This window comes from Nonomuraea sp. WAC 01424, from assembly GCF_003947315.1.
GTDB lineage: Bacteria > Actinomycetota > Actinomycetes > Streptosporangiales > Streptosporangiaceae > Nonomuraea > Nonomuraea spiralis.
The window spans coordinates 109,794-165,626 of record NZ_QHHZ01000009.1; the positions used below are offsets into that span (position 1 = coordinate 109,794).

Here is a 55,833-nt window from a genome sequence, read left to right on the forward strand (position 1 = left end):
GACAACGCCGCCTGAAGGCTGCGCCAGACCCGGCGGCCCTCGCGGCGCACCAGCCAGGCGCCCAGCAGGCTGCCCGCAACGAGCAGCCCGGCGGTCGGCCATCCGCCGATCAGCGATCCGACCTGGATCAGCAGCCAGACCTCCAGCACCGGGACGGCCAGGAAGGCCAGCAACAGCAGCAGCCGCATCGTTTCCTCGATTCCGCGCACACCTACGTCAATGACAACGTCCGGCGGGCCGCTGACGTTCCTGAAGGCCGGTGTTCCTGGAGGCGGGCGGGTCCTGGAGGCGGACGGTCCCGGGGGCGGGCGTTCTCATCCGCGTCTCATGCGCGTCTTATCCGCGGGAGCGGCGCAGCCGTCCGGGCAGGCCGGTGACGCCCCACAGGCCGATGCGCCACAACGCCTCGGACATGACCTTGCCGTTCATCTTGCTCTTGCCGACCGTACGCTCGACGAACGTGATCGGCACCTCCACGACGCGCAGCCCGTGCCGGGCCGTGCGCAGCGTGAGGTCGACCTGGAAGCAGTAGCCCTGCGACTCGACCCCGGACAGGCCCACCTTCTCCAGCGTGGCCGCCCGGTAGGCGCGAAAGCCGGCCGTGGCGTCGCGTACGGGCAGGCCGAGCATCACCCGGGTGTAGATGTTGGCGCCCTTGGACAGCAGCTCGCGCCGGTGGGGCCAGTTGACCACCTTGCCGCCGGGCACGTAGCGGGAGCCGATCGCCAGGTCGGCGCCGTCGCCCAGCGCCTGGAGCAGCTTGGGCAGCTCCTCGGGCTGGTGGGAGCCGTCGGCGTCCATCTCCACCAGCACGTCGTAGCCCTCGCCGAGCCCCCACCTGAACCCGGCGATGTAGGCCGCGCCGAGCCCCTGCTGGCCCTGCCGGTGGAGGACGTGGACGTGCTCGTCGTCGGCGGCCAGCCCGTCGGCCACCTCGCCGGTGCCGTCGGGGCTGTTGTCGTCGGCCACCAGCACGTGGGCGTCCGGCAGCGCGGCACGCACGCGCTCGACGATCGCGGGCAGGTTGTCGCGCTCGTTGTAGGTCGGGACGACGACGAGCACCCGGCCGAGAGTCTCCATCATGAGTCGTTCCCCATTCGGTCGCCTCGCCGCCTGCCGCGCCATACGGCGACTCCGACAGCCGCCGCTCCCATCACCATCAATGCCCATTCGGGAAGCTCGCCCACCTTCGTGGCGATCGTTTCCTGAGTGCGTACGGGCACCGTGACCACGTTCATGTCGGGGACAAGTTCACGGGTCTGCCAGGAGACTTTACCGTCAGGCGTGACAAATGCGGAGATCCCGGTCGTGGCGGCAGTCACGACGGCCCTGTTGTGCTCGACGGCGCGCAGCTTGGACATCGCGAGCTGCTGCGGCGGCAGGTTGGACAGCGCGTAGCTGGCGTTGTTGGTCTGCACCACCAGCGGGGTGCCACCGGCGCGTACGGTGCCGCGCACGGTGTCGTCGTAGGCCACCTCGTAGCAGTTGACCGCGCCGATCGTCACCGGGCCGAGCTTCAGGTCGCCCGGCTTGGTGCCGGGGACCGACTGCCGGCCGACCAGGTTGGCCCGCTCCCACAGCGCCAGCACGATCTCCTTGAACGGCGTGTACTCCCCGAACGGCACCAGGTGCTGCTTGTCGTAGTAGGCGCCGGGGCCGGTCGCCGGGTCCCACACCAGGCTGCGCGTGGCCCGCTGCTCCTCGCCGATGGCGACGACGGCGCCGACCAGGGTGGGGACGCCGACGTACTTGACCGACTCGTCGATGACACCGCGGGCGAAGGCGCTGGTGTAGGGGTCGATGTCGGTGGAGTTCTCGGGCAGGACGACGAGGTCGGGCTTGGGCAGCCGCCCGGCGCGTACGGCGTCGGCCAGGCGCTTGGTCTCCTCGGCGTGGTTGCGCAGGACGACCGCCGGCTCGTCGCCGAGGGGGTTCATGCCGCGGCCGGGGACGTTGCCCTGCACGATGCCCACGTTGACCGAGCGGCCCTCGTCGCCCGGCCTCGGCAGCGCCAGGGTGAGCACCGGCACGGCCAGCGCCAGCGCCGCGGGGACCGCCCTGCGCAGGGCCGTGGAGGGGCGTACCAGGACGGCGTGGGCCAGCAGGGCGCCGGACAGGGTGACGGCGAAGGAGACCAGCGGCGCGCCGCCCAGGGCCGCGTAGGGGGTGAACAGGGACTCGCCCTGGCTGAAGGCCACCCGCGCCCACGGGAAACCGCCGATCGGGACCAGGCTGCGGGCCCACTCCATCGCCACCCACAACGTCCCGAACCACAGCGGCCACAGGCGCAACCGGAACACCAGGGCGGCCAGGGCTGCCATGACGGCGTAGAACACGCTCTCGGTGGCCACCAGCATGAGCCAGACGTCGTCGCCGATCGTACGGACCCAGGCCAGGGTGGGGAACAGGAACACGGCGGCGGCCAGGTAGCCGAGCCAGGCGGCCCGCCGGGGGCGGGCGCGGTAGAGGGAGCCGGTGATCAGCCCGATGCCGAGGGGCGCGCACAACCACCAGTCGAGAGGCGGGAAGGCGGTGTAGAGCAGGGCGCCGCCCGCGATCGCGGCGACGAGCCGCGCGGCCAGCACCCAGCGTCCCTCACCCTTGCCGGCGACTCCGCCCCCCTTCGGGGAGGTCTCGTCCACGGCCTCGGGCTCAGGCGCGGCGTCGGAGGCGTCCTCGGCCGGAGCCGCCGCATCGGAAACCGCGTCGGAAGCCGCATCGGGAGCCGGATCGCGCCCGGGGACGGGCGGAAGGCTCGTCTTGTCCTGAACCACGCCGGGTCTCCTCGCAAAATCGCACGCCTGCTGGCGAAAACGCTACCGCCCCGGGGCCGCGCTCAAGCCAGCGGCGCACACGTAGATCGAAAACAGCCCTTCCCGAGAAGCCCCGGAGGGGGTGGGCGGGCGGCGAAGGCGAGGACGGGCCGGCTGGGTGATCCCGTTCGGGACGGGATCACCCGGCGCGATCCGCGATCCTGCGCACGAGAGCGGGAAGAGGGCCCGGAAACCCTTCGGACCGGACCCGTCTCGTCGGCGGCGAGCGCGGAATTCCGTTGTCTACTGGGCTCCCGGACCCGTCCCGGGTCCAACCCCCCAACCGGTTGGGGTGCCCCGACTCGACGGACCGACGGCCCTGCACCTGGCTGTGTGGACGAAGTCACGCTCCGTCACGGACGCAGGATCCGACGATGTCAGAGACGGCCAACCGGCCAAGTCCCGTGCTGGACTGCGCAGCAAACTACCGACTCCACCTCAGATGTCAACCGTGTCCCGATCAGCAGAAACACCAAGTTTCCGCAGGTGGGGCATGTTCGGCCTGCCATCTTAAAGCGGGTCAAAGCCCATTTGCCGACGTCGGCGACCTGCCCGGCAGACCCGACAGAGCCTGCGACAACGGCTTTTCATGGACGATCCCGAGCCGTTGCGTGGCACGCGTGAGAGCGACGTACAGGTCGCTCGGCCCGCGCGGCGACTGGGCGGCGATGAGGTCCGGTTCGGCCACGATCACCGAGTCGAACTCCAGCCCCTTGGCGTCGGCCACGCCCATCACGGCCAGGGGCGCGTCCAGGGCGGCCGCCCCCTTGGCCCGTCCGGCGCCGGGCGTGACCACCACGGCGCTCTCCACGGCCGACACCACCTGGGCGCCGAGCGTGTCGAGCAGCGCGTCGGGCACGACCACCGCGACCTTGCCCCCGTCGCCGCCCTCGCCCACCTCGGCCACGGCCAGCTCGGGCAGGGCCGACAGCGGCGCCGCCCACGGCCGCGCGCCGAGCTCGCGTACGGACGTCGGCGCCTCCAGGGCGGGGTCGATGGTGGCCAGCACCCGTGCGGCCACCTCCATGAGCTCCACCGGCGTACGGTAGTTGACGGTCAGCCGCTCCTGGCGCCACCGCCCGGCCACGTACGGGTCCAGCACCTGCGACCACGACCGTGCCCCGGCGGCCGACCCGGTCTGGGCGATGTCGCCGACGATCGTCATCGAGCGCGTCGGGCAGCGCCGCATGACCGCCCGCCAGGCCATCGGCGACAACTCCTGCGCCTCGTCCACGATCACGTGGCCGTAGGCCCAGGTGCGGTCGGCGGCGGCGCGTTCGGCGGTGGTCAGGTACGGGCCGCCGCCGCGCTGCCGCTCGGCCAGACGCTCGGCCTCCATGACGTCGGACAGGCCGGTCAGCTCCAGCACCTCGCGCGCGTAGGCCAGCTCGGCCTCGCGCTGGTGCTCCTCGGCCTGGCGGGCGGCGGCCAGCTCCTCCTCGGCCTGCATCGCCGAGGCGCGCAGCACCTGCTCGTCGATGTCGCCGAGCAGGTCGGCGGCCTCGTCCAGCAGCGGCACGTCGGCGTCGGTCCACTCGGCCGAGTCGCGGCGCAGCAACGCCCGCTCCCGCGGGGTCAGCGCGGCGCCCGCCGAGTCGAGCCGCTCGGGCGAGCCGTACAGGCCGAGCAGCAGCCGCTGGGGCGTCAGGTACGGCCACAGCCGGTTCAGCGCCGACTTGACCACCGGCTCGGTACGCAGCTCCTCGCGCAGGTCGGCCAGCTCGTCGTCGTCGATGAGCCCCTTGCCGATCTTGCGTGCCTGCTGGCGGGCCAGCGCGTTCAGCAGCGACCTGACGAACACCGCGCGCGCCTGGTTGTGCGGGCGGCGCGAGCGGGTGGCCTTGTTCTTGGCCCCGTCGAGCATGGCGCGGTCGATGGTGAGCGTCAGCCGGCCCATCGTCAGCTCGATGGGCCTGCGCGGCACCTTCTGCCGGTCACGCACGGCCCGCGCGATCACCTCGGCCATCCGCGGGTCGCCCTTGACCGCGGCCACCTCCGGACGGTCGCGCCGGGTGGCGGTCACGCCCGGGTACAGCTCGCCGATCGTGGACAGCAGCACGTCGGTCTCGCCGAGCGAGGGCAGCACCTGCTCGATGTAGCGCAGGAAGGTGAGGTTCGGGCCCAGGATGAGCACGCCGCGGCGCTCCAGGCGCTCACGGTGGGTGTAGAGCAGGTACGCGGCGCGGTGGAGGGCCACGACCGTCTTCCCGGTGCCGGGCCCGCCCTGCACGACCAGGACGCCGTTCAGGTCGCTGCGGATGACGCGGTCCTGCTCGGACTGGATGGTGGCGACGATGTCGCGCATGCGGCCGGTGCGGTGCTCGTCGAGGGCGGCCAGCAGCGCGGCCTCGCCGTTGAGCGTGGCGCGGTCGTCGTCGGTCAGCGCGTCGAGGTCGAGCAGGTCGTCGTCCACGCCGACGACGGCCCGTTCCCTGGTCTGCAGGTGACGGCGCCTGGTCACGCCCATGGGCGCGGCGGGCGTGGCGCGGTAGAACGGCTGCGCGACCGGCGCGCGCCAGTCGATGAGCAGGCGGCGCTGCTCGTCGTCGGTGAGGCCGAGCTTGCCGATGTAGAGCCGCCCCTCGTCGGTGTGATCGAGACGACCGAAAACCAGGCCGCGCTCCACCGCCCATAGCCGGGCCAGGCGGCCGGCGTACATGTCGGCGAAGGAGTCGCGTTCGGATCTGTTCTGCATCGTGCCGACGGCGCCTGTGGCCAGCACCTCCTTCAGCTGGCGTTGGGTGCGCTCGCGCAGCTCGTCGAGGCGGTCGTAGAGACCGGTGACGTACGTCTGCTCCTTGGCGAGCTCCGTTTGACGAGTTGCCGCCTGACCATTATTGTGGTTAATGGGACACTCCGGGCCATTCTGCTTGTTGTTACTACAAACGACGACATTAGCATGCCTGTCGAGGCACTCCCATCTTCCCTTCCCCCTGCCGGGTCACGGCTTGGTTTCGCCCTCTTGACCAGTATGGGAGAACTCCCTATGTTCACGAGTTAGGAAAGTTTCCTAACTTCGCGTGAAGGAGTCCTCTTGATGAGCGGTCCAGTTCCCGGGACGCCCAGTCTGCTGCGTGCGATCAACGACCGCGCGGCCCTGCGGGCGCTTCTCGAACGCGGGTCGCTGACCCGTCCGGAGCTGGGCGCCCTGACGGGCCTGTCCAAGCCGACCGCCTCCCAGCTTTTGTCGCGCCTCCAGGAGGCCGGCCTGGTCGTGCTGGACGGCATCAGGGAGGGCCTGCCGGGCCGTACCGCCGAGGTCTACCGGATCAACCCGGCCGCGGCCTACGTGGGCGCGCTCGACGTCGCACCCGACCGCATCGAGGCCCGCGTCGCCGACATCACCGGGACGGTCGTGGGCTCGTACACGCTGCCGACGCCCCGGCGGCCGGGCGGCGAGCTGGTCGACCGGCTGGGCGCGGCGCTGGCCGGGGCGAACCCGCCGGACAAGCTGCGCCGGGTCGTGATCGGCGTGCAGGCGGCCATCGACCCGGCGACCGGCAGGCTCGGCTACGCCGCCGCCAAGGACGTCCCCGGCTGGCAGATCGACGACCTGGTGCCCACCCTCAGCGCGGGTCTCGGCGTGGCCGTGGACGTGGAGAACAACGTCAACCTGGTCGCCCTTGCCGAACAGGCGCACGGCGCGGCCCGCGGGCACCCCGACTTCGTCCTGCTGTGGGCGGACGAGGGCATCGGCTCGGCCATCGTGCTCGGCGGGCGCATGCACAGGGGCGCGACCGGCGGCGCGGGCGAGGTGGGTTACATGCCGACCCCGGGCGCGCCCACGGCCCGCGAGGCCGGCCGTTACGCCAACCACGGCTACCAGGCGCTGACCGGCGGCCCGGCCGTGTTGCGGCTGCTGCGCTCGTACGGCGTGCACGGCACCGACTTCCGTCAGGCCATCGCCAAGGCGGTGCGCGTGGCGGAGGGGGCGGGGCACAAGGCCGACGACGCCAAGGCCGGGCTGCGCGACATCGCCGCCCGCCTTGCCGTGGGCCTGGCGGCCATCACCTCCGTCATCGATCCCGGCCTGATCGTGCTGACCGGCGGCGTCGTGCTGTCGGGCGGCGAGCCGCTGCGCGAGCTGGTCGAGCACGAGCTGCACGCCCTGACCATCCCGAGGCCCGCCGTGCGCCTGTCGAGCGTGGAGGGCAACCCCGTGCTGGCCGGCGCGCTCGGCCTGGCCCTCGACACCGTACGCGACGAGGTCTTCAGCTCCACGGTCCCGTCGTAAGCCCCTTTTCTTCCCGTTCCGCACTCTCTCCTTCATGACCCCCCAGCAGCAGGAGGCACCCCAGTGCGCTTCGTCCCCCTGGCGGCCGTCGCGATCCTCGCGCTCACCGCCTGCACCGCCGGCAGGGAGGCCGGGCCCTCGCTCGGCTCCCAGCCCCGGCCCTCGGGCTCGGCCTCAGCGGCCCTCCCGGCGGCCACCATCCAGCTCTGGCACGGATTCTCCACCGACGCCGAGGTCAAGGCGTTCGAGCAGGCCATCGCCGGATTTCAGGCCAAGTTCCCGCAGATCACCGTCAAGGCCACCAAGGGCGTCCAGGACGACCAGATCACGCAGGCCATCCGGGGCGGCAACGCGCCGGACGTGGCGGCCTCGTTCACCACGGACAACGTGGCCCAATGGTGTAAGTCGGGATCGTTCCAAGACCTCACGCCGGTGATCAAGCAGGACGGGATCGACCTGTCGGTCTTGCCCGAGGTGGCACGTTCCTACACCGGCTTCGGCGGCCGGCAGTGCACGCTGCCGCTGCTGGCCGACGCGTACGGCATGTACTACAACAAGGCCCTGATGAAGGGCAACCAGCCGCCCAAGACGCTGACCGAACTGGCCGACCTGGCCAAGAAGCTGACCGTCCGGGACGCGAACGGCGACATCAAGGTGGCCGGGTTCATCCCCAGCACCCAGTACTACGAGAACAGCCCCAGCCACCTCGCCCCCATGGTCGGCGCCACCTGGTACAATGCCGACGGCACCTCGGCCGTCGGCACCGACCCGGCGTGGAAGGCGCTGCTGCGCTGGCAGAAGGACCTCATCGACTGGTACGGCTACGACAAGCTGGAGAAGTTCCGCAAGAGCCTGGGCGACGAGTGGAGCGCCGACCACCCGTTCTACAAGGGCAAGGTGGCCATGGTCCTGGACGGCGAGTGGCGCAACGCCATGATCGCCAACGACGCCAAGGACCTCGACTACGCCACCGCTCCCCTGCCGGTCGCCGACGACAAACCCGACCTGTACGGCAGCGGCTTCACCGCCGGCACCGTGATCGGCGTGCCCAAGGGCGCCAAGAACCCGCAGCAGGCGTGGGAGCTGGTCAAGTACCTGACCACCGACACCAGTTCGCTGGTGACGCTGTCCAACGCCCTGCGCAACGTGCCGACCACCAAGGCCGCGATGGAATCGCCCGACCTGACCAAGGACGCGAACTTCGCGACCTTCCTCGACGTCTTCGCCCACCCCAAGACGTCGACGCTGCCGCCGAGCGTCAACAGCGTCTTCAACCAGGAGGCGCTGGCGACCTTCGTCGTCAAGTGGGAGAAGGGCGCGGTCACCGATCTGGACGCCGGGCTCAAGGGCGTGGACAAGCAGATCGACGACAAGCTGAAGCTGTCCGGGGGCTGATCCGCGATGGCCTCGTCCCCTCACGCCGCGCCGTCGCGATGGCGGCGCGGCGAGGGCCTGCGCGCCCTGCTGTGGTTGTCGCCGTGGATCGTCGGAGTGTCGGTCTTCTTCGTCTATCCGCTGTTGTCCACGGTGTACTTCTCCTTCTACCGCTACGACATGACCAGCACGCCGGAGTTCATCGGGCTGGACAACTACGCGTACCTGCTGCACGACCCGAGGGTCGGGATGTCGGCGAAGAACACGTTGTGGCTGGTGGCGATCATGGTGCCCGCCACGGTGCTGTTCTCCCTGGCCCTGGCCCAGCTCGTGGTCAGGCTGAAGGCCGGGATCGGCATCCTGCGGACGATCTTCTACCTGCCCTCGCTGGTCCCGCTGGCGGCCGGGACGATCACGTTCGTCTTCCTGATGAACCCGGCGACCGGGCCGTGGAACAAGTTCCTGGCCCTGTTCGGGATCCACGGGCCCGACTGGTTCGGCGACCCGGCCTGGTCCAAGCCGAGCCTGACGCTGTTGTCGCTGTGGAGCTGCGGCCAGCTCGCCGTGATCTTCATGGCGGCGCTGCTGGACGTCCCCAAGCACCTGTACGAGGCCGCGGCCATCGACGGCGCCGGCGCCTGGCGGCAGTTCCGCAGCGTGACCCTGCCGACGATCGCGCCGGTGCTGATGTTCGCCCTGGTCACCAACGTCATCTACGCCCTGCAGTACTTCACGCAGGCGATGATCGCCTCCAGGGTGGCCTCGGGCTCGACCGACTCCCCCGGCTCGGCCTTCACCCCCGGCTACCCGGACGAGTCGCTGCTGACGCTGCCGCAGTGGTTGTTCCAGTCAGGGTTCCGCGACTGGACGATGGGCTACGCGTGCGTGCTGGCGCTGTTGCTGTTCGCCACGTCGATGATCTTCACGTTGATCCTGCTGCGGCAGTTCCGCCGGGCCGAGGAGGCGATATGAGCGCGACCATGACCGCCCCGGCCCCGCCGGTGGCGCCCGCGCGACGGGCGGGCGCCAGGGCGCGGCGGCGGCGCACGCTGGTGTGGATCGCCACGCACGCGACGGCGATCGTGCTGGCCCTGATGTTCCTGGCGCCGGTGGTGTTCCTGACGCTGACCGCGCTGATGACCGATGAGCAGGCGCTGACCGGCGACCTGTGGCCGCGTACGTGGAACTTCGACAACTTCGTGCTGGTGTTCGAGAAGTCGAAGCTGCTGCGCTGGGGGATCAACACCCTGCTGTACGCGGGCCTCGGCACGGTGTTCACGCTGGTCTCCTCGGTCCCGGTGGCCTACGCGCTGGCCCGGTTCCGGTTCAGGGGGCGGCGGGCGGCGTTCCTGCTGGTGATCACCGCGATGATGTTGCCGCCGCAGGTCATCGCGGTGCCGATCTACCTGGTGTGGGCACGGCTGGGGCTGACCGACAGCCTGTGGCCGCTGATCCTGCCGATGTTGTTCGGCGACGCGTTCTCGATCTTCCTGCTCCGGCAGTTCCTGATCACGATCCCGCGCGAGTACATCGACGCGGCGAAGGTGGACGGCTGTTCGGACGTCCGGACGCTGCTGCGGGTGATCCTGCCGATGGCCCGCCCGGCCGTCGCCGCCGTCGCCCTGTTCCAGTTCTTCTACTGCTGGAACGACTACTACGGCCCGCTGCTGTACGCCGGCGTGGAACAGGAGGGCTGGACGCTGTCGCTCGGCCTGGCCACGTTCAAGGCGTTCCACAGCGTGCAGTGGAACCTCACCATGGCCGCCACCCTGCTGGTGACCGCCCCGGTGATCATCGTGTTCTTCTTCGCCCAGAAGGTGTTCATCGAGGGCGTGACCTTGACAGGAGTGAAGGGTTGAAACTCGCCGTGGTCGGGGGCGGCTCGACGTACACGCCGGAGCTGATCGACGGGTTCGCGCGGCTGCGGGACGAGCTGCCGGTGACGGAGATCGCCCTGGTCGATCCGGATCCGTCCCGTCTGGAGCTGGTGTCGGGGATGTCGCGGCGCATGCTGGCGCACGCCGGGCATCCGGCGCGCGTGCTGGCCACGTCCTCGGTGGCCGAGGGGGTCGCGGGGGCCCAGGTCGTGCTGTTCCAGCTGCGGGTGGGCGGGCAGGCGGCCAGGAACGTGGACGAGACGCTGCCGCTGCGCTGCGGCTGCCAGGGCCAGGAGACGACGGGCGCGGGCGGCCTGGCCAAGGCGCTGCGTACGGTCCCGGTCGTGCTGGAGCTGGCCGAGACCGTACGCCGGGAGGCGCCCGACGCCTGGATCATCGACTTCACCAACCCGGTCGGGATCGTCACCAGGGCGCTGCTCGACGCCGGCCACCGGGCCATCGGGCTGTGCAACGTGGCGATCGGGTTCCAGCGCCACTTCGCCGAGGGCCTGGGCGTGGACCCCGCGCGCCTGACGCTCGGCCACGTCGGGCTGAACCACCTGAGCTGGGAGCGGGCCGTCTACCTCGACGGCCGGGACGTGCTGCCCGAGATCATCGAGCGGGGTGGCGAGGAGATCGCCGCCGCCCTCGGGCTGCGGCTGGAGCTGATCAGGCGGCTGGGTGTCGTCCCGTCCTACTACCTGCGCTACTTCTACGCCCACGACGCGGTGGTGAGCGAGCAGCGCGCCAAGCCGTCGCGGGCGGCCGAGGTGGCGGAGATGGAGAGGCGGCTGCTGGAGATGTACGGCGACCCGTCGGTGGTGACCAAGCCCGAGCTGCTGGCCCAGCGGGGCGGCGCCTTCTACTCCGAGTCGGCCGTGGCGCTGATCGCCTCGCTGCTCGGCGACCGCGGCGACACCCAGGTCGTCAACGTACGCAACCGGGGCACGCTGCCCTTCCTGGAGGACGACGCGGTCATCGAGGTGCCCGCCGCGATCACCGCGTCGGGCGCCGCGCCGCTGCCGGTGCCACCCGTCGAGCCGCTGTACGCGGGGCTGATCGCGCACGTGTCGGCGTACGAGACCCTGGCCCTGGAGGCCGCCCGCCAGGGCGGCGCCGACCGGGTGCGCGACGCCCTGCTGGCGCACCCGCTGATCGGCCAGGACGAGATCGCCGAGGAGCTGACGGGCCTGCTGCTGGAGGCCAACCGCGCGCACCTGCCCTGGACGGTGGCCTAGTGGCGGGCCCCCGGCTGCTCCTGGCCGTCGACGGCGGCAACAGCAAGACCGACGTCGCGGTGGTCACGGCCGACGGCGAGGTGGTCGCGACCGCCCGGACGGGCCCCTTCGAGCCGCAGAGCGCGGGCGTGGCGGCGGCCGTGGACGTGGTGGCGCAGGCCGCGGACCGCTGCGGCGTGCCGGCCCCGGCGTTCGAGCACGTGTCGGCCTGCCTGGCCGGGGCCGACTTCCCGGTGGAGGAGGAGGCGCTGGCCGCGGAGTTCGCCGCGCGCGGGTTCGGCGACGTGGTGGTGCGCAACGACACCTTCGCGCTGCTGCGGGCCGGCACCTCGGCCCCGTGGGGGGTCGCGGTGGTGTGCGGCGCGGGCATCAACGCGATCGGCGTCTCCCCCACCGGCCAGGTGGCCCGCTTCCCCTCGCTCGGCCGCCTCAGCGGCGACTGGGGCGGCGGCCAGGGCGTCGCCGAGGAGGCGTTGTGGCACGCGGTGCGCGCCGAGGACGGCCGCGGCGCGCCGACCGCCCTGGTGGAGCTCGTCACCAGCCACTTCGGCACGGCGACCGTCGAGGAACTGGTGCTCGACCTGCACTTCGGCCGCGTGGACGAGGGACGGCTGCACGAGCTGGCCCCCGGCGTGCTGGCCGTCGCGGCGGCCGGTGACGCGCTCGCCCGCGAGCTGGCCCGGCGGCAGGCCGAGGAGGTGACCGTGATGGCCGAGGTGTGCCTGCGGCGGCTCGGCCTGCTGGAGACGCCGGTCGAGGTGGTGCTCGGCGGCGGCATGCTGACCGCCGGGGACCCGCTGCTGACCTCGTTGCTGGAGTCGGCGTTCGCGGCCAGGGCGGCGCAGGCCAAGCTCGTGGTGCCGGACCTGCCGCCGGTGGCGGGCGCGGCGCTGCTGGGGCTGGATCACCTGGGCGCCCCGGAGGCCGCGCTGGCCCGCCTGCGGGCGCGTTTCGAGCCCCCGGTCCGTCGCTGACCGGCCCGGGGGCGTCGGCGGGGTCAGGCCGGGGCGTCCTGCCCGGCCTCGCCGGGGGCGGTCTCGGGGGCCGCGACGAGGGCGCGGTGCTCGTAGGGGGTGCTCAGGACCACCGTCGTACGGGTGGAGACGTTGGCCGAGGCGCGGATCTGCTGGAGCAGGTCCTCCAGCGCCACCGGCGAGGCCACCCGGACCTTGAGGATGTAGCTCTCGTCCCCGGCGACGCTGTGGCAGGCCTCGATGGCGCTCAGGTGGGCCAGCCGTACGGGGGCGTCGTCGGGGGCGGCGGGGTCGATCGGCTTGATCGAGACGAACGCGGTCAGCGGCAGGCCGATCGCGTCGTGGTCGATGATGGCGGCGTAGCCGCGGACGACCCCGCGCTTCTCCAGGCGGCGTACGCGCTGGTGGACCGCGGAGACGGAGAGCCCGGTCTCCCTGGCCAGGTCGGTGAAACTCATGCGGCCGTCGTGGGCGAGCAGCGTGACGATCCGGCGGTCGATCTCCTCCATCGGTCAAAGGTAGCCGGTGATGGTCACGACATGGTCCCGACGGGAGCGACCCCTCTGTTCATCGCGTGCTCGACCAGGGTGATGAGCACCTGGCGGCCCGAGTCGCGCCTGCGGGCGTCGCACAGCACGATGGGGACGTCGGGCTCCAGCCCGATGGCCCGGCGCACCTCGCCGACGGTGAAGGGCCTGGTGCCGTCGAAGCAGTTGAGCGCGATGATGAACGGCTGCGCGCGCTTCTCGAAGTAGTCGACGGCCGGGAAGCAGTCGGCCAGGCGGCGGGTGTCGGCCAGCACGACGGCGCCCAGCGCGCCCATGGCCAGCTCGTCCCACACGAACCAGAAACGTTCCTGGCCCGGGGTGCCGAACAGGTAGAGCATGTAGTCGTCGCGGATGGTGATGCGGCCGAAGTCCATGGCGACGGTCGTGGTGAGCTTGCGCTCGACGCCCGACAGGTCGTCCACGTGCGTGCCGACGTGGGTGAGCGCCTCTTCCGTGCGCAGCGGGCGGGTCTCGGACACGGCGCCGACCATCGTGGTCTTGCCCGCGCCGAACCCGCCCGCGATCAAGATCTTGATGGCGGTCGGGAGCCGCCAGCGGTCGACGCGACCGAATTCCATCCAGCACCGCCCGTACAGGTCCGCGCGCACGTGCGACCTTCGCCCATGGTCAGTGGTATCTGTCAAGGCGTGTTGTGAAGGTCGTCCCACATGCCTGGCATCGAGCCACCCTAGCAACGCCACATTTTCCACTCAAGACACAAATTTTTACAAGGAACAAAATGTCACGATTTATCGCCGGTAGTCCCATAAGTCGCCTGGCTTGTGCGGGAAAGTCAAGATTCTTGTCAGGATATTCGATGAGATCGTTAGGTTGCAGGACCGAAGTCCGAAATGCCGGTGAAGCCGGCGTTGAAGCCGATCCGTCGCCGCAGGTAGGCGGCCGTACGGGGGCTGCACCCGCGCAGCGCCTCGATCAGGCCGGTCGCCTCGCGGGCCAGGCCGTCCATCGTCTCGGCGACCTCGCCGCCGGTGACGCCGAGCCCCAGGACGTTGAGGTCGCCCCAGTTGAGGTCCTTGCGGTAGGAGGCGACGTCGCCGAGCAGGTGGAGGTAGCGCTGGACCTGCCGGCTGACCGCCCGCGCCTCCTCCAGGTGGCCGCCGATCCAGCCGTCGCCGGTGTAGATCCAGTGCGACAGGTCCACGAAGCAGGAGCCACGGCTGTCGGCGTTGTCAAGATAGTGCTCCAGCGTGGGCACGGCGCGGGTCTCCCGCCACACCCACGCCCTGGCCATCCCGGCCAGCGTCCTGGCGAGCTGGTCGTGCCAGAGCCGCCGCGCCGCGCCGAACCTCTCGGCCGTCGCCAGCTCGTCGCGCAGGTCGGCCAGGAAACGGGTGGCCGCCGACCGCGGCACCGCGCCGCGGGCGACCGCCAGGCAGTCGCGGGTCAGCCGTTCGACCTGCTCGCGGGTGGTGGCGGTGTGGTCGACCAGGCGGCCGACGGCCAGCACCCACAGGGCGCTGCGGTTGACCGCCTTCAGCCCGCCCGCGCCAGCCCAGGGGGCGCTGAAGGCGGTGCCGAGGGTCAGGGCGTGGTAGAACTCGTCGTCGAAGGCCGCGGCTGGGAACAGGCCGTCGTACATCTGGGCGCAGCGCCGCAGGTCTCTGCCGCACTCGGCGGCCAGCGCGCAGGTGCGGCCGAGCCTGAACGCCTCGTCCAGCTCCTCGCCGGGCACCCTAGCGCCGCCCGGATGGTTCGCACATCATGGCGACGCCCCCCAACACCCCGGACGAATACACCTGCCGGGGAATTGTTTCATGATCACGTACTGCCGATCAAGGCATCGCCGACCTGGGGGGCCAGCCCGAGCCCAGTAGTCCGTACGCCGCCCCGGAAAGCCGTGAGGGCCCCACCCGCGAGAAGCCCCAGGTCAGGCGATGAGCGGGAAACCCGCCCACAGGGCGGTGGCGTCGTCGTGGCGCTTGCCGCGCACCGGCCCGCGCGCCGCCTCCAGCTCCCGCACCGCCGAGATGAGCGCCTCCGGCCCCCCGCCGGTCAGCTCGGCGAGCACGGACTCCCAGCTCCACCCGTACCACTCGACCAGCCGCGTCACCCCGTCGGTGAACAGCCCGGCGCCGCGCAGCCCCGCCGCCTCCACCACCCCGCTGACCGCCCGCCCGGCGGCCTCGGGCCGGGTGGAGGCCACCCAGAACCCGCCGTCGGCGTTGCGCATGCGCCGCACCAGCTCCAGCGAGTACGGCCGCCCGCCCGGCAGCCGCTCCACCCGGTCGTCCCCGATGACCTCGGTCCCGCCCCCGGCCCGCGCGAGCACGACCGGGGAGTCCCCCAGCACCAGGTACTCCACCACTCCCCCGCCGAAGCGCAGCATGGCCACGGTCGCCGACGGGGAGTCGGGATCGTCCAGGTCGCAGGTGCCCGCGTGGGCGCCCATGGTGACGGAGATGGCCTCGGCCAGGACGTCGCCCAGCGGGGCGCGCCCGCCCGCGGCCAGCCCGGCGGCCAGCGCCCCGCCGAGCCGCCCGACCAGCCACGCGACGCCGTGGGCGCACCCGCCGCCGGCCCCGGCCGCCGCCGTGGCGCCGTCGAGCACGACCGCCCACGAGGGCCCGGCCACCGCCAGGTCCTCGTTGGGCCGCGCCGACCCCGGCCGGGTGGCGTATCTGACCTCGGTGAACACGCCTGTTACGGCTGGACGGTCACCAGCTCGCGCGGCGTGTTGTTCAGCCGCTCGCCGCCGGTCTCGGTGCAGACGACGATGTCCTCGATCCGGGCGCCGTGGCGGCCGGGCAGGTAGATGCCGGGCTCGACGGAGAAGGCGAACCCGGCCTCCAGCGGCTCGCCGTTGCCCGAGATGATGTACGGCTCCTCGTGCGTCTCGATGCCGATGCCGTGGCCGGTGCGGTGGATGAAGTAGTCGCCGTAACCGGCCTCGGTGATGACGTCGCGGGCCGCGGCGTCGATCGACTCGCACGACACGCCCGGCCGCACCGCCGCGCAGGCCGCGTCCTGGGCGCGGCGCAGCACCTCGTAGTAGGCGGCGAACTCGGCCGGCGGCTCGCCCACGCAGTAGGTGCGCGTGGAGTCGGAGCAGTAGCCGTTGTGGAGCTGGCCGCCGATGTCCACCACGACCGGCTCGCCCGCCTGGATCACCCGGTCGGACACGTCGTGGTGGGGGCTGGCGCCGTTGGGCCCGGAGGCGACGATGACGAAGTCGACGCTGTCGTGGCCGGCGGCCAGGATCAGCTCGGCGATGTCACGGCCCACCTCGCGCTCGGTGCGCCCGGCGCGCAGCAGCCCCGGCACCTGCCGGTGGACGGAGTCGATGGCCTCCCCCGCCTCACGCAGGGCCGCCACCTCGGCGGGCGACTTGCGCATGCGCAGTTCGCGCAGCACCGTGCCGGCCAGCACCTGCTCGGTCTCCGGCAGCACCTCGCGGAAGCGCAGCGACGACATGGCCCACATGCGGTCGGCCAGCCCCACCTTGGCCACCCGGCCGAGCCGGGCGGCGGCGATGGCGTAGGGGTCGTCGGTCTCGTCCCAGGCCACGAACTCCAGCCCGAGCCGGGAGGCGGGCGAGGCCTGCGCGGCCGGCAGCTCAAGACGCGGCACCATCATGTACGCCTCGCCGGAGGCGGGCACCACGAGGCAGGTCAGCCGCTCCAGCGGCTTGGCGTCATAACCGCTGACATAACGCAGGTCGGGCCCCGGCGTGAGCAGCAGGGCGTCGAGCCCGGCCTTGGCGGTGGCCTCCTGCGCGGCGGCCAGACGGGACACGGGATACAAGTCTGAGGACGTCACAGGCCAAATCTACTCGGACGACCGGCGCCCCCACTCCAGCAGGCCGCTTGTCCGCCCACGGCTAAAATCCGCGAAAACTTCTCACAACACAGCGACCCCTGACTACACTCCGTTCCACATCGATCACGTAGTGTGGGGCCAATTGTCCAGTTCCACTGCAGTTTGAGAGTGAGGCCATGGTCGACTTCGCAGGCGCGGCAGAGCTGGTCAGGCAGGAGGTCCCGCACGAGCGGGGCCGCGGAGCCGGCGCGGAGCTGCTGTCCGTCCGGCTCGCCCACGCCGAGCGGCTCGGCAACATGGGCTGGGCCGAGTGGAACCTGCGCACCGGCGCGGCCATCTGGTCCGACCAGGTCTACGCGATCTTCGGGAGAGACCGCGAGGAGGGCCCGCTGTCCCTTCCCGACCTGGCCGCCATGGTCGAGCCCGCCGACCTCGACGCGCTCGACCGGCTGCTGTGGCACGTGGTGGAGGGCGTCGAGCCCGTCCACGCCGAGTTCCGCGTCAGGCGCGGCACGGGCGAGCTGCGCGACCTGCGCGTCGTGCTCGAACCGCTGATGGCGCCCGGCGGCCCGGTCGGCATGCACGGCGTCATCCAGGACATCACCGGCCGCCGCCGGGCCGAGCGCATGATGTCGGAGTCGCGCCGCCAGCTCCTGGAGGCCCGCGAGCAGGCGGCCGAGGAGCGCAACGTGATGCTGGCGCTGCGCGAGGCCATCCTGCCCGCGCCCACCGGCTGCCTCGACCTGCCCGGCGCCAGGATCGCCGTCCGTTACGTGCCCGCCGAGAAGACCGCGAGCCTGGGCGGCGACTGGTTCGAGGCCGCGACCACCCCCGACGGCCGGCTGCTGCTGGCCATCGGCGACGTGTCGGGCCACGGCCTGCCCGCCATCGCCCACATGGCCCACCTGCGCCACGCGCTCGTCGGCCTCACCATGACCGGCAAGCCCGCCGACCGCCTGCTGTCCTGGCTCAACGACCTGGTCCTCCACCAGCTCAAGGACACCACCGCCACGGCCGTCATCGGCCACCTCGACCCCGCCACGCTGCTGTTCACCTGGGGCCAGGCGGGCAACCTCGACCCCATCCTCGTCCGCGGCGGCCTGGCGACCAGGCTGGGCAGGCCGCCCGGCGTGCTGCTCGGCGCGGTCTCCGGCCGCCCCTACGAGCTGGCCCGCACCCGGCTGCGCCCCGGCGACCTGCTGCTGATGTTCACCGACGGGCTGGTCGAGCGGCGCACCCGCGACATCGACGTCGGCCTGGAGCTGGTCCTCGCCGCCGCCCGCGGCCTGTCGGCCCACGACCTCGAAGCCGGGCTCGACCGCCTCCTGGCCCAGATCGGCGGCCCCAACCCCGAGGACGACGCCTGCCTGCTGGCCGTCGCCGTCCCGGAGCCACAGGAGGGGCCGGGAGCGCCGGAGCCGGACGGGAGGGCGGCGGGAGTGCGACCATAGACGGGTGCTCATGCTTCTGGACACACCGTCCCTCTACTTCCGGGCCTTCTACGGCGTCCCCGAGTCGATCAAGGCGCCCGACGGCTCGCCGGTCAACGCGGTACGCGGCCTCATCGACATGATCGCCACGCTGGTACGCCGGCACTCCCCGGCCGCGCTGGCCGCCACGATGGACGCCGACTGGCGGCCCGCCTTCAGGGTGGCGGCGATCCCGACGTACAAGGCGCACCGGGTGGCCCACGGCGACGTGGAGGAGGTGCCCGAGGCGCTGGTGCCGCAGATCGCCGTCATCAACGAGGTCCTCGACGCCGTCGGCATCGCCCGTCCCGAGTCGCCCGGCTACGAGGCCGACGACGTCATCGGCACCCTCACCCACCAGGCCGAGGGCGCCGTCGAGATCGTCACCGGCGACCGCGACCTGTTCCAGCTCGTCGACGACTCCCGCCCGGTCCGCGTCCTGTACACCGCGCGCGGCATCCGCAACCTGCAGTTCGTCGACGAGGCGTTCGTCACCGCCAAGTACGGCATCCCCGGCCGCGCCTACGCCGACTTCGCCACCCTGCGCGGCGACCCCAGCGACGGCCTGCCCGGCGTGCCCGGCGTCGGCGAGAAGACGGCCGCCGCGCTGATCACCCGGTTCGGCTCGCTCGACGCGCTGCTCACGGCGCTCGACTCCGGCCTCACCGAGGGTTTCCCGGCCGGCAGCCGCAACCGCCTGGCCGCCGCCCGCGACTACCTCGACGCCGCGCCGGCCGTGGTCGAGGTGGCCTCCGACGCCCCGCTACCCGCCGCCGACCTGACGCTGCCGGACAAGCCGCGCGACCCCGAGGCCCTGGTCGCGCTGGCCGACCGCTACGGCCTCGACAGCCCGCTCAACCGCCTGCTGGAGGCGCTCAGGAGCTGAGGAACTCGCGCACGGCGTCCTGGGCCACCTCGCGCAGGCGGCCGTGCACGGCCGCGTTCTCCTCGCGGTCGGTACGCACCTCCACCACCCTCGGCCCCTCGCCGCGCATCGCCTTGGGCAGCTCGCTGACGTCCCCGAGCAGCGTGTACGGCGTCCCCGTCGAGGCCGCCACGTACGCCAGGTCCACGCCGTGCGGCGTGCCGAAGACCCGCTCGAACGAGTCGCGGACGGCCGCCTGCGGCAGCAGCGAGAAGATGCCGCCACCGTCGTTGTTGACGACCACCAGGCACAGGTCCGGCCTGGGCTCGCGCGGCCCGAGGATCAGCCCGTTCTGGTCGTGCAGGAACGACAGGTCGCCGAGCAGCGCGTACGAGGGCCCGTTGTGCGCCAGCGCCGCCCCCATGGCCGTGGACACCAGCCCGTCGATGCCCGAGGCGCCCCGGTTGGCCATCAGCCTGATCCCGCGCCGCGGCCGCATGGCCTGGTCGAGGTCCCTGATCGGCATCGAGGAGCCGCAGAACAGCAGCGCGCCGTTGGGCAGCGCGTCGACCAGGTCGCGGGCCAGGCGCGGCTCGCTGGTTCCGGAGCGGTCCAGGACCGCGTCGAGGGCCGACCTGACCGCGGCGTCGGCCTGCCGCCAGGCATGCAGCCAGCTGTCGTCGCCGGAGGCCACCGGGATCTCCACGGCCTGCGCGACCTGCGTGGCCGACCTGGTCGGGTCGGGCCAGCGGTCGAGGTCCGGGGCGACCACGATGTGCTCCTCGGCCCTCCGCAGCCACGACAGCAGCGGGCGCGACAACCCCGGGCGGCCCAGCGTGACGACCACGTCGGGGCGGTGGGCGTCGGCGAACTCGGGGGTGCCCAGCAGGTAGTGGTAGGTGGAGATGGAGTGGTCGCCGTAGCGGGCGCCGCCGTTGGGCTCCGACAACACCGGCCAGCCCGCCATGCCGGCGGCGGCCACGTAACGCCGTACGTTGGCCGCGCCGTCGCCGACCACGAGTACGCCGCGCCTGGTGGGCGGGATGTGCAGGGCGATGGGCGGGGGCGCGACCCGGGCGCGTACCCAGGGGCCGTTGGCGCCGCCGTCGAGGGGCTCGGACCAGCTCGTGTCGCCGTCGGGGATCATCGGCTCCCGGAAGGCCAGGTTGAGGTGCACCGGGCCGGGGTTGGCCGGTCCGGCGGCGCGCTGGTAGGCGCGGCAGGCCAGCGAACGCCAGTAGGCCACCATCCCGGGCCGGTCCTCGGGCACGCCGACCTCGGCGAACCAGCGTACGGCGGTGCCGTACAGCTTGACCTGGTCGATCGTCTGGTTGGCGCCGGTGCCGCGCAGCTCGGGCGGGCGGTCGGCGGTGAGCACCAGCAGCGGCGCGCCCGACTCGTTGGCCTCGATCACGGCCGGGTGGAAGTTGGCCGCGGCGGTGCCGGAGGAGCAGATGAGCGCCACCGGCCGTTCGGAGCGCCGGGCCAGGCCGAGTGCCAGGAAGGACGCGGAGCGCTCGTCGATGCGTACGTGCAGGCGCACCCGCGACTCGGCGTGCAGGGCCAGGGCCAGGGCGGCCGAGCGTGAGCCGGGGGCGAGCACCACGTCGGTCAGGCCGCAGCGCACCAGCTCGTCGACGAGCACCGTGGCCAGCGCGGTAGCGGGGTTCAACGTGACGCCTCCTGCATCCGGCCAAGCCACTGGGGAGATTCAATCTCAAATTCCGACAAATGCTGAAAATTTACCGAGGGGCGGCGGACCGGCAGCCGTCCCTCCACGGGCACCAGCGAATCCTCCACCACGTCGCCCGCCAGCAGCGACATCGTGCCGAGCCCGCACGCGTACGGCAGCGACGGCAACGCCGCCGCCAGCGCGACCCCTGCCGCCAGCCCCACGGACGTCTCGACCGCGCTGGAGACCACTGCGGGCAACCCGCAGGACTCCACCTCGCGCAGCGCCGCGCGCACCCCGCCCAGCGGCTGCACCTTGACCACCGCGATGTCGGCCGCCTCGGCCGCCCTGACCCGCAGCGGGTCCTCGGCGCGCCGGATCGACTCGTCGGCCGCGATCGGCACGTCGACCGCCCTGCGCACGGCCGCCAGCTCCTCCAGCGTCGCGCACGGCTGCTCGGCGTACTCCAGCCCGAACCGGTCGAGGCGCTTGATCCGGGTGACGGCCTCGCCGACCTCCCAGGCGCCGTTGACGTCGACGCGCAGCCGCCCGGACGGCCCCAGGGCGTCGCGTACGGCCTCCACCCTGGCCAGGTCCTCGGCGAACGTCTGGCCGCGCTCGGCCACCTTCACCTTCGCCGTGTCGCAGCCGGACCGCCGCACCAGCTCATGGGCCTGCTCGGGATCGACGGCCGGGACGGTGGCGTTGACCGGGACGCTGTCGCGCACCGGCTCGGGCCACCCCTCGAAGGCGGCCTCACGGGCACACGCCAGCCAGCGGGCGCACTCGCGCGGACCGTACTCGGGGAACGGGGAGAACTCCCCCCAGCCCGCCGGGCCGTGCAGCAGCACGCCTTCCCTGACGGTCTGTCCTCGGAACCGCGTCCGCATCGGAATCCGGAAGACCACGGGAGAACGCGTCACGACCCTACCCTGCACCTGTGTCCGACCTGTCGCCATTAACCTTACGAGCATGTGGAGGAACCCGTCGCATCCGGACCGTCCGCTGCATGCCATTGTGCAGCCTCCGGGACCCGCCCTTTTCACCGCGATCCGCGACGCGCTCTCGGGTGACGGCCCCGCCGTCCTGCCTCTTCAGCCGGGCCACGAACACCGGGTCCTGGAGACCCTCCGCCCTACCCACGCCGACGGCGAGCCGCTGGCCGGCGGCGCCGGCGTCCCCGGCGACGTGGCGGTCGTGATCGCCACCAGCGGCAGCACCGGCGTCCCCAAGGGCGTGATGTTGTCGGCGTCCGCGCTGCGCGCCTCGGCGGCGGCCTCGCTGGGCCGGATAGGGGCCGGTGACGGCGACCGGTGGTTGTGCTGCCTGCCCGTCTCCCACGTCTCCGGTCTTCAGGTGCTGGTCCGCGCACTGTTGTCGGGCAGCGAGCCGGTCATCCACCCCTCCTTCGACGCGCGGGCCGTGTTGTCGTCGGGGGCCCATCACGTGTCCCTGGTGCCGACGCAGCTCCACCGGCTGGTCGAGATGGAGGCCGACCTGTCGGTGTTCCGCACGATCCTGCTCGGCGGCGCGGCGCCGCGCGCGGGCCTGGTCGAGCGGGCCGAGGAGCTCGGCGCTCGGGTGTTCACCACGTACGGGATGAGCGAGACCAGCGGCGGCTGCGTGTACGACGGCCAGCCCCTTTACAATGTAGATCTCAAAATCGGCGAGGACGACCTGATCAGGATCGCCGGGCCCGTGTTGTTCTCCGGCTACCGCTTCGGCGAGCCGGCCGCCTTCGACGGCGACTGGTTCGTCACCGCCGACCTCGGCGAGCTGACCGGCGGCCGCCTGCGCGTGCTCGGCCGGGCCGACGACGTCATCAACACCGGCGGCGAGAAGGTCGTGGCCGGTGCCGTGACCGCGGTTCTCGGCGCCCATCCCCAGGTCAAGGACGTGGCCGTGGCCGGCCTGCCGGACCCGGAGTGGGGCGAGGCGGTGACGGCGTTCGTGGTGCCCGCCGACCCGGCCGCGCCGCCCACGCTGGCCGAGTTGCGCGCCCACTGCCGCGACCGGCTGCCCGCCCACGCCGCCCCCCGCGGCCTGCGCCTGCTCCCCGGCCTCCCACTGCTGCCCAACGGCAAGACCGATCTCGTACGGCTGCGGACAGGAACCTGACGGGGTGCGGCTGCGTCATACCGGAAGAAGGAAGGGAGCCTTCATGAACCAGACCCGCAAGATGTGGGCATCCGCGGGCGTCGTCGGCGTGATCGTCGTCGGTGGCGCCTCGGTCGCGGCGGCCGCCTCGGCGGGCAAGCTCGACGCGGTCGCGAGGGAGACCAGGGCCGTGGTCGAGCAGGCCCCGCCCACCGGCGTCCAGGTCCCCGCGCCCGACAACACCGACGGCATCGTGGTCTCCAAGGAGGTCAACCCCGATCCGGGCGCGGTCGTCGACTACTGGACCGACAAGCGCATGGAGGAGGCCGAACCGATGCCCATGCCCGAGGCGACCGGAAACTTCGAGGTGGCGGAGTAGATTCCCGCCTTCCCAGGGTGGCGCGCCCTCTGGGCGTTCCGCCCCTTTTTCATCCGTCCGGGAACAAATAACGGCGGATGGCGTTATTGATACTGGTGTGCCGTGCGGAGTGAACACCGCCCCACCACAACCTGCCTGATCGCTTCGACTCCGTACGGAGGAGGTGTCCTCATGCCCAGAACCGCCGTGGCGACCCCACCCGCGACTCTCGACCAGCTCATTGAACGAGGGCGAGCCCAGGGTCACCTTTCTCTGGCGGAGCTGCGTGACGCGTTCGCCCAGGCCGGCATCAGCCCGTCTGAAGGCCGCACGATCCTGCGCGAGCTTTCGGAGGCCGGCGTGAGCCTGGCCGCCGAGAACGAGCCGTCACTGGCCAAGACCGCCGCCAGGAAGACCACCCAGAAGACCGCGAGCGCTCCGAAGCCGAGGAAGGCTTCCGGGGCAAAGGCTACCGGCCGCAAGGCCGCCGAGGCAAAAAACCCGGCGGACGGCAAGCCGGAGCACGAGGAGGACGTGGCCCCCGACGACATCGAGCTCACCGCCGAGGACGTCGAGATCGAGAACGAGGCCAACGACCTGGACGACACCCAGTCCGTCATGGGCGACTCGGTGCACACGTACCTGAAGTCGATCGGTCGCCGTACGCTGCTCACCGCCGCCCAGGAGGTCGAGCTGGCCCGCCGGATCGAGGCCGGCCTGTACGCCGAGTACAAGCTGGAGTCCGACCCCGACGCGCCGTCGGCCGTGCGCGACGACCTGAACCTGGTGGTCGAGGACGGCCGTCAGGCCAAGGACCACATGCTGGAGGCCAACCTGCGGCTGGTCGTCTCGGTGGCCAAGAAGTACACCGACCGCGGCATGTCGCTGCTGGACGTCGTCCAGGAGGGCAACCTGGGCCTGATCAGGGCCGTGGAGAAGTTCGACTACACCAAGGGCTTCAAGTTCTCCACCTACGCCATGTGGTGGATCCGGCAGGCCATCCAGCGTGGCTTCGCCGACTCCGCCCGTACGATCCGGCTGCCCGTGCACGTGCTGGAGATGCTCTCCAAGCTGTCGCGGGTCGAGCGTGACATGCACCAGAGGCTGGGCCGCGAGCCCACGCCCGAGGAGCTGGCCGTCGAGCTCGACAAGACCCCCGACCAGATCGAGGAGCTGCTGCGCACCAGCCGCCAGCCGATCTCGCTCAACGCGACGATCGGCGAGGACGGCGAGACCACGATCGGCGACCTCATCGAGGACGTCGACTCGCCCGAGGCGTCGGAGATCGTCGACCGCCAGCTGCTGGGTGACCAGCTGCGCGGCGTGCTCGACAACCTCTCGCCGCGCGAGGCGAAGATCATGGCCCTGCGCTTCGGCCTGGTGGACGGCAAGCCGCACACCCTGGACGAGATCGGCAAGCACCTCGGCCTGACCCGCGAGCGCATCCGCCAGCTCGAGAAGGAGTCGCTGTCGAAGCTGCGCCACCCGAGCAACACCCGTCCGCTGCTCGACTGGGCCAGCTGACCGGCCGCCGGAGATCCCGGCACGCACGAAGAGCCCCGGCACACCACAGGTGCCGGGGCTCTTCCGTCGCCGGAGGTCAGGCGGTGGCGGGCACCGGGCGGGGGATGCGCGGGATGCCCCACATGCGGTTCTCCTCGCGCAGCGTGCGCAGCCGGTCGACCTCGGCCGTCCACATGGCCCCGCGGGGGGTGGCCTTGGCCTTGCGGCGCGCGATGCGGTCGTCGTAGGCGCGCACGCCGAACGTGGCCCGCTGACCCGCCTCGGCCGCCCGCAGCGCCTCGGTCAGCGCGACGTCGAACACCCGGCCCGCGGCCAGCAGCTCGATCTCGTCGGCCGCGGCGGCGCGCAGGTCGCGCACGGTCTCCTCGGCCTGCCTGGCCTTCTCAAGCAGCTGCGGGAAGCTCTTGGAGATCTCCTGGTCCGCGTGGTAGCGAACCTCGGCCTCCCGGCTCACCCGCGGACGGAAAAACGCCATCGACCCTGCCCTTCACGCAGTCTTTGCTGTTCAACCGACAAGGGTACGCCGTCCGTGACCACCTTCTGACACCGCCTCCGAAGTCCGGGCGGCGGACGGGGCCGCCCAGTAAGATGATCACCATGCCCGCAAAGCGACCTCCCGTCCCACTCTCCCGCGAGCGCATCATCGAGGCCGCACTCCACATCGCCGACAGCCAGGGCCTGCGCCGGCTCACCATGCGCCGGCTGGGCGACGCGCTGGAGGTGGAGGCCATGGCCATCTACCACCACCTGCCCCGGGGCAAGGAGGCGCTGATGGACGCGCTGGCCGAGCACGTCACGTCCGTGCACGTGGAGCAGGCGGCCACCTGGCAGGAGACGGCCAGGGCGTGGTGCCGGGCGGGCCGGGAGCTGCTGCGCGAGCATCCCGGCGTGCTGGCGCTGGCCCTGACCAAGCCGCCCAAGGGCGCCACCGCGGTGGCCATCAGCGAGCAGACCGAGCAATTGGCCGACGGGGGCCTGCGCGACGCCCCTGAGGCCGTACGGGCGCTGCGGGCGTTCGTGTTCGGCAGCGTGGCGGTCGAGGTCCAGCAATCCGGATGGGCTGACCCAGAAGTTGATGAATGGGTCAGGCGTGACGAAAGAGCCGATGTGGACTTCGAAAGAGGGCTCGACGCTTTGCTTAAGGGGTTGCAAACGTAGTGCGCGTGTCACGCTTGGCCCGTTATCCTGCATAAGGCACTCTGTGTCGAAGGTCACACGATCGGGGGATCCTCCTGTAACAGTCCGAACGGGCTATGTCGGACCGTGTGACACACGCCGCACACTTGCCAGAACAACAAACCCGAGCCGCTCCCGTCCCTCTCCCGGGAGCACCCACGAGATATCGGAGGCACGCCGATGTGCCCGCACGACCCGGCCTGTCCGTCTGCCGAGGCGCCGGACCGCGAGGCAGCACGCACCCTCGCATGCCACCCCGAGCAGGGGTGGAGCCTTCTCTGCAACGGCGTCGTCCTGTTCGAGGACACCGGGGAGCTCCTGCCCAGCGGCACCGTCATCGCGCCGCACCGGCCCGACCCCCTGGTCGGCGCCGCCTGACGGCGGCCAGTTCGCCGATCCACCGGGCCACGACCTCGCCCACCCGGGCGGGGTCCCGCTTCAGGTCGTGGCCCTCTCCCGGCAGCACCACCAGCCGGGCGCAGTCCGCCGGATCCGGCACTCCGAACGGATCCCGGTCCCCGTTCACCACCAGCACGTCGACCCCGGCCCCGCGCAGCTCCTCGGCCCTGGAACGCTCCGGCTTGCCCGGCGGGTGCAGCGGGAAGGCCAGCGCGACCACCGCCGCGGCGCCCACGGCCGAGGCCGTACGGCAGGCCACCCGGGCTCCGTTGCTCCGCCCGCCCTGTACCAGCGGCAGGTCCGGCCACCTGGCACGCAGCTCGCCCAGCACGATCTCCCAGGCCTCGTCCTGCTTGACCGCCGAGCCCGGCGCCCGCGCCCCCGCCACCCGGAACGCCTGGGACACCCTGGCCACGACCGCCCCGGCCCCGAGCGCGGCGTCGCGGACGGCCAGCAGGTCGGGGGCGTCCACTCCCCCGGCCGACCCGTGGGTCAGCACCAGCAGCAGCCGGGGCTCGGCCACCTCGTCCACCTGCACCAGCGCGGGCCCTCGCGGAGTCATGATCTCCATGGCAGCACCGTACCTGGGGAGGATCCGCCCCTAGCTCCCAGGTCGGATGACGGCGCGCCGAAGACCAGGGATGATGACCTTTATGCCAGACATGCGCCCCATCCGGGATGACCTGCAGGCCACCCTCGACGCCCGCCGCGACCTCGGCCCCGACTACGAGGCCGCGCTCGTCGACTCCTTCGTGGAACGGCTCGACGCCGCCATCGCCGCCCGCGTACAGGCCGAGCTGAACGGCCACGGCGTCGCGCCGGCCAGGCCCAACCAGCACAACGGCGGCGCGGCGATGATCCCCGTCGCGCTGGGCTCGATGGGCCTCGGCATCCCGCTGACCGCCATCGCGGCGAGCAACGCGGGCCTGGTGGGCCTGACGATCACGTGGCTGGCGATCGTCGCCATCAACGTGGCCGCCGCCGTGGCCATCATGCGCCGCGCCTGAGCCCGCGCCTCTGCTTTCTGCCGCGCGCTCAGGCGTCGCGGTGGAAACGCAGCCGGACCTCGGCGGCCAGGATCTCGTCCTCGTGTTCCAGGCCGTACGTCCACACCTGACCGGCGTCCTCGGTGCGCCCGCGCAGCGGCAGCGTACGGGCCAGCAGCTCGATGGCCAGCGCCCCCGTCTGGGGGTCGGCCCCGCTCTCGACGGCCTCGGCGAACTCCGCGCAGGCCAGCTCCAGGTGGGCGATGCCGAGCAGCACCCGCAGCCCCGGCAGCTCCCCCGCCGGGGCGAACTCCAGCGCGTCCAGCAGCAGCTCGGCCGCCTCGCCCGGATCGCCGTGCTCCAGCAGCATCTCGGCGAGCTGCCGCGCCGCGTGCGCGCCGGCCTGGGCGTCGCCCGCCCGCTCGCCGCTCTCCATGGCGGCGCGCAGCTCCTTCTCCGCCTCCGCCGCGCCGCCGGCCAGCCGGGCCAGCGCGAGGTGGGCCAGCGGGAGGTAGGCGGCCGTGCCCATGCCGAGCACGGCCTGCCAGGCGGCCCTGGCCTGGTCGTCGCGGCCCTCGCGCTCGAAGCCCTGGGCCAGGTGGCAGGCGGCCTGGGCGGCGTACTCGGGATGGCCGGTGGCCAGCGCCGTACGGGCCGCGGCGCGGGCGGCGTCGGTGTCGCCGCGCTCGTCGAGCACCACGGCCAGCCCCACGGCCGCCTGGGCCCGGTCGGGGTTGCCGGGGTCGGCGACGAGCTCGGTCAGTATCGCCGCCGCACCCTCGAGGTCGCCGCCCTCGGCCAGGCGGCGGGCGGTGTCGAGGGGCGGCGTCTCCAGCTCTGAGGACGTCAAGAGAGCTCCTTCTGGCGACGGATCGCACCGAGCCTAACGGCTCGTCGCGATCATGTCTGCTCACTTGACGGTGTAGGACTGGCCCATGCCCGAAGCGGGCCCCCGGCAGGGGGCCCGCTTGAGACTCAGTCCTCGTACGCCTCCAGCGGCGGGCAGGAGCACACCAGGTTACGGTCGCCGTAGGCCTGGTCGATCCGGCGCACCGGCACCCAGTACTTGCCCTCGCGCAGCGAGCTCAGCGGGTAGGCCGCCTCGGTCCGCGAGTACGGGTGCGCCCACTCGTCGGCGGTGACCGACTCGGCGGTGTGCGGGGCGTTGCGCAGCGGGTTGTCGGTCTTGTCGTAGTCGCCGGAGGCCACCTTGGCGATCTCGCCGCGGATGGCGATCATGGCGTCCACGAACCGGTCGAGCTCGTCGAGGTCCTCGCTCTCGGTCGGCTCGATCATCAGCGTCCCGGCCACCGGGAACGACATGGTCGGGGCGTGGAAGCCGTAGTCGATCAGGCGCTTGGCCACGTCGTCGACGGTGACGCCGGTCTCCTTGGTGATCTGCCGCAGGTCCACGATGCACTCGTGGGCCACCAGGCCGCCGCGCCCGGTGTAGAGCACCGGGAAGTGCGGGGCCAGCCGCCTGGCCAGGTAGTTGGCCGACAGGATGGCCTGCTCGGTGGCCGCGGTGAGCCCCTCGGCGCCCATCATCCGCACGTACGCCCACGAGATCGGCAGGATGCCGGCCGATCCGTACGGGGCGGCCGAGACCGGGCCGACCGCGCTGCCGTCGCGCAGCGGGTGGCCGGGCAGGTAGGCCGCCAGGTGGCCGCGCACCGCGACCGGGCCGACGCCGGGGCCGCCGCCGCCGTGCGGGATGCAGAACGTCTTGTGCAGGTTGAGGTGGGACACGTCGGCGCCGAACTCGCCCGGCTTGGCCAGGCCCACCAGGGCGTTGAGGTTGGCGCCGTCGACGTACACCTGGCCGCCGGCCTCGTGCACCTTGGCGCAGACCTCGGTGATCGACTCCTCGTACACGCCGTGCGTGGACGGGTACGTCACCATGATCGCCGCCAGCCGCTCGCGATGCTTGGCGATCTTGGCGTCGAGGTCGGCCAGGTCGATGTTCCCGTCGGTGTCGCAGGCCACGACCACGACCCGCATGCCCGCCATGACGGCGCTGGCCGCGTTCGTGCCGTGGGCCGAGGACGGGATCAGGCACACGTCGCGGCCGGTGTCGCCGTTGGCCTGGTGGTAGGCGCGGATGGCCAGCAGGCCGGCGAACTCGCCCTGGGAGCCCGCGTTCGGCTGGATGGAGACCGCGTCGTAGCCGGTCACCTCGGCCAGCCAGCCCTCCAGGGTGCCGATCAGCTCCCGGTAGCCCTCGGTCTGGGCCTCGGGCGCGTACGGGTGGACGCCGGCGAACTCCGGCCAGGTGATCGGCTCCATCTCGGTGGTCGCGTTGAGCTTCATCGTGCAGGAGCCCAGCGGGATCATCGAACGGTCGAGCGCGATGTCCTTGTCCTGGAGGCGGCGCAGGTAGCGCAGCATCGCGGTCTCGGAGCGGTGACTGTGGAAGACCGGGTGGGTCAGGTAGTCCGACTCGCGCAGCAGCCCGTCCGGCAGCGCGTCGGCCGACAGCTCCACCGCCTCGCGCTCGACGCCGAAGGCGGCCCATACCTTGGCCAGCTCGGCGGCGCCGGTCTTCTCGTCGCAGGCGATCGAGACGTGGTCGTCGCCGGCCTGCCACAGGTTGACGCCCCGCTCGGCGGCGGCGGCCACCACGTCGGCGGCCCGGCCGGGCACGCGGACGAGCACGGTGTCGAAGAACTCGCCGTGCACGACCTCCAGCCCGGCCTCGCGCAGCCCGGCGGCCAGCGCGACGGCGTGCCGGTGCACCCGCAGCGCGATGCGGCGCAGGCCCTCGGGGCCGTGGTAGACGGCGTACATGCCGGCGATCACGGCCAGCAGGACCTGGGCGGTGCAGATGTTGCTGGTGGCCTTCTCGCGGCGGATGTGCTGCTCGCGGGTCTGCAGGGCCAGCCGGTAGGCGGGGTCGCCGTCCACGTCGACCGACACGCCGACCAGGCGGCCGGGCATCTGCCGCTGCAGGCCCTCACGTACGGACATGTAGGCCGCGTGCGGGCCGCCGAAGCCGAAGGAGACGCCGAAGCGCTGGGAGGAGCCGATGGCGATGTCGGCGCCCAGCTCGCCCGGGGCGGCCACGAGCGTGAGGGCCAGCAGGTCGGCGGCGGCCACGACGAGCGCGCCCGCCTCGTGCGCCCTGGCGGCCACGCCGCGGAAGTCGCGCAGGCGGCCCGAGGCGCCCGGGTACTGCACGAGCACGCCGAAGCAGTCGGGCAGCTCGCCGTCGAGGTCGTGCTCGACCAGCGTGATGCCGAGCGGCTCGGCGCGGGTGGCCAGTACGGCCTTGGTCTGGGGCAGCGTGTCGGCGTCGACGACGAACACGTCGCTCTTGGACCTGCCGGCGCGGCGGGCCAGCGTCATGGCCTCGGCCGCGGCGGTGGCCTCGTCCAGCAGCGAGGCGCCGGCCACGTCGAGGCCGGTCAGGTCGGAGACGACCGTCTGGAAGTTCAGCAACGCCTCCAGGCGGCCCTGCGAGATCTCCGGCTGGTACGGCGTGTAGGCGGTGTACCAGCCCGGGTTCTCCAGCAGGTTGCGCCGGATGACGGCGGGCGTGACGGTGTCGTAGTAGCCCAGTCCGATCATCGAGGTCAGCACCCGGTTGCGGGAGGCCAGCTCGCGCAGCTCGGCGATGGCCTCGGTCTCACTCGCGGCCGGCGGGAGCTGCAGCCGGTCCTTGGCCCTGATGGCCTCGGGGACGGCCACGGCCACCAGATCGCCGACGGACTCGAAACCCACGGCCTCGAGCATGCGCTGCTGCTCGGACTCGGAGGGCCCGATATGCCTGGACGAGAACGGCGGAGCGGACAGGTCGGTCATGGAGGTTGCCTCCTGAGGCTTGGAGACCGGCGCCAGGGCGCGGGCGAGTGCCGGATCTCCCCCTCTGTCATCGCGACGTCATCGCGACCTGAGAGCTTCACCCCACCGTGGGGCTTGCACCGTCGGTGAGGTGCGCCTGGCGGGCGCACCTGCTTTCCAGAGTTGCCTCGCCCGAGCGGTACGGGATGCCTGAGAGATTCCGGGGAGGGTTGCTCCTTCGGCGCCCCAGGACCGAGGCCCAGGGACTCTCCCGCACGGGGTCGTCAGCCTTACTCTGTCCTAGATTACTACGGTGTGTTCAGCGGTTCAGCTCACCCCGTGCGGCGTGCGCGACGCCGCTTGGCGAGCTCGTCAGCGGGATGGTCGGCCGGGACGCTGTCCTCGACCGCCGCCCGTTCCCCCGGCAGCTCCGCGAGGGAGCCCTCGACCTCGCGCCAGACCCGGCCGAGCGCGATGCCGAACACACCCTGCCCGCCCTGGAGGAGGTCTATCACCTCGTCGGCCGAGGTGCACTCGTAGACGCTGACTCCGTCGCTCATGAGCGTGATCTGCGCGAGGTCGGCGACCCCGCGGTCACGCAGGTGCTGCACGGCGGTGCGGATCTGCTGCAGTGACACGCCGGTGTCGAGCAGCCGCTTGACGACCTTGAGCACCAGGATGTCGCGGAAGCTGTAGAGCCGCTGCGAGCCCGAGCCGTGCGCGGCTCTTATCGTGGGCTCCACCAGGCCAGTGCGCGCCCAGTAGTCGAGCTGCCTGTAGGTGATGCCGGCCGCCGAGCAGGCCGTCGGCCCGCGATATCCGATGTCGTCCGGCAGCTTCGCGGGCTGCTCGTCGAAGAGCAGGCCCTGCTCTCCGGCACGCTGCCGCGCGCTCTCACGCCGCACCGGATCTTCCTGGCCGGCCGTCTTTCCCTCGCCGCTGCTGACCGCCACGCGGACCTCCGGCTTTCTCTCATCCCGCGGCCTGATCTGGGGGTTCGTAAAGGGCGACCACGGGTTTCACTTGCACCGTAGGACCGTGACCATGCCCAGTCAACGATCCGGCTCGGCGCGTCGTGAAGCGTAAATGCACTGAAATACCTACCCCGCCCTGCCGAAGTCCTCGGGAGTGATCGTGTCAAGGAACTCCCTGAACTTCTCCACCTCGTCCTCCTGGTCGTCAGGAATGATCACACCGGCCTCCTGGACCACCTCTTCGCTGGCGAAGATGCGGGCGCCGGTGCGCAGGGCGAGGGCAATCGAGTCGGACGGCCTGGCGCTGACCTCCACACCGTTGGAGAACACCAGGTCGGCGAAGAAGATGCCGTCACGCAGAGCCACGATGTTGACCGCGCGCAGCCCGACACCGAGCGCGCTCAGCACGTCCCTGAACAGGTCGTGGGTGAGCGGCCTGGGCGGCGGCGGCCGGGCCTGGGCCAGGGCGATGGCGGTCGCCTCCGTCATGCCGATCCAGATCGGAAGGAACCGTTCCCCGTGTGCCTCCTTGAGCAAGACGATCGGCTGATTTGTGGGCATTTCTACTCGAACGCCCACGACCTCCATCTGCAACACGGGCTGCTCCGTATTCGGCCGGCCGGTCGCCCGGCACAGCTGTTGACTGGGTCGCTTCTGCTGACACGCTTGTGCATTTCAACGTAACACCCGTCAGGCCTGGAATGTGCCCCGGCCTTCCAGCTCTGTGCTGCCCTCAGCGGCCGAGCACAGACCTCACGCCGATGCGTACGAGCGAGGCGTGCAGGTCGAGCAGGAGCGTCGACAACTCCCTCGCAGCCTCGTCGGCCTCGCCGATGGCGCCGGGGGCACGCCGCTTGAGGATGGGCGCGACGGCCTGCTCGACCAGCCCGCACTCACGCTCGGCCGCGGCCTTGACCGCGCGCAGGTGGCGGGCGTGCAGGCCGAAGCGGCGCAGGGCGCCGACGCTGCGCGCGACCTTGAGCGCCTCCTCGTCGTAGCGCCTGGCCACGGGGGCCAGCAGGCCGTAGTCCTCCAGCTCGGCGAGGGTCTCCTCGTCGATGCCGGCGGCCTCCAGCGGCTCGGCCCGGCTGAACCGGATCTCCTGCGCCTGCTGCACCGCGCGCGGGAGGCCGAAGCTCTCGGCCATCCTGTCCTTGATCACCCGCAGCGGCAGGTAGTGGTCACGCTGCTCGGTCAGGATGAAGCGCAGTTGCTCGACGTGCAGGTGGGTGAACTTGCGGTAGCCGGAGGGGCTGCGCTCCGGCTCGATCAGCCCCTCGCCCTCCAAGAAACGGATCTTGGAGACGGTGACGTCGGGGAACTCGCCCTGCAGCAGGGCGAGCACCTCCCCGATGCTCATGTGCGAGCGTGCCGCCTGGGAACTCATGCCACCGCCTCCGATGGCACGAGTGACAGGGATGCCGTGTGCACGGGTCGCCCGCTCCGCTCACTCATGCGCCGGCGTTGACCCTCATCAGGAAGACGAGGCGGAACTTGCCGATCTGCACCTCGTCTCCGGAGTGCAAGGGGACCTCCTCGATGCGCTCCCGGTTGACGTAGGTGCCGTTGAGGCTGCCGACGTCGCGCACGGAGAACTGGCCGCCGCGATGGCGGTAGAACTCGACGTGGCGGCGGGAGACGGTGATGTCGTCGAGGAAGATGTCGCTCTCCGGGTGGCGCCCGGTCGTGGTGAGGTCCTTGTCGAGCCGGAACCGGCTCCCCTGGTTGGGCCCCCTGGTCACCGAGAGCAACGCCGTGCCGGGCGGGAGCTGTTCGACCAGCGCCCGTTCGGCCAGGAGCATGTCGCCTGTCTCAGCCTCGTACGCCTCGATTCCCGCGACCGAGATCGTCGACGTGGTGTCCCCGGAGACCTCGGGTCTGGTCAACGGTGACCCACAGCGGGAACAGAAACGGGCATCCTCGGGGTTGGCGTGCCCGCACTGCGTGCAGTAGACGCTCGGCATCGATCGGCTCGGCCTCCTACCGCGAAGACGCGGCGACGGTGCTCGGGGCGCGCCTGCCTTCGCTCTTCAAGTTTGCGAATGCCGCAACTTACGCTGATCAGCGGCAAAGGTCAAGGCGGGGCACTGGACTGGTGGTTCGGACGCTGACAAAGTTACCGTCGCTCCCGCCCCGTGGTCCATGCCGCCGCGCGTTTCTACATTACGATCTTGCGGCACTCCGCGCGCACATCGCGGGCAACGGATTTTCCGCTACTCTACGTGATCAGATCGCTGCTCGCTCGACGATGCGGGCCCAGCGTTCGAGCAGAGCCTGCGCGCCGTCCATGTCGGGGGCCTCGGCCCACAGTTCGGTCACCGGTTCGGCGGCGGCGGGCAGCACCAGCACCCACGACCCGTCGTCGCGGGCCACCCGCACGCCGTCGGTGGTGTCGACGCGCCAGCCGCCCGGCTCGGCCTCGGCCGCCTCGATGACCGAGCGCATGACCGCGCCCTTGGCCGCCCACTGGGTGGGGACGCTGCGCCTGAGCAGCTTGACCTCGGGGATCCTCGCGTCGATCTGGCTGAGCGTCAGCCGGGTGCGGGCCACCAGGCCGAGCAGCCGCATGAACGCGGCCAGGCCGTCGATGGCCGGGCTGAACTCGGGCACGACGAACCCGCCGCGCCCGTCGGCCGCGAAGATCATGTCGGGGCCGGCGACGGCGGAGGTGAGGGCGTCGAGCGAGGTGGAGGTCCACTCCACCTGGACGCCGTGGAAGCGGCAGACCTGCTCGGCGACCCGGGTGGTGGTGACCGGCAGGGCCACCCGGCCGGCCCTGCGCTCGGCCGCCACCAGGTCGAGCACGACGAGCAGGGCACGTTCCTCGCTGATGAGCCGGCCGGTCTCGTTCACCAGCGCGATGCGTTCGCCGACCGGGTCGAAGCGTACGCCGAACGCCGCCCGCGAGGAGCTGACCAGCTCCGACAGGCGTTGCAGGTCGCGGCGGCGCTCGGCGCGCGTCTCGGTGGGCGAGACGTCGTTCAGCCGGGCGTTGACGGTCAGCACCTCGACGCCGGCGCGGCTGAGCAGCGTGGGCATCACCAGGGAGGAGGTGCCGCCGGCGCAGTCGACCACGACCTTCATGTCCTTGACGCCGGTCACGCCGATGGTGCGCATCAGCTCGTGGGTGTAGCCCTCGACGGCCCTGGCCGGGTAGTGCAGCTCGGCGATCTCGCCGGGGAAGGCCCGCCGGTACTCCTGGCGGGAGAAGACCCGCTCCAGCTTGCGCTGGGCGGCCGGGGGCAGGTCGGCGCCGCGGTCGTCCATGATGACGATGTCGACGCTCTGCGGGTCGCCGGGCGTGGTGCGCAGCGCGATGCCGCCGGCGGCCGACTCGCGGGCGGTGTGGAAGCGGGCCACGGGCAGCGGCGCGGCCTCCAGGTCCAGGACGTTGATCGCGGCGGCGGTCAGCGCGCCGATCACGGCCCGCTTGAGCGCCCTGGCGGCCAGGGAGCAGTCGCGGGAGGTGACCACGTAGGCGCCCTTGCGCAGGGTGGTGGCGTACGCGCCGGCCAGGCGGACGCACAGCTCTGCGGTGATCTCGACGTTGACCAGGCCGCTGACGCCCCGGGGGCCGAACAGGTTGCGCTGGCCGCGCGACTCCCAGATGACGCTGGTGTTGACGACCGCGCCGGCCTCGACGGTCTTGAACGGGTAGACCCTGACGCCGCTGGAGACGTACGCCTCGGCCTCGATGACGCATTCGTCGCCGATGACGGCGTCCTCCTCGACGCGGGCGCCGGCCATGACGTCGGTGCTCTTGCCGATCACGCAGCCGCGCAGGTGGGCGCCGGGGCCGAGGTAGACGTTGTCGTGGACGATCGCGCGGTGCAGGAAGGCGCCCTCGCGCACGACCGCGTTGTTGCCGAGCACGGTGTACTCGCGTAGTTCGGCGCCCGCCTCCACCTTGGCGTAGTCGCCGATCAGCAGCGGGCCCTTGAGTACGGCGTCGGGGTCGACCGTGGCCGAGTCGGCCACCCACACGCCCGGGGAGAGCTCGAAGCCGCCGATGTCGAGCGCGACCCGGCCCGACAGCGCGTCGGCGTGGGCCTTGAGGTAGCTGGCGTGGGTGCCGACGTCCTCCCAGTAGCCGCCGGCGACGTAGCCGTAGATGGGGGCGCCGCGTTCCAGGAGGGCGGGGAAGACGTCTGACGACCAGTCGACCGGTTCGCCGGCGGCCACGGCGTCGAGCACCTCGGGCTCCATGACGTAGATGCCGGTGTTGACGGTGTCGGAGAAGACCTGGCCCCAGGTGGGCTTCTCCAGGAAGCGCTGAACGCGGCCGCCCTCGCCGAGGATGATGATCCCGAATTCGAGCGGGTTGGGGACGCGTTTCAGACCGATGGTGACAAGAGCCGAATTTTCGCGATGGAACCGGATCATGTCGGATAAGTCGATATCGGTGAGGGCGTCGCCGGAGATGACCACGAAGCGGTCGTCGCGCAGGCGGGCGGCGGCGTTCTTGACGCTGCCGGCGGTGCCGAGGGGAAGGTCCTCGGTGGCGTACTGGAGGTTCATGCCCAGCTCGTCGCCGTCGCCGAAGTAGTTGCGCACGAGGGCGGCGAGGAACTGCAGGGTGACGACCGTGTCGGTGATGCCGTGGCGTTTGAGCAGGCGGAGCACGTGCTCCATGATCGGGCGGTTGACCACGGGAAGCAGAGGCTTGGGCTGGTTGGCGGTCATCGGACGCAGCCGAGTCCCCTCCCCGCCCGCCATGACGACCGCCTTCACCGATCACTCCTTCGAGGTCGCGGTTACCAGTTGGCGGACCTGCACCACGTAGAGGATCCCCGCCCACCAATACAGGCCGGTTCCCCAGAGCGCGAAGGCCCACCCGACAATTCGCGCTATATCGGCATACCACCCGGTGTGGGAGGCCAGGAAGAGGAGAGGGAAGGCGTACATGAGATTGAACATGGCGGCCTTGCCCAGGAAATGCACTTGAAGTGCCTTATATCCGTGTTTGCGAAGTACGGGGAAAGAACAGGCGACGAAGATCTCCCGCGCCACGATGACGGCCACCAGCCACCACGGGATGACCTCCCGCAGGAGCAGCGCCAGGATGGTGGCGAACACGTACAGCTTGTCGGCCGCCGGATCGATGACCCGGCCGAGCTTGCTGGTCTGGTTGAACGCGCGAGCGATCTTGCCGTCGAGCCAGTCGGTGAACCCGGCCACGATCAGGATGGCGATGGCCCAGCCGTCCGCCCGGGGACCGAGCACCAGCCAGAGGAACACGGGCACACCCAGCAGGCGCAGGAAGCTCAGCAGGTTGGGAACCGTCCAGATCCGGTCCTCGGCGGAAGTTTCGCTCACGCAGAGACCCTACTGCGTGGAACTCCGGCACAGTCGCCCCCACCGCTGACGAACCCCCACGGGCCCCCACGGGCGCCCGCCGCGGCCTCGGTGAGCGGGAGTTTCGCCGCCCCGCGGGCCGGGAAGGGGCTGGGTGATCGATCCCCCTGCGGTGCCGGCCTGGGCATGGGGGGATCGGATGTGGCCCTGGGAGTCCGACGTGCTGCGGGACGCGCCGGAGGTCGCGCTGTTCCTCTGCCTGGCCCTCGGGTTCGCCCTGGGCAGGATCAGGTTCCGCGGGGTCGCGGTCGGCGGGGTGGCGGGCACCCTCGCCGCGGCGCTCGCCGTCGGCTTGCTGGCCGGGGGCGTCACGGTCCACCCCCAGGTACGCGTGATCGCCTTCGCGGTGTTCGCCTTCACCTTCGGCTACACCCTCGGGCCCGCCTTCTTCGCGGCCTTCGCCGGACCGAATCTGCGCTACGTCTGGTTCACGGTCATCGAGGTCGTGCGGGCGCTGGCGGTCGCGGCGCTCGTCGCGGACGTGCTCGGCCTCGACCCGGCGACCACGGCGGGCCTGGTGGCGGGGGCGGCGGCGGGACCGGTGGCGCTGGGCACGTCGGCCGACGCGTTGCAGGCGGCCGGGATCGGGTCGGCGCAGGGCGCGCTCGGGCCCGCGTACGTCCTGTCGTACCTCTTCGCCCTGGTCACGATCGCGCTGCTGACGAGCAGGGCCGCGCCCGCGGTGCTGCGGTTCGACCCGGCGGAGGCGGCCGCGGCGCTGTGGCGGCGGCTGGACGGCGAGGAGGAGACGCCGCCCCCGGCGGTGCTGGGCCGGGCCCACCAGGTCACCACCGGTGAGGGCAGGACGGTCGCGCAGGCCGAGATCGCGATGGGCACCCGCGTCTCGGTGGAACGGCTGCGCAGGAACGGCCGCCCGATCGCGTTCGGCCCGGACACGCTGCTGGAACGGGACGACGAGGCCGTGGTCGTCGGCGTACGCCAGGACGTGGTGAACGCGTGCGCCGTCATCGGGCCCGAGGTGCCCGGCGGGCGGGAGCTGGACCTGGACCTGGAGGTGGCCGACGTGATGCTCGCGGGCCGGCCCCCGGCGACCGTGCGGGCCCTGCGCGCGGGGTTGTCCGGCCAGGGCGTGCAGGACCTGCACGTGTGCGAGGTGACCCGGGTGGGGTGCCGGTTGCCGGTCCGGCCGGGGACGCCGCTGCACGCCGGGGACGTGGTGCGGGTGACCGGCATCAAGCGGGACGTGGACCGGGCCGCGGCCTGGCTCGGGGCGCGGGCGGACGCGGGGAGGCGGGCCGACGTCGTCTATCTGTCCGCCGGGCTCGTGGCGGGACTGGTGGCGGGGCTGGCGGGCGGGCTCACGGTGTCGGTGGGCTGCCTGCTGGCGGGGCTGGTGTTCGGGCGCGTACGGGCGGGCCGGGCCCGCTTCGGGCAGTACGACGCGGGTGCGGCGCGGGTGGTGGGCGAGCTGGCGCTGGGCGTGTTCGTGGCGGCGCTCGGGTTGTCGGCGGGACCGGCGGCCGTGGAACTGGTGGGGCGGCACGGCTGGCAGGTGGCGCTGGGCGCCGTCGCGGCGGCCGCCATGCCCGTGGTGATCTCGCTGGCGATGGCGGCCAAGCTGATGATGTTGCCGCCGCCGCTGGTGCTGGGCGCGGTGACCGGCCAGCACGGCCTGACCGCGATCCTGGGCGCGGTGCGCCGGATGTCGGGGAACGGGACGCCGCTGCTGGCGTACACGGTGGTGCACGCGCTGTCGGGGGCCGTGCTGGCCCTGCTGGGGCCCGCCGCGGTGGCGCTGGCCCGCTGGGTGGGGTGAGGGGTCAGGTGCGCAGGAAGGCGTGGGTGCGGCCCAGGGGGACGAAGCCGAGGCGGGCGTAGAACTCGCGCGGCCAGTCGGCGGCGTCGGCGACCAGGAAGGTCAGCTCGGCGTCGGCCGTCTCGGCGAGCAGCGCGGTCATCAGGGCGCGGGCGTGACCCTGGCCCCGGTGGCGCTCGCCGGTGTAGACGTTCTCGATCTGGGCGACGCCGTCGTGCACGTAGAGGTCGGCGCGGGCGGCGACCTGGCCGCCGGGGGCGCGTACGGCGCGGAACTCGACCCGGTCGGCGCCGGCCGTACGGGTCGCGGCGCGCGCGGCGAGCCCTTCGACCACCTGCTCCGAGGCGTGCGGCAGCGACTCGCGCCACTCGGCGCGCAGCACGGGCAGCAGCTCCTCCAGGCCGAGCCGCTCGGCGGGCGCGGACGCGGCCGGCCGGACGCCGTGGAAGGCCATGACGAGGTTGGTGTCGTGCTCGTAGCCGGCGGCGGCGAACGCGGGCCGGAACTCCTGGCCCAGCCGGTCGTCGTCGACGCACACCAGGCGGTGGCCGAGCGCGGCGAGCGTCTCCTCGGCCGCGGCCAGCGCCGCTCCTGGGCGGCCGCTCTCGACGATCAGCCTGTTGTCGTCGTGGGACATCGGGTAACGCTCGTCGAGCACCGCGAAACCGCCCGGGACGGGCAGCACGGCCGGCGACTTGCGGCGGGCGAAGGCGTGCTGGAAGGCGATGGCCCGGCCCAGCTCGTCAGCCATGGCGGGCCGCGCGCAGGAAGGCCCTGATCAGGGCGGAGTCCTTGACCCCGGGCGCGGTCTCGACGCCGCTGGACACGTCGACCCCCCACGGGCCGGCGGCCTCGACGGCCTCGGCCACGTTCGACGGGTCGAGCCCGCCGGCCAGCATCCACCGGCCCGAGGGCCGGACGGCCGCCGCCGCCCAGTCCCAGGGCTCCCCAGAGCCGGGACGGGGCGCGTCGACGATGAGCAGGTCTTCGTCGTAGGCGCCGCACCGCAGGTCGGCCGAGGCGTCGACGGCACGTACGAGCGGGCGGCCGAGGTCCTTGAGCGCGGTGAAGTCGGCGTGGGGGTGCCGGCCGTGGAGCTGGACGGCGCGTACGCCGGAGGCCAGCGCCGCCTCCCTGACCGTCTGCGGGTCCTCCCCCCGGAAGACGCCCACGGTCAGCACGTGGGCCGGGACCGCCGCCGACGGCTCGGCCGCCCGCTCCGGCGTCACCCTGCGCGGGCTCCGGGTCAGCACGAACCCGATGGCGTCGGCGCCGGCCTCGACGGCGGCCTCGACGTGCTCGGGCTCGCTCAACCCGCAGATCTTCACATACACACCTCAGACCTTAGCGGCGCCTGGCGGCCGAAGGCGACCACGACCAGATCAGCAGCGCCCCGATGAGGCCGAACAGCAGCACCCCGTTGGGCAGGTGGGCGCCCAGCCACAGCCAGGTGACGTGCTGGAGCGCGCCGACGACGAACAGCGCGACGCTGGCCCACACCGGCCAGCCGGCGCCGCGTCCGGGCCGCCAGACCAGGACGGCCAGCACGATCTGCACGAGCGCCACCAGGTGCACGACCATGCCCGCCATGACGTGCGTCTCGGACAGCGCCCCGCCGCCCGCCGCCACCGCCTGGCCGGCGAACGAGGCGGCCACGAGCAGCGCGACGGCCTGGGCGATGATGACGATGCGCAGGCTGTGGAGCAGCCCGCCCGGCACCTGTCGTGCCGTGCCGGGGCGCGGCATGACCTGGGTCTCCCCCATGATGTGGATCCTTTCTGCGAAGCGAAGGACCCATATCGTGTCGGGGGCGGCCGCGGACGGTCGTCAGCCTGCGGGATGACCACCCACTCCCCCACGTGGCGGACGGACCGGGCGGAAGGCGGCGTCCACGAGACCGGCGCGGTGGGCGACCACGGCGGCCTGGATGCGGTTGCGCAGGCCGAGCTTGTCCATGGCGGCGGCGATGTGGGTCTTCACGGTGGTCACGCCCACGTGCAGCTCCTCGGCGATCTCGGCGTTGGACAGGCCGGTGCCGACCAGGGCCAGGACCTCCAGCTCGCGTTCGGTCAGCCCGGACGGCGGCGGCGCGGCGGCCTGCTCCTCGGCGGCGAGGAAACGTTCGACGACCCGGCGCAGCACCGAGGGGGCCAGCAGCTGCTCGCCCGTCGCGGCCCGGCGTACGGCGTCGACCATGCGTTCGGGCTCGTCGTCCTTGACCAGGAAGCCGACGGCGCCGGCGCGCAGGGCGGCGTGGACGTCGGCGTCCTCGGCGAACGTGGTGAGCACGACGATGCGGGCCCCCGGGCGGGCCGCGAGCACCCGCCTGATCGCCTCCAGGCCGTCGACCCGGGGCATGCGCAGGTCCATGAGGATGACGTCGGGGACGTGGCGTTCGGCCAGGCGTACGGCCTCGGCGCCGTCCTCGGCCTCGCCCACGACCTCCATGTCGCCCGCCGCCTGCAGCAACATGCGTACGCCCGCGCGTACCAGCGCCTGGTCGTCGGCCACCAGGACCCGGATCACGCGGCGATCCTGGCGGGCAGGCTGGCCAGCAGCAGCCAGCCGCCCTCTCCGTCGGGACCGGCGCTCAGGGTGCCGCCCAGCGCGCGTACGCGCTCGCGCATGCCCGCCAGGCCGCGGCCGGAGGAGGGCAGGCGTTCGATGACGGTGGGCGGGCGGCCGTTGCGGATCTCGATGGCCAGCCCTTCCTGGGCGGGGGCCACGATGACGCGGACCCGGGTGCCGGGTCCGGCGTGTTTGAGCACGTTGGTGAGACCTTCCTGGACGATGCGCGCGGCGGAGGCGCGGGCGATGAGCGGGGCGCGGTCGCTGGCCGGGTCGAGGTCGAGGTCGACGACGAGGCCGGCGGCGGCCATGCGTTCGGCGGACTCGCGGACCACGTCGGCGGGGTTGGCCAGCAGGTCGGGGCCGCGGTCGGGGTCGCGCAGCAGGTCGAGCAGGTCGCGCAGGTCCTGCAGCACCTGGTGGCCGGTCTCGCGGATGTCGGACAGCGCGTCGGCGACCGGCCCGTCGGGCGCGGTGTAGCGGGCGGCGCTGGCGCGCAGCACCATGGCGCCGACGTGGTGGGCCACGATGTCGTGCACGTCGCGGGCGATGCGCTCGCGCTCGGCGAGCTGGTCGGCGCGCACCTGGGCGACCGCGAGCCGGGCCGACTCCTCGGCGCGCAGGCGTTCGGCGGCGGACGCGGCCTGCCGCATGCCGAGGTAGCGGCCGATCGCGATGGGCGTGGCCACCAGGGTCATCAGCACGCCGACGCGGAAGGGGGTGATCTCGGTGCCGTCGCCGACGACGGCGATCGCGGTCAGCAGGCACCCGGTGAGGTACGCGGCGGCCGTCCAGGCCCAGGAGTCGACGCGCATCGCGAAGACGCCGATGGCGATGAGCGTGAGGATCACGCAGGTGTTGACGGCGTCGTTCAGATAGGTGTCGGCGGAGATGAGCAGCACGCCCTGCAGCAGGAAGACCAGGCCGGGCAGGCGCCGGGCGACGCCGAGCGACAACCCGCCGACCACGGCGAGCAGGCCGATCACCCACACGGGCTGGGCGCCGCCGTGCCACGTGGTCCAGGTGCTGAGTACGGTGATCGCCACGCCGCCGGCGGCCAGCAGCGCGTCGGGCGTGACGTCGCGCTCCTCCAGCCGGTCGGCCGAGCCGCGCAGGTAGGCGCCGAGCACGGTGGGGAAGGTGGGCAGCAGCACCGAGTACATCCAGGTGTTGCCGGTCATCGCGATGCCGGGGTCGGCGATGTTGACCGCGGTGGCCATCACGGTGGCGCCCACGCCGAGGAGGGCGGGCTTCCAGGCGACGCGGAAGCCGACCACGCCGAGCGCGACGCAGATGAGGATCTGCGCGGTGTTGGAGGTGTAGGAGCCTAGCTGGTCGCTGATGACGAGGAAGACGGCCAGGTAGAGGGTGACGGGCAGCGGCCATCGCCGTACGAGCCCCATGGGCAGGCCCACCAGCAGGGCCATGGGGATGTTCATCGCCGCCGGCAGGTACGCGGTGTCGCCCGCGTGGGCCGTCGTCAACAGGTCAAGACCCACGCCCGAGATCGCGAGCAGGGCATCGAGCGGCACACCACGCCAACGCATGGGCTCACGCTATCCACCCGCCGCCGATACCTGATCCTCCGCTGGGAGGACCCCGCCTCCTCCTACTGGCCGCGGATCCGTCCAGACGGCGGACCGCGGCGGGTAATCTCCCCGGTACGTTCGGGGCCATGTCCAACGACACCACGCTGTTTCTCGGCCAGTTCCTGCGCGCCCCCACCGTGATCGGCGCCGTCGCCCCCAGTTCGCGCCGGCTGGCAGCGACCGTCTGCGCGCCGGTCCCGGAGCGCGGCGAGCCGACCGTGGTGGAGCTCGGCCCGGGCACGGGCCCGTTCACGGCGGAGATCCAGCAGCGGCTCGCCGGGCGCGGCCACCACCTGGCCGTCGAGGTGAACGGGCGGCTCGCGGGACTGCTCGCGGCGCGTTTCCCCGGTGTGGACGTGGCGCACGCCGACGCGGCGCGCCTGGGCGAGCTGCCGGGCGAGCGCGGGCTGAGCCACGCCGACGTCGTGGTGAGCGGCCTGCCGTGGGCGGCCTTCCCGACGACGCTGCAGCACGAGCTGCTGGACGCGGTGACGTCGGTGATGAGCCCCGGCGCGGCCTTCACCACCTTCTCCTACATCCACGCCATCCCGCTCAGCTCGGCCCGGCGGTTCCGTGGGCTGCTGGCCGAGCGGTTCGAGGAGGTCGTGCCCGGACGTACGGTCTGGCGCAACACTCCCCCGGCCTTCGTGTTCCACGCCCGCAGACCTCGACCCTGAACAGAACGAGATTCTACGATGGTGTGATGGATTTCACCCTTCCCGAGAGCGCCCAGGCCGTCCAGCGCGGCGTCGCCGAGATCTGCGCCCGCTACGACCTCGACTACTGGCAGCGGTGCGAGAGCGACAAGCGGTGGCCGGAGGAGGTCTGGGCCGACCTGGCCAAGGGCGGCTGGCTGGGGCTGGCCGTGCCGGAGGAGTACGGCGGGGGCGGGCAGGGACTGCTGGAGCTCGCGGTGGCCACCGAGGCGCTGTCGTCCTCGGGCGCGGCGGGCGGCTCGGCCTTCACGTACGTGCTCACCCCCGGTTTCGGCGCGCTCACCGTGGCCCGGCACGGCACCGCCGAGCAGCGGGCCGAGCTGCTGCCCCGGCTGGCCACGGGTGAGATCGAGACGTGCTTCGCCCTGACCGAGCCGGACGCCGGCTCCAACTCCCTGGCGATCGCCACCTCCGCCCGCCGCGACGGCGGCGACTACGTGCTCAACGGGCAGAAGATCTGGATCACCGGCGTGCAGCGGGCCACCTGGATGTTGCTGGTGACCAGGACCGTCCCGGCGGCCGAGGCCAGGCCGCGCACCCACGGGCTGACCGTGTTCCTGGTGAACGTGCCCGAGGCGGTCGCCGCCGGGCAGCTGTCCTACCGGCCGATCCCCAAGATGGGCGCGAACACGACGCCGTCCAACATGGTGTTCGTCGACGACCTGCGGGTGCCCGCGGCGAACGTGGTCGGCGAGGTGGACGGCGGCGCGGCCGTGTTGTGGGACATCCTCAACCCCGAGCGGGTGCTGCTGGCCGCCTCCGCGCTCGGCGGCGCCGAGGTGGCGCTGCGGGTGGCCGTCGGCTACGCCAAGGAACGCGAGGTGTTCGGCCGCCCGATCGGCGCCAACCAGGCCATCGCGTTCCCGCTGGCGCAGGTCAAGGCCAAGATCGAGCTGGCGCGGCTGATGCTCTACAAGGCGGCCTGGTCCTTCGACCGGCGCCTGCCGTGCGGCACCGAGGCCAACATCGCCAAGCTGACCGCCTCCCAGGCCGCGTGGGAGGCGGCCGACGCCGCGTTCCAGACGCACGGCGGCATGGCGTACTCGCTGGAGTACCCGGTGGCCAGGTTGCTGGCCGACGCCCGTATCGGGAGGGTCGCGCCCGTGACCGAGGAGCTTCTGCTCAACTACCTCGCCACGCAGGTGCTCGGGTTGCCCCGGAGCTTCTGAGCCCTCAGGCCCTGCCCATCGCCTTGCGGATCACGTCACGGGCCCTGTCCATGATCGCGATGGGCGGCCCGGCGAGCAGGTTCTTCGGCGCGGTCTCGACGCCGGCGTGCGGATGCGTGGGCGCGATCGCCTCGGCGGCCTTGACGCCGAGCGCCATCGCGTGCCGTTCCCTCTCGCCGGCGGCCCGCCTCAGCGTGGGGAACTCCTCGCGTTCCTCGGCCTCGGCGTGCTCGACGACGGCCTTGCGCAGGGTGAGCAGGTTGGCCGCGAACTGCGGGTCGTCGACGCCTGCCCGCTCCATCTGGGTGAGCATGTCCTTGGCCGCGTTCTCCTCGGCCAGTCTCTCGTCCACCAGGTCGTCGCCGTGGCCGGCCTTGCGGCGCGCGTACGGGTGGACGATCTCCTCCTCCGCTGTCTCGTGGACGGCCAGCAGGCGCACCAGCCTCTGGAAAGCCGCTGCTTTGTCCTCGGGGGCGGCGTTCTCGACCTCCGTGAACAGGCTCCTGATCCTCTCGTGCTGGCGCACCAGCAGGTCGACCACATCGTCGTCGGTCATGACCCTGCGCCTACCCGAGGCCGGGGCCGGCACACCCGCCCGGCACACCCGCCCGGCTCAGCCGAACGCGGGGGGCCGCTTCTCGCGCACCGCGCGCACGCCCTCGACCACGTCGGGGCCGGTGAAGCCGAGGAACTCCATGGCCAGCGAGGCGTCGAAGGCCGGGCCGGCCAGGCGCAGCCAGTTGTTGAGCGAGTACTTGGTCAGCCTGATCGCCTCCTGGGAGCCCTGGGCGAGGCGGACCGCGATCTCCATGGCCTTGTCGTGCACCTGGTCGTCCTCGACGCACAGGCTGACCAGGCCCATGCGCTCGGCCTGCTCGCCGGTGACGGGCTCGCACAGCAGCAGGTGGTACTTGGCCTTGGCCATGCCGCACAACAGCGGCCAGATGATCGCGGCGTGGTCGCCGGCGGCGACGCCGAGCCGGGTGTGGCCGTCGATGATCCGGGCCGTACGGCCGGCGACCGAGATGTCGGCCAGTAGCGCCACGGCGAGCCCGGCGCCCACCGACGGCCCCTGGACGGCCGAGACGATCGGCTTGGAGCAGTTGAGCACGTTGTAGACGATGTCGCGGGCCTCGGCGAACACCCGCATCCGGGTGGCGTGGTCGCGGGTCATCTCCTCGATCATGGACAGGTCGCCGCCGGCCGAGAACGCCGTGCCCTCGCCCCTGACGACGATCGCCCTGACGGAGTCGTCGCGGTCGGCCTCGCGCCAGACCTCGCTCAGCTCGCGGTGGCCGGTCATGTCGACGGCGTTGAGCCGGCCCGGCTCGCTGATCGTGACGCGCAGCACGCCCTCGGCCGGGGTGTCGAGCTTGAGCTTGTCGAAGGTCACAGATGCTCCCGCAGGCGCTCGGCGATGTACTGCCTTGCCTCGGCCGCCTGGTCGAACAGGCCGGGCAGGCCGAAGAATCCGTGGACGGCGCCGTCGAAGCGGCGGGCCTCCACCGGCACGCCGGCGTCGGCCAGGCGGCGGGCGTAGTGCTCGCCCTCGTCCCTGAGCACGTCGTACTCGGCGGTGAGGACGGTGGCGGGCGGCAGGCCGGTCAGGTCGGGCAGCCGCAGCGGGCTCAGCAGCGGGTCGGCCGGGTCGGCGCCGGGCGCGTAGCGGGCGGCGAACCAGGCCATCTCGGCGGCGTCGAGCCCGTAGCCCTTGGCGTAGGCGCGGTAGCTCGGGGTGTCCATGGCCACGTCGAGCACCGGGTAGACCAGCGCCTGGTGGGCCAGCCGGATGCCGGACCCGGCGGCCCGCCAGGCGGCGACGGCGGCGAGGTTGCCGCCCGCGCTGTCGCCGACCACGGCCACGCTGCCGTTGCTCTGGTAGAAGGCGGGCCTGGCGAAGACGTCGCGCACGACGGTCCAGGCGTCGTCGGCGGCGGCCGGGAAGGGGTGCTCGGGGGCCAGCCGGTAGTCGGCCGAGACCACCACGGCGCCGGTGCGCACGGCCAGGTCGCGGCCGACGGCGTCGTTGCGCTTGACGCTGCCGAAGACCCAGCCGCCGCCGTGGAAGTAGACGACGACGGGCAGCAGGCCGTCGCCGGGGTCGGCGCGGTAGATCCGGATCGGCACCTCGCCGGCGAGCTCGTCGCGGACGAACGGGAGCTTGGGGAGCGGGCCTCTGTGGGCCGCGAAGCCGTCCTGCGCGCGCATCTCCTGGATCGTGGCCAGGTCGAGCGTGGCCAGGTCGGTGTTGAGATCCGACGGGTAGAGGGCGACGTAGTCCCGCGCCTGGGGGTGCAGCGGCATGATCGCAGCCTAGCGGGCCGCCTCGACGAACGCATGGAAGAGCCGATTGTCGGTGGCGCGTTCGGGATGCCACTGGACGCCGACGCCGAACCGGTGGCCCTGGAGCTCGACGGCCTCGACGATCTGGTCGTCGGCCCAGGCCACCGCGAGCAGGCCGCTGCCCAGGCGGCGTACGGACTGGTGGTGCGGGGCGACCGCCTCGACCTGGTCGCCCACGGCCTTGCCGAGCCTGCTCGACGCGCTCACCTGGATGGTGTGGGCCGCGCCGGGCTCGCCGTGGCGTTCGTGGCCGAGCACCTCGGGCAGCCACGGGATCAGGGTGCCGCCCTGGGCGACGTTGAGCACGTGCATGCCGCGCGCGATCGCCAGGATCGGCAGGTCGGCCGCGATCGCGGCCCTGGCCAGGGCCAGCTCGAACCGGTCGCGGTGAGCCTGCGGCTCGGCCGCGCGTTCGTCCTGCTCGCCGCCGTAGGTGCCGGCGGCCAGGTCGACGCCCCCGGCCAGTACGACGCCGGACAGGCCGCCGACGTAGTCGCCGATGCCGTGCGGGCCCAGCGGCGGCAGCACCACCGGCACGCCCGCGGCCCGCTCGATCGCCTTGGCGTAGGAGGGCGGTGACACCACGGCCTCGCGTACCCAGTCGCCCCAGCGGGCGGCTTCGAGGTAGGCGGTGATGCCGATCAGCGGTCGGGACATGCGGACTCCAGGGGGCACGGCGGAGCGCGTGCCGCCACCAGCCGGTCACCGGCGACGGCCGCAGTGCCCATCATGGCGCACACCGTTTCCCTTATGTCACCCCTCCCACAGATGTCCTCCCACCGGTGTCCTCCCACCGGCGGGGGACGCCTCAGGGCAGGCGCGCGGACGTCTCGGCGGTCAGCTGGGTGAGGACGGAGGCGGCGCCGGGGCCGGTGTCGACCAGTTCGTCCAGGCGGGCCCGCCAGGCGCCGGCCTCGGCGTAGAAGGCGTCGGCCTCGGCCTGGAGGCGCAGCCGGGTCTGGCAGAGCTGGAGCTGGTACATGAGCCCGAGGTAGTGGCCGACCGCGTCGCTGAGCCACCAGTAGGCGTCCGTGGTCGCGGCCGAGACGAACGTGTGGGCGCCTTCCCAGGCCACCCGCCTGGGATGGAGGACTGCCATGGCCGGATGCTACGCCCCCGCCGGGCGGCGGGAAAAGCCAGAAAAGGGGAAAACAAACATTAATTGTATTCGCATTCGGCTTTCAACAACTTCATCCCACAATTCGGGTGAATCGGTTGTGCCGTGTCAGAGGTGGTGTAAGACTCATTTTCGAGCGGGCGGGATGTGCCGGGGCACACCGCGCGTTCGCGACCCGGAGCCGTCAGGAGGTGGACGACGCGGCCGGAATCGACTTTCCGGCCCAATGGGGTGGGGTTGAGTGCATGTCGTTGAATCCGCGCCTGGTTAAGGAGAGCTTCTCGCTCGTCGAGCCCGTGGCCGACAAGGCGACCGCGTACTTCTACGGGCGGCTGTTCGCCGAGAGCCCGCACCTGCGAGGGATGTTTCCGCCCGCCATGGACGTCCAGCGCGACCGGCTGTTCCGCGCGCTGACCCGGGTCGTGTGGAGCCTGGACAGCCCGGACGGCCTGGCCGCCCATCTCGGGCAGCTCGGCAGGGACCATCGCAAGTACGGCGTGCTCGCCGAGCACTACACCGCGGTCGGCAACGCCCTGCTGGCCACGATCCGGCGCTTCGCCGCCGAGATCTGGAACGACGAGATCGAGGCCGCGTGGGTGGCGGCGTACACGGCGGCGGCCGATCTGATGATCGGGTCGGCCGAGTCCGACGCGGGGGTCTCGCCGGCGTGGTGGCTGGCCGAGGTCGTCGACCACGAGCTGCGCCGTCCCGACATCGCGGTGGTCACGCTGCGGCCGGAGCAGCGGCTGCCGTACGCGGCGGGCCAGTACGTCACCGTGCAGACCGCGCGCTGGCCGCGGGTGTGGCGCACGTTCTCGATCGCCAACGCGCCGCGCCCGGACAACACGATCAGGCTGCACGTGCGCTCGGTGCCGGGCGGCTGGGTGTCCACGGCGCTGACCAGGCACACCAGGATCGGCGACACGCTCATGCTCGGGCCGCCGATGGGCACGATGACGCCGTGCGAGCACAGCACCCGCGACGTGCTGTGCGTGGCCGGCGGCACGGGGCTGGCCCCGCTGAAGGCGATCGTCGAGCACGTCATCGCCTCGGGCCGCCGGCCCAGGATCCACCTGCTGCACGGCGAGCGCGGCGCGGCCGAGCTGTACGACCTGCCCGACCTGCTGCGGATGCAGGAGTCCTTCCCCTGGCTCCAGGTCCTGCCGGTGGTCTCCGGCGACCCCTCCTACGACGGGATGCGCGGGCACCTGCCGGAGGTGACCCGGCGCTTCCGCTCCTGGTCCGAGCACGACGTGTACGTGTGCGGCCCGGCCGGCATGGTGGAGGAGACCGTACTCCGGCTGCGGGACGACGGCGTGCCGCCGCCGCGCATCCACCGCGACGTCGTCCGGGGGGGACACTGAGCCGCTAGGAGGCCGCCGGGGCGAGCCGGCCGAAGGCGGCGGCGGTCTCCTCGTCGGCCGGCCAGAACGTCTCGATGGCCAGCTCCGAGACGGTCACGTCCATGGGCGTGCCGAACGTGGCGATGGTGGTGAACATCGACAAGACCCGGTCGCCGGCGTCGATGCGCAGCGGCAGCAGGATGTCGCCGGGGCCGGGCACGTGGGCGACGTTGAGCTCCACGCCCGGGTAGGTGTAGGCGGCCAGCTCGTCGTGCAGCTCGGCCACGCGGCCGTCGGCCGACGCCTCGGCCTGCCTGCGGAGCTGGTGCAGGAGATAGGCGCGCACCTCGGCCAGGTTCAGCAGCCGGCCGCCCATGGCGTCGGGGTGCAGCGACAGCCGCATCACGTTGATCGGCTCGGCCAGCAGCTCGGCGGGCACGCCGTCCATGAACATCGCCGCCGCCGAGTTGGCCGCCACCAGGTTCCAGGCCGCGTCCACGACCAGCGCCGGGTACGGCTCGTGCCCGGCCAGGATCTTCTCCAGCGCCTGGCGTACGACGGCCATCTCCGGGGCGCGGACCTCGCGCTCGGGGAAGACCGGCGCGAACCCGGCCGCGGCCAGCAGCCTGTTGCGGTGGCGCAGCGGCACGTCCAGCTCCTCGGCCAGTTTCATCACCATCTCGCGGCTCGGCCGGGCGCGTCCGGTCTCCAGGAAGCTGACGTGCCGCGCGGAGACGTCCGCCTCGATCGCCAGGTCGAGCTGGCTCACGCGGCGTCGCTGCCGCCACGACCGCAACAAATCCCCAAAAGTCTCATCTTGTACGGCTAGTGCTCCCATGTCGGAGAACTTACCGGGAGCAGGGAAGCATGACGATTACCTCCCTGGTAATGCGCACCCGTTTCGGCCGCCCGCCCCAGGACGGGCCGGACGCGCTGCGGCAAATCTCCCAGTGCTCGGCACCGCCGCCGCCCGCGTGGCACGATGGCGGCAAGCGAACATGGGAGCGAAGCTATGAGTGACGCAGTGCTCGCGATCGGCACCCGCAAGGGCCTGTTCCTCGCCCGCTCGGCGGACGGCGGCCCCTTCGAGATCCAGCCGATCCAGTTCTCCACGGTCGCGGTGCCCTCGGTGGCCATCGACACCCGCGGCGCCACACCTCGCCTGCTGGCCGGCATCGAGTACGGCCATTTCGGTCCGTCAGTGATGTATTCCGATGACCTCGGGGCAACCTGGGGCGAGGCGCCTCAACCGCCCATCGCGTTCCCCGACAAGACCGAGACGACACTGACCCGGGTGTGGCAGCTCACGCCCTCACCGTCGGAGCCGGGCGTCGTGTGGGCCGGCGTGGAGCCGGCCGCGTTGTTCCGCTCGGAGGACCACGGCGTCACCTACCGGCTGGTCGAGGGCCTGTGGGAGCACCCCCACCGGCCCAGCTGGCACCCGGGCGGCGGCGGGCTGTGCCTGCACACGATCGTCCCCCATCCCACCGACCCCGAGGTCATGGGCATCGCGGTCTCGGCCGCCGGCTTCTACCGCACCCGCGACGGCGGCATGTCGTGGGAGGCGGCCAACCAGGGCATCCGGGCGCCGTTCCTGCCGGAGGGGCAGCAGTATCCCGAGTTCGGGCAGTGTGTGCACAAGGTCTGCATCGACCCCGCCAAGCCCGAGCGGCTCTACCTCCAGCACCACTTCGGCGTCTACCGCAGCGACGACTTCGGCGGGAGCTGGCACGACATCGGCTCCGCCCTGCCCTCCGACTTCGGCTTCCCGATCGTGGTCCACCCGTCCCGCCCCGACACGATCTTCGTCCTGCCGCTGACGGCCGACGTCGACCGCACCCCGGTCGGCCACCGCTACCGGGTCTGCCGCAGCCAGGACGCCGGCGCGACCTGGGAGGAGCTGGGCGAGGGCCTGCCCGAGGGCCCGGTCCACGCCACCGTGCTGCGCGACGCGATGACCGCCTCCCCGGCCGGGTTGTTCTTCGGCACCCGCGACGGCGAGGTCCACTGCTCGCGCGACGACGGCGAGAGCTGGTCGCTGGTCGGCCGCCATCTGCCCGACGTGCTGAGCGTGCGCGCGGCGGTGCTCTAACCGATGGCCAGGTCGATGACCAAGCCCGTGACGATGGTCGTGTTCGTGCTGCCCGCCTCGCTGCGCCGGTGGGTGAGCGGGCGCACCGAGGTGAAGGTGTTCGCGATCGGCGCCGACCGCGACTCCCCGCCCACCCTCGGCTCGGCGCTCGACATGCTGCGGCGCACCCACCCGATGCTGGAGGAGCGCCTGCGCGACGACTACGGGCGCATCCGCCGGCACATCAGCATGATCGTGTGCGGGGAGAACGCCCGCGGCCTCGGCGGCCTGGACTACGCCCTGCCGCCGGGCGCCGAGGTCTACGTGTTGCCCGCGCTCGCCTGACGCCTCAGACCTTGCGCCAGCCCGGGACCCAGGCCCCGTCCTCGACGACGTAGTCGCCGAACAGGGCGGGCGCCTCCTTGCGCATCAGCTCGCCGATGCGCTGGAACAGCAGGCGGATCTCCTCCTCCGCGCCGACCGCGGTGCGGGCCTCGATCGTGTGCCGCAGCGTGCGTACGTTGGCCGTCCAGACCAGCCCGGTGGCCAGCCCCTCGGGGGCGAACCTGCGCATGAACGAGGTGCGGTGCTTCTTCTCCGAGAACGGCACGCCCTCCTCGTCGAGCCCGAAGTGCCCGGCCATCCAGAGCTGGAACTGCTCCAGCTGCTCCAGCACGGCCGTGGCCCGCTCCATCAGCTCGTCGTCCTGCCGGGCCCAGTCGGGGAACCAGAACGGCAGCTCGTCGAGCCGGACGAAACGTAGCGACTCCTGGGAGATGGCCACGCCGGGCCGATGGCGCACCAGCTCGTGGGTCAGGACGCGGCTGACGTTGTGGAGCACGAAGCTGAAGCTGACGTGCTCCAGGACCGAGCCGTGGGCGCTGGCCAGGATGTTACGCAGGTAGTCGTCCTGGTTCTCCCTGATGCGCACCACGTTGGGGTTGAGGCCGGGTTCGAAGGAGCGGTAGCAGAGCCGGCCGGCGAACTCGGCGAGGTTCTGGGCGTCGAGGTCACCGCGGTCGAGCCGCTCCAGCCAGCTCTCGCCGCCGACCTCGCCGAGATAACGGGCGAGCTCGTCGTAGTCAAGCTCGGGACGGGCGACGATGAAGACCTCGGGTTCGACACTGCGCATATGGGAGCCCCCGCTCGGGTTCTGATTTGTGACGGGCTCAAGCAAACCAGCTCCCGGGGCTGCGCGCGACTCGGCGCCCGCCGTCCCCCTCCGAGGGCCCGGCGGGCGCCGACACCAGGTCAGCAGCGGTGTGCGGGCCTGTCGCGGGTGACGAGGTCGGTGTCACCGGCGGTCCCGTCGAGCCACAGGACGCGGCCCCCGGTTCCGGCGGCGAACAGCGACTGCTCTCCCCTGTTGCAGGAGTAGCGTTCCAGGGCTCCGCCGGTGACCGGCACCTGGTAGATCTTCGGCAGGTTCACGTTCTCCAGCGTGGTGCCCTCCGGCTGCACGCCGACGGTCACCCGTGACTCGCTCGCGTCGAGCCAGGTGGGGTGCGGCGCCTGCGGCCCGTCGGCGACGACCGGCGTCTGGCCGGTGCCGTCGAGGGCGACCCGCATGACGCCCATCCGGCCGTCGCGGTTGGCGTCGTAGAGCCAGACGACGTGCTTGGCGGTCACCGCCGGGTAGATCGAGAGCGACGGGAGCACGCCGGTCGGCGGCACCTCGGGCACCACGACCTCCGTGCCGGTCGCCAGGTCGCGCACGACGGGCGTGCTGTGGCTGCTGCCCGAGGCGAAGGTCACCCGGATGTAGACGAGCCGGCCCCCGCTGATCGAGGGCATGTAGCCGGCCACGCCCTTGCCCTCGGTGAGGATGACCGGGGCGGCGTTCCCGCGCTTGAGCCACATCTCGACCTCGCCGGTCGCCGGGTCCTCGCCGGACCAGGCGACGGTGTCGCCGGAGACGGCCGCGGCGTAGACGTAACCGGTGCTCTCGTGCACGACGGTGGAGGGCGCCGATGCGTCGAGCGGGCGGGAGCGGATCTGGAAGACGCCCGCGGCGGGGTCGAGGGAGACCCAGACGGCGCGTCTGCCGTCGGTGGCGGGCGTCCAGTCCCAGCGGCCGTCGTCGGACAGGGTGGTGGCCCGGCCGCCGCTCAGGCGTCCGGTCTGGATGACGGTGGAGCCGTTGGTGTCGGGGGTGTTGTTGGTGACGGCGTACCGGTCGCCGGCCAGGGCGGGCGGGTCGATGGCGTCGGTGAGGCCGTCGAGGACGACGCGGCTGTCGATACGGATCAGCCGCTCCCAGCCGGGCCTGATGCCGTGCCGGTCGAACGCCTGCGCGACCGCGATCCGGTCACGGGTGCTCAGCCCGGCGGCGCGGGCGGCCGACTCCACGGCGCGGCGGCCGTCGCCGAAGTCGTCGAGCGGGGTCATGTACTCGGTCAGCGCCTTGTAGACGACCTTGTCGAAGCCGGTGCCGAGCTTCTCCCTGGCGTCCCACAGGGCGCCGGAGAAGATCGTGGAGTTGAGGTGCACGCCGCCGCTGTCGAGGGCGGTGGTGACGCCGAGGTAGTCCTTGGCGGCGTTCCGGTCGTCGTCGAGGTCGCGGATGGCGCACTGGGCGGGCGGGAGGTTCTTGCACAGGTCCTCGCCCAGCAGGCTGGCGTCCGGGTCGCTGGTCGGGATGCCGAGCGCGCCGGTCTGGATGGCGTTGCCGAAGTAGTCGGCCAGGCCCTCGTTCATCGCGCCGGACTGGCCGAGATAGACCAGGTCGGCGCTGTGGGTGATGACGCCGTGGGTCATCTCGTGGCCGACCACGTCGAGGCCGGCGGCGAAGGAGTGCAGGTCGGCGCCGCCGCCGCCGTAGACCATCTTGGTGCCGTCCCAGAAGGCGTTCTCGAACGGGCCGCCGTAGTAGGTGACGTTGACGACGGAGTACATCGTCCCGCCCTTGCCGTCGAGCCCGTCGCGGCCGAGCGCCTTGTAGTACTCGTAGACCTTGCCCGCGCCCCAGTGGCCGTCCACGGCGCCGCTCTCGGTGTGCTCGGCGCCGAAGGCGGGTGTGGGCGACTCGGCGAGCTCGGTGCCCGCGGGGATGCCCGGGTTGAGGAAGTCCTGCACGTCGGCGCCGGCGGCGTCGTAGGTGAGGATCTCGCCGGTGGTGCCGTTCCACATCGGGCGGGCGCGGTCGCGCAGTTCGTACGCGTTGTCGGCCCGCTGGAAGGCGTTGAGCGGGACGTCCTTGCCGTGCGCGGTCTTCCCGCTGCCGGTCGCCGGGCCGGCGAAGCGCAGCCGGTCCACGGCGAACAGCGGCTGCCCGGAGTGGGCGTCCACGTACGCGTCCAGCAGGACGGGCCGCTTCTTGGCCGCGTCGGCGCCGGTGAGCGTGACGTGCCAGGCCAGCACGCCCTTGCCGCGCGGGACCACGAGCAGTTCGCCGGGCGTGGCCTTGATCGTGTCGCGGATCCGCTCGTCCCGGACCAGCCGGGAGCGGGCCAGCCGGGCCGCGAGCGCGGGGGTGACCGTGGGCGTGGGGTCGACGTCGAGCTCGGTGAGGAAGCGGCCGCCCGCCCCGGTCACCTCGCGGCCGGTGCCGTCCTTGCGGAAGCGCACCAGGTACTGGGCGCCGAAGACGGGCAAATTCCGGTACCGCTGGGCGAACCTGACGGTCTCGTCCTGGCCGTTGACGACCGTGG

At 72.2% G+C, this 55,833-nt stretch carries 54 protein-coding genes and 1 riboswitch (2 of these 55 running past the window's edge); of the genes, 20 read left to right on the plus strand and 34 right to left on the minus strand.

The window, feature by feature from the left end; all coding sequences use genetic code 11:
* From DMB42_RS24880 to DMB42_RS24895, 4 genes are all read right to left on the minus strand, one after another.
* Positions 1 to 188: the 5' end (the start) of an FxsA family protein gene (locus tag DMB42_RS24880; RefSeq protein WP_125637424.1), read on the minus strand. It extends 328 nt beyond the left edge of the window; the window shows 188 of its 516 coding nt (coding positions 1–188); it begins with the start codon at positions 186 to 188; its stop codon lies off the left edge, out of view.
* Positions 189 to 336: 148 nt separating this feature from the next.
* Positions 337 to 1,083: a polyprenol monophosphomannose synthase gene (locus DMB42_RS24885; protein WP_185844847.1), complete on the minus strand. Its 747-nt coding sequence runs from the start codon at positions 1,081 to 1,083 to the stop codon at positions 337 to 339.
* Entirely contained in the window at positions 1,080 to 2,774 is a 1,695-nt protein-coding gene (gene lnt / locus DMB42_RS24890; protein WP_260477915.1) for an apolipoprotein N-acyltransferase, read from the minus strand. Before lnt ends, DMB42_RS24885 begins: the two co-directional genes overlap by 4 nt.
* Positions 2,775 to 3,333: 559 nt before the next feature.
* Positions 3,334 to 5,535 carry an ATP-binding domain-containing protein gene (locus DMB42_RS24895; RefSeq protein WP_125637426.1) on the minus strand — a complete coding sequence of 734 codons (2,202 nt, stop codon included), beginning with the start codon at positions 5,533 to 5,535 and terminating at the stop codon, positions 3,334 to 3,336.
* A gap of 315 nt (positions 5,536 to 5,850) precedes the next feature.
* Between DMB42_RS24895 and DMB42_RS24900 the strand changes: the two genes are divergently transcribed.
* The 6 genes from DMB42_RS24900 to DMB42_RS24925 all read left to right on the plus strand — a co-directional run bounded on the left by DMB42_RS24900 (position 5,851) and on the right by DMB42_RS24925 (position 12,510).
* A complete protein-coding gene (locus DMB42_RS24900; protein WP_125637427.1) occupies positions 5,851 to 7,047 on the plus strand; it encodes an ROK family transcriptional regulator in 1,197 nt (398 codons plus the stop codon).
* Positions 7,048 to 7,110: 63 nt separating this feature from the next.
* Entirely contained in the window at positions 7,111 to 8,442 is a 1,332-nt protein-coding gene (locus DMB42_RS24905) for an ABC transporter substrate-binding protein (RefSeq protein ID WP_125637428.1), read from the plus strand.
* Between the two features lie 6 nt (positions 8,443 to 8,448).
* On the plus strand, positions 8,449 to 9,393 hold the full coding sequence (locus tag DMB42_RS24910; protein WP_125637429.1) for a carbohydrate ABC transporter permease: 945 nt from the start codon (positions 8,449 to 8,451) through the stop codon (positions 9,391 to 9,393).
* Positions 9,390 to 10,280, plus strand: coding sequence for a carbohydrate ABC transporter permease (locus tag DMB42_RS24915; RefSeq protein ID WP_125637430.1), 891 nt, complete (start codon positions 9,390 to 9,392; stop codon positions 10,278 to 10,280). Before DMB42_RS24910 ends, DMB42_RS24915 begins: the two co-directional genes overlap by 4 nt.
* Entirely contained in the window at positions 10,277 to 11,536 is a 1,260-nt protein-coding gene (locus tag DMB42_RS24920; RefSeq protein WP_125637431.1) for a 6-phospho-beta-glucosidase, read from the plus strand. The genes DMB42_RS24915 and DMB42_RS24920 overlap by 4 nt, the downstream gene beginning before the upstream one ends.
* Entirely contained in the window at positions 11,536 to 12,510 is a 975-nt protein-coding gene (locus DMB42_RS24925) for an N-acetylglucosamine kinase (protein WP_125637432.1), read from the plus strand. Before DMB42_RS24920 ends, DMB42_RS24925 begins: the two co-directional genes overlap by 1 nt.
* Before the next feature lie 23 nt (positions 12,511 to 12,533).
* Here the strand turns inward: DMB42_RS24925 and DMB42_RS24930 are convergent, their stop codons facing one another.
* The 5 genes from DMB42_RS24930 to DMB42_RS24950 form a co-directional block, all read right to left on the minus strand.
* Positions 12,534 to 13,019 (minus strand): Lrp/AsnC family transcriptional regulator, encoded by a 486-nt coding sequence (locus DMB42_RS24930; RefSeq protein ID WP_125637433.1) that lies wholly within the window; start codon positions 13,017 to 13,019, stop codon positions 12,534 to 12,536.
* 23 nt (positions 13,020 to 13,042) lie between these two features.
* Positions 13,043 to 13,636, minus strand: coding sequence for an ATP/GTP-binding protein (locus DMB42_RS24935; protein WP_125637434.1), 594 nt, complete (start codon positions 13,634 to 13,636; stop codon positions 13,043 to 13,045).
* Positions 13,637 to 13,884: 248 nt separating this feature from the next.
* On the minus strand, positions 13,885 to 14,751 hold the full coding sequence (locus DMB42_RS24940) for a terpene synthase family protein (protein WP_125637435.1): 867 nt from the start codon (positions 14,749 to 14,751) through the stop codon (positions 13,885 to 13,887).
* A gap of 195 nt (positions 14,752 to 14,946) precedes the next feature.
* Complete coding sequence (locus DMB42_RS24945) at positions 14,947 to 15,714, minus strand: protein phosphatase 2C domain-containing protein (RefSeq protein WP_125637436.1); 768 nt, start codon at positions 15,712 to 15,714, stop codon at positions 14,947 to 14,949.
* A gap of 5 nt (positions 15,715 to 15,719) precedes the next feature.
* On the minus strand, positions 15,720 to 16,820 hold the full coding sequence (locus DMB42_RS24950; RefSeq protein ID WP_125637721.1) for a Xaa-Pro peptidase family protein: 1,101 nt from the start codon (positions 16,818 to 16,820) through the stop codon (positions 15,720 to 15,722).
* A 191-nt stretch (positions 16,821 to 17,011) separates the two neighbouring features.
* Between DMB42_RS24950 and DMB42_RS24955 the strand changes: the two genes are divergently transcribed.
* The gene (locus tag DMB42_RS24955; protein ID WP_125637437.1) at positions 17,012 to 18,286 is read left to right on the plus strand and encodes a PP2C family protein-serine/threonine phosphatase; all 1,275 of its coding nucleotides are present in this window, start codon (positions 17,012 to 17,014) and stop codon (positions 18,284 to 18,286) included.
* A gap of 10 nt (positions 18,287 to 18,296) precedes the next feature.
* Entirely contained in the window at positions 18,297 to 19,190 is an 894-nt protein-coding gene (locus DMB42_RS24960) for a 5'-3' exonuclease H3TH domain-containing protein (protein ID WP_125637722.1), read from the plus strand.
* Here DMB42_RS24960 and menD read toward each other — a convergent pair.
* Positions 19,180 to 20,841 (minus strand): 2-succinyl-5-enolpyruvyl-6-hydroxy-3-cyclohexene-1-carboxylic-acid synthase, encoded by a 1,662-nt coding sequence (gene menD, locus DMB42_RS24965; RefSeq protein WP_125637438.1) that lies wholly within the window; start codon positions 20,839 to 20,841, stop codon positions 19,180 to 19,182. The two genes, DMB42_RS24960 and menD, sit on opposite strands and share 11 nt — an antisense overlap.
* Positions 20,838 to 21,731: an o-succinylbenzoate synthase gene (locus tag DMB42_RS24970; protein ID WP_396983610.1), complete on the minus strand. Its 894-nt coding sequence runs from the start codon at positions 21,729 to 21,731 to the stop codon at positions 20,838 to 20,840. Before DMB42_RS24970 ends, menD begins: the two co-directional genes overlap by 4 nt.
* 82 nt (positions 21,732 to 21,813) lie before the next feature.
* Between DMB42_RS24970 and DMB42_RS24975 the strand changes: the two genes are divergently transcribed.
* The 3 genes from DMB42_RS24975 to DMB42_RS24985 all read left to right on the plus strand — a co-directional run bounded on the left by DMB42_RS24975 (position 21,814) and on the right by DMB42_RS24985 (position 24,820).
* The gene (locus DMB42_RS24975) at positions 21,814 to 22,959 is read left to right on the plus strand and encodes an AMP-binding protein (RefSeq protein WP_125637440.1); all 1,146 of its coding nucleotides are present in this window, start codon (positions 21,814 to 21,816) and stop codon (positions 22,957 to 22,959) included.
* 43 nt (positions 22,960 to 23,002) lie between these two features.
* Entirely contained in the window at positions 23,003 to 23,317 is a 315-nt protein-coding gene (locus tag DMB42_RS24980) for a hypothetical protein (protein ID WP_125637441.1), read from the plus strand.
* A gap of 171 nt (positions 23,318 to 23,488) precedes the next feature.
* Positions 23,489 to 24,820, plus strand: a complete 1,332-nt coding sequence (locus tag DMB42_RS24985; RefSeq protein ID WP_125637442.1) for an RNA polymerase sigma factor — start codon at positions 23,489 to 23,491, stop codon at positions 24,818 to 24,820.
* A gap of 76 nt (positions 24,821 to 24,896) precedes the next feature.
* On the opposite strand, the gene DMB42_RS24990 is transcribed toward DMB42_RS24985, so the two are convergent.
* Positions 24,897 to 25,295 (minus strand): hypothetical protein, encoded by a 399-nt coding sequence (locus DMB42_RS24990; protein WP_185844848.1) that lies wholly within the window; start codon positions 25,293 to 25,295, stop codon positions 24,897 to 24,899.
* 122 nt (positions 25,296 to 25,417) lie between these two features.
* Here DMB42_RS24990 and DMB42_RS24995 point away from each other — a divergent pair, with 122 nt between their 5' ends.
* A complete protein-coding gene (locus DMB42_RS24995; RefSeq protein WP_185844849.1) occupies positions 25,418 to 25,978 on the plus strand; it encodes a TetR/AcrR family transcriptional regulator C-terminal domain-containing protein in 561 nt (186 codons plus the stop codon).
* A 198-nt stretch (positions 25,979 to 26,176) separates the two neighbouring features.
* Complete coding sequence (locus DMB42_RS54345; protein WP_125637444.1) at positions 26,177 to 26,374, plus strand: DUF5999 family protein; 198 nt, start codon at positions 26,177 to 26,179, stop codon at positions 26,372 to 26,374.
* On the opposite strand, the gene DMB42_RS25005 is transcribed toward DMB42_RS54345, so the two are convergent.
* Entirely contained in the window at positions 26,331 to 26,966 is a 636-nt protein-coding gene (locus tag DMB42_RS25005; protein ID WP_125637445.1) for an alpha/beta family hydrolase, read from the minus strand. The two genes, DMB42_RS54345 and DMB42_RS25005, sit on opposite strands and share 44 nt — an antisense overlap.
* Positions 26,967 to 27,048: 82 nt before the next feature.
* Here DMB42_RS25005 and DMB42_RS25010 point away from each other — a divergent pair, with 82 nt between their 5' ends.
* Positions 27,049 to 27,402 (plus strand): hypothetical protein, encoded by a 354-nt coding sequence (locus DMB42_RS25010; RefSeq protein WP_125637446.1) that lies wholly within the window; start codon positions 27,049 to 27,051, stop codon positions 27,400 to 27,402.
* A gap of 28 nt (positions 27,403 to 27,430) precedes the next feature.
* Here the strand turns inward: DMB42_RS25010 and DMB42_RS25015 are convergent, their stop codons facing one another.
* The 8 genes from DMB42_RS25015 to DMB42_RS25050 form a co-directional block, all read right to left on the minus strand.
* Complete coding sequence (locus tag DMB42_RS25015) at positions 27,431 to 28,231, minus strand: hypothetical protein (protein ID WP_125637447.1); 801 nt, start codon at positions 28,229 to 28,231, stop codon at positions 27,431 to 27,433.
* Positions 28,232 to 28,356: 125 nt separating this feature from the next.
* Complete coding sequence (gene gcvP, locus DMB42_RS25020; protein ID WP_125637448.1) at positions 28,357 to 31,182, minus strand: aminomethyl-transferring glycine dehydrogenase; 2,826 nt, start codon at positions 31,180 to 31,182, stop codon at positions 28,357 to 28,359.
* Positions 31,183 to 31,348: 166 nt separating this feature from the next.
* Positions 31,349 to 31,445, minus strand: a riboswitch (glycine riboswitch).
* Positions 31,446 to 31,493: 48 nt separating this feature from the next.
* Positions 31,494 to 32,114 carry a MerR family transcriptional regulator gene (locus DMB42_RS25025; protein WP_125637449.1) on the minus strand — a complete coding sequence of 207 codons (621 nt, stop codon included), beginning with the start codon at positions 32,112 to 32,114 and terminating at the stop codon, positions 31,494 to 31,496.
* 147 nt (positions 32,115 to 32,261) lie between these two features.
* Positions 32,262 to 32,732, minus strand: a complete 471-nt coding sequence (locus DMB42_RS25030) for a bifunctional nuclease family protein (RefSeq protein ID WP_125637450.1) — start codon at positions 32,730 to 32,732, stop codon at positions 32,262 to 32,264.
* A gap of 136 nt (positions 32,733 to 32,868) precedes the next feature.
* Positions 32,869 to 33,522, minus strand: a complete 654-nt coding sequence (locus tag DMB42_RS25035; RefSeq protein ID WP_185844850.1) for a MerR family transcriptional regulator — start codon at positions 33,520 to 33,522, stop codon at positions 32,869 to 32,871.
* Positions 33,523 to 33,586: 64 nt separating this feature from the next.
* Entirely contained in the window at positions 33,587 to 34,099 is a 513-nt protein-coding gene (locus DMB42_RS25040; protein WP_125637451.1) for an FHA domain-containing protein, read from the minus strand.
* Between the two features lie 262 nt (positions 34,100 to 34,361).
* Positions 34,362 to 36,866, minus strand: a complete 2,505-nt coding sequence (locus tag DMB42_RS25045) for a mannose-1-phosphate guanyltransferase (protein ID WP_125637452.1) — start codon at positions 36,864 to 36,866, stop codon at positions 34,362 to 34,364.
* A 3-nt stretch (positions 36,867 to 36,869) separates the two neighbouring features.
* The gene (locus DMB42_RS25050; RefSeq protein ID WP_125637453.1) at positions 36,870 to 37,451 is read right to left on the minus strand and encodes a CDP-alcohol phosphatidyltransferase family protein; all 582 of its coding nucleotides are present in this window, start codon (positions 37,449 to 37,451) and stop codon (positions 36,870 to 36,872) included.
* Between the two features lie 133 nt (positions 37,452 to 37,584).
* On the opposite strand from DMB42_RS25050, the gene DMB42_RS25055 reads away from it, so the two are divergent.
* Entirely contained in the window at positions 37,585 to 39,267 is a 1,683-nt protein-coding gene (locus DMB42_RS25055; RefSeq protein ID WP_125637454.1) for an aspartate-alanine antiporter, read from the plus strand.
* A gap of 4 nt (positions 39,268 to 39,271) precedes the next feature.
* On the opposite strand, the gene DMB42_RS25060 is transcribed toward DMB42_RS25055, so the two are convergent.
* The 5 genes from DMB42_RS25060 to DMB42_RS25080 form a co-directional block, all read right to left on the minus strand.
* Entirely contained in the window at positions 39,272 to 40,018 is a 747-nt protein-coding gene (locus DMB42_RS25060; protein WP_125637455.1) for a GNAT family N-acetyltransferase, read from the minus strand.
* Complete coding sequence (locus tag DMB42_RS25065) at positions 40,011 to 40,601, minus strand: phosphoribosylanthranilate isomerase (RefSeq protein WP_125637456.1); 591 nt, start codon at positions 40,599 to 40,601, stop codon at positions 40,011 to 40,013. The genes DMB42_RS25060 and DMB42_RS25065 overlap by 8 nt, the downstream gene beginning before the upstream one ends.
* A gap of 10 nt (positions 40,602 to 40,611) precedes the next feature.
* The gene (locus tag DMB42_RS25070) at positions 40,612 to 41,031 is read right to left on the minus strand and encodes a hypothetical protein (protein ID WP_260477918.1); all 420 of its coding nucleotides are present in this window, start codon (positions 41,029 to 41,031) and stop codon (positions 40,612 to 40,614) included.
* 63 nt (positions 41,032 to 41,094) lie between these two features.
* Positions 41,095 to 41,793: a response regulator transcription factor gene (locus DMB42_RS25075; RefSeq protein ID WP_125637457.1), complete on the minus strand. Its 699-nt coding sequence runs from the start codon at positions 41,791 to 41,793 to the stop codon at positions 41,095 to 41,097.
* Complete coding sequence (locus DMB42_RS25080; RefSeq protein WP_260477919.1) at positions 41,790 to 43,382, minus strand: sensor histidine kinase; 1,593 nt, start codon at positions 43,380 to 43,382, stop codon at positions 41,790 to 41,792. The genes DMB42_RS25075 and DMB42_RS25080 overlap by 4 nt, the downstream gene beginning before the upstream one ends.
* Positions 43,383 to 43,510: 128 nt before the next feature.
* Between DMB42_RS25080 and DMB42_RS25085 the strand changes: the two genes are divergently transcribed.
* A complete protein-coding gene (locus DMB42_RS25085; protein WP_125637458.1) occupies positions 43,511 to 44,101 on the plus strand; it encodes a class I SAM-dependent methyltransferase in 591 nt (196 codons plus the stop codon).
* 26 nt (positions 44,102 to 44,127) lie between these two features.
* Positions 44,128 to 45,309: an acyl-CoA dehydrogenase family protein gene (locus DMB42_RS25090; protein WP_125637459.1), complete on the plus strand. Its 1,182-nt coding sequence runs from the start codon at positions 44,128 to 44,130 to the stop codon at positions 45,307 to 45,309.
* A 4-nt stretch (positions 45,310 to 45,313) separates the two neighbouring features.
* On the opposite strand, the gene DMB42_RS25095 is transcribed toward DMB42_RS25090, so the two are convergent.
* The 5 genes from DMB42_RS25095 to DMB42_RS25115 all read right to left on the minus strand — a co-directional run bounded on the left by DMB42_RS25095 (position 45,314) and on the right by DMB42_RS25115 (position 48,751).
* Positions 45,314 to 45,865, minus strand: coding sequence for a hemerythrin domain-containing protein (locus DMB42_RS25095; protein WP_125637460.1), 552 nt, complete (start codon positions 45,863 to 45,865; stop codon positions 45,314 to 45,316).
* A gap of 57 nt (positions 45,866 to 45,922) precedes the next feature.
* Positions 45,923 to 46,702, minus strand: a complete 780-nt coding sequence (locus tag DMB42_RS25100) for an enoyl-CoA hydratase/isomerase family protein (RefSeq protein WP_125637461.1) — start codon at positions 46,700 to 46,702, stop codon at positions 45,923 to 45,925.
* A complete protein-coding gene (locus tag DMB42_RS25105; protein WP_125637462.1) occupies positions 46,699 to 47,613 on the minus strand; it encodes an alpha/beta hydrolase in 915 nt (304 codons plus the stop codon). The genes DMB42_RS25100 and DMB42_RS25105 overlap by 4 nt, the downstream gene beginning before the upstream one ends.
* Positions 47,614 to 47,622: 9 nt before the next feature.
* Positions 47,623 to 48,309 (minus strand): gamma-glutamyl-gamma-aminobutyrate hydrolase family protein, encoded by a 687-nt coding sequence (locus DMB42_RS25110; RefSeq protein ID WP_125637463.1) that lies wholly within the window; start codon positions 48,307 to 48,309, stop codon positions 47,623 to 47,625.
* Positions 48,310 to 48,460: 151 nt separating this feature from the next.
* On the minus strand, positions 48,461 to 48,751 hold the full coding sequence (locus tag DMB42_RS25115; protein ID WP_125637464.1) for a hypothetical protein: 291 nt from the start codon (positions 48,749 to 48,751) through the stop codon (positions 48,461 to 48,463).
* A 263-nt stretch (positions 48,752 to 49,014) separates the two neighbouring features.
* On the opposite strand from DMB42_RS25115, the gene DMB42_RS25120 reads away from it, so the two are divergent.
* Positions 49,015 to 50,133: a globin domain-containing protein gene (locus tag DMB42_RS25120; protein WP_125637465.1), complete on the plus strand. Its 1,119-nt coding sequence runs from the start codon at positions 49,015 to 49,017 to the stop codon at positions 50,131 to 50,133.
* A 4-nt stretch (positions 50,134 to 50,137) separates the two neighbouring features.
* On the opposite strand, the gene DMB42_RS25125 is transcribed toward DMB42_RS25120, so the two are convergent.
* Positions 50,138 to 50,950, minus strand: a complete 813-nt coding sequence (locus DMB42_RS25125; RefSeq protein ID WP_185844851.1) for a helix-turn-helix domain-containing protein — start codon at positions 50,948 to 50,950, stop codon at positions 50,138 to 50,140.
* 174 nt (positions 50,951 to 51,124) lie between these two features.
* Between DMB42_RS25125 and DMB42_RS25130 the strand changes: the two genes are divergently transcribed.
* On the plus strand, positions 51,125 to 52,204 hold the full coding sequence (locus DMB42_RS25130; protein WP_125637466.1) for an exo-alpha-sialidase: 1,080 nt from the start codon (positions 51,125 to 51,127) through the stop codon (positions 52,202 to 52,204).
* A 15-nt stretch (positions 52,205 to 52,219) separates the two neighbouring features.
* Entirely contained in the window at positions 52,220 to 52,528 is a 309-nt protein-coding gene (locus DMB42_RS25135) for a molybdopterin synthase sulfur carrier subunit (RefSeq protein ID WP_125637467.1), read from the plus strand.
* Between the two features lie 4 nt (positions 52,529 to 52,532).
* On the opposite strand, the gene thyX is transcribed toward DMB42_RS25135, so the two are convergent.
* Both thyX and DMB42_RS25145 read right to left on the minus strand, forming a co-directional pair.
* Positions 52,533 to 53,315 (minus strand): FAD-dependent thymidylate synthase, encoded by a 783-nt coding sequence (gene thyX, locus DMB42_RS25140; protein ID WP_125637468.1) that lies wholly within the window; start codon positions 53,313 to 53,315, stop codon positions 52,533 to 52,535.
* 119 nt (positions 53,316 to 53,434) lie between these two features.
* A protein-coding gene (locus DMB42_RS25145; protein ID WP_125637469.1) for a M4 family metallopeptidase crosses the window boundary here: on the minus strand, positions 53,435 to 55,833 show its 3' portion. 241 nt of this gene lie beyond the right edge of the window; the window shows 2,399 of its 2,640 coding nt (coding positions 242–2,640); the start codon falls outside the window, past its right edge — the gene reads right to left on this strand; the stop codon is at positions 53,435 to 53,437.

Bases quoted from the DNA above. Each gene is read 5' to 3' on its own strand.
- DMB42_RS24885 (WP_185844847.1), bottom strand. From the start codon at position 1,083: ATGATGGAGACTCTCGGCCGGGTGCTCGTCGTCGTCCCGACCTACAAC.
- DMB42_RS24900 (WP_125637427.1), top strand. From the start codon at position 5,851: ATGAGCGGTCCAGTTCCCGGGACGCCCAGTCTGCTGCGTGCGATCAAC.
- DMB42_RS24910 (WP_125637429.1), top strand. From the start codon at position 8,449: ATGGCCTCGTCCCCTCACGCCGCGCCGTCGCGATGGCGGCGCGGCGAG.
- DMB42_RS24915 (WP_125637430.1), top strand. From the start codon at position 9,390: ATGAGCGCGACCATGACCGCCCCGGCCCCGCCGGTGGCGCCCGCGCGA.
- DMB42_RS24930 (WP_125637433.1), bottom strand. From the start codon at position 13,019: ATGGAGGAGATCGACCGCCGGATCGTCACGCTGCTCGCCCACGACGGC.
- DMB42_RS24935 (WP_125637434.1), bottom strand. From the start codon at position 13,636: ATGGAATTCGGTCGCGTCGACCGCTGGCGGCTCCCGACCGCCATCAAG.
- DMB42_RS24955 (WP_125637437.1), top strand. From the start codon at position 17,012: ATGGTCGACTTCGCAGGCGCGGCAGAGCTGGTCAGGCAGGAGGTCCCG.
- DMB42_RS24960 (WP_125637722.1), top strand. From the start codon at position 18,297: ATGCTTCTGGACACACCGTCCCTCTACTTCCGGGCCTTCTACGGCGTC.
- DMB42_RS24970 (WP_396983610.1), bottom strand. From the start codon at position 21,731: ATGCGGACGCGGTTCCGAGGACAGACCGTCAGGGAAGGCGTGCTGCTG.
- DMB42_RS24975 (WP_125637440.1), top strand. From the start codon at position 21,814: ATGTGGAGGAACCCGTCGCATCCGGACCGTCCGCTGCATGCCATTGTG.
- DMB42_RS24980 (WP_125637441.1), top strand. From the start codon at position 23,003: ATGAACCAGACCCGCAAGATGTGGGCATCCGCGGGCGTCGTCGGCGTG.
- DMB42_RS24985 (WP_125637442.1), top strand. From the start codon at position 23,489: ATGCCCAGAACCGCCGTGGCGACCCCACCCGCGACTCTCGACCAGCTC.
- DMB42_RS24990 (WP_185844848.1), bottom strand. From the start codon at position 25,295: ATGGCGTTTTTCCGTCCGCGGGTGAGCCGGGAGGCCGAGGTTCGCTAC.
- DMB42_RS24995 (WP_185844849.1), top strand. From the start codon at position 25,418: ATGCCCGCAAAGCGACCTCCCGTCCCACTCTCCCGCGAGCGCATCATC.
- DMB42_RS54345 (WP_125637444.1), top strand. From the start codon at position 26,177: ATGTGCCCGCACGACCCGGCCTGTCCGTCTGCCGAGGCGCCGGACCGC.
- DMB42_RS25005 (WP_125637445.1), bottom strand. From the start codon at position 26,966: ATGGAGATCATGACTCCGCGAGGGCCCGCGCTGGTGCAGGTGGACGAG.
- DMB42_RS25010 (WP_125637446.1), top strand. From the start codon at position 27,049: ATGCCAGACATGCGCCCCATCCGGGATGACCTGCAGGCCACCCTCGAC.
- gcvP (WP_125637448.1), bottom strand. From the start codon at position 31,182: ATGACCGACCTGTCCGCTCCGCCGTTCTCGTCCAGGCATATCGGGCCC.
- DMB42_RS25035 (WP_185844850.1), bottom strand. From the start codon at position 33,522: ATGAGTTCCCAGGCGGCACGCTCGCACATGAGCATCGGGGAGGTGCTC.
- DMB42_RS25040 (WP_125637451.1), bottom strand. From the start codon at position 34,099: ATGCCGAGCGTCTACTGCACGCAGTGCGGGCACGCCAACCCCGAGGAT.
- DMB42_RS25060 (WP_125637455.1), bottom strand. From the start codon at position 40,018: ATGGCTGACGAGCTGGGCCGGGCCATCGCCTTCCAGCACGCCTTCGCC.
- DMB42_RS25070 (WP_260477918.1), bottom strand. From the start codon at position 41,031: ATGGGGGAGACCCAGGTCATGCCGCGCCCCGGCACGGCACGACAGGTG.
- DMB42_RS25080 (WP_260477919.1), bottom strand. From the start codon at position 43,382: ATGCGTTGGCGTGGTGTGCCGCTCGATGCCCTGCTCGCGATCTCGGGC.
- DMB42_RS25085 (WP_125637458.1), top strand. From the start codon at position 43,511: ATGTCCAACGACACCACGCTGTTTCTCGGCCAGTTCCTGCGCGCCCCC.
- DMB42_RS25090 (WP_125637459.1), top strand. From the start codon at position 44,128: ATGGATTTCACCCTTCCCGAGAGCGCCCAGGCCGTCCAGCGCGGCGTC.
- DMB42_RS25095 (WP_125637460.1), bottom strand. From the start codon at position 45,865: ATGACCGACGACGATGTGGTCGACCTGCTGGTGCGCCAGCACGAGAGG.
- DMB42_RS25105 (WP_125637462.1), bottom strand. From the start codon at position 47,613: ATGCCGCTGCACCCCCAGGCGCGGGACTACGTCGCCCTCTACCCGTCG.
- DMB42_RS25110 (WP_125637463.1), bottom strand. From the start codon at position 48,309: ATGTCCCGACCGCTGATCGGCATCACCGCCTACCTCGAAGCCGCCCGC.
- DMB42_RS25115 (WP_125637464.1), bottom strand. From the start codon at position 48,751: ATGGCAGTCCTCCATCCCAGGCGGGTGGCCTGGGAAGGCGCCCACACG.
- DMB42_RS25120 (WP_125637465.1), top strand. From the start codon at position 49,015: ATGTCGTTGAATCCGCGCCTGGTTAAGGAGAGCTTCTCGCTCGTCGAG.
- DMB42_RS25125 (WP_185844851.1), bottom strand. From the start codon at position 50,950: ATGGGAGCACTAGCCGTACAAGATGAGACTTTTGGGGATTTGTTGCGG.
- DMB42_RS25130 (WP_125637466.1), top strand. From the start codon at position 51,125: ATGAGTGACGCAGTGCTCGCGATCGGCACCCGCAAGGGCCTGTTCCTC.
- DMB42_RS25135 (WP_125637467.1), top strand. From the start codon at position 52,220: ATGACCAAGCCCGTGACGATGGTCGTGTTCGTGCTGCCCGCCTCGCTG.
- thyX (WP_125637468.1), bottom strand. From the start codon at position 53,315: ATGCGCAGTGTCGAACCCGAGGTCTTCATCGTCGCCCGTCCCGAGCTT.